The sequence below is a fragment of the Dysgonomonas sp. UBA7630 genome (genome assembly GCF_002483985.1).
Lineage (GTDB): Bacteria > Bacteroidota > Bacteroidia > Bacteroidales > Dysgonomonadaceae > Dysgonomonas.
Map to the genome: position 1 here is coordinate 1 of NZ_DLIY01000017.1, position 57,671 is coordinate 57,671.

49 protein-coding genes, 1 other RNA gene and 2 pseudogenes (1 of these 52 running past the window's edge) are annotated in these 57,671 nt (G+C 39.2%); 29 read left to right on the forward strand and 23 right to left on the reverse strand.

The window, feature by feature from the left end; all coding sequences use genetic code 11:
• Together B3P17_RS06870 and B3P17_RS06875 are read left to right on the forward strand one after the other, a co-directional pair.
• Nucleotides 1-568: pseudogene (locus tag B3P17_RS06870) on the forward strand (hypothetical protein); the annotation flags it as partial.
• Nucleotides 534-1,034: a gliding motility lipoprotein GldH gene (locus B3P17_RS06875; RefSeq protein ID WP_289781695.1), complete on the forward strand. Its 501-nt coding sequence runs from the start codon at nt 534-536 to the stop codon at nt 1,032-1,034. The pseudogene B3P17_RS06870 and the gene B3P17_RS06875, both read left to right, overlap by 35 nt.
• A gap of 3 nt (nt 1,035-1,037) precedes the next feature.
• Here the strand turns inward: B3P17_RS06875 and B3P17_RS06880 are convergent, their stop codons facing one another.
• Both B3P17_RS06880 and B3P17_RS06885 read right to left on the reverse strand, forming a co-directional pair.
• Complete coding sequence (locus B3P17_RS06880) at nt 1,038-1,637, reverse strand: ribonuclease HII (protein ID WP_252638308.1); 600 nt, start codon at nt 1,635-1,637, stop codon at nt 1,038-1,040.
• Nucleotides 1,638-1,639: 2 nt separating this feature from the next.
• On the reverse strand, nt 1,640-2,881 hold the full coding sequence (locus B3P17_RS06885) for a metallophosphoesterase family protein (protein ID WP_252638307.1): 1,242 nt from the start codon (nt 2,879-2,881) through the stop codon (nt 1,640-1,642).
• 174 nt (nt 2,882-3,055) lie between these two features.
• Between B3P17_RS06885 and B3P17_RS06890 the strand changes: the two genes are divergently transcribed.
• The 3 genes and pseudogenes from B3P17_RS06890 to B3P17_RS06900 all read left to right on the forward strand — a co-directional run bounded on the left by B3P17_RS06890 (nt 3,056) and on the right by B3P17_RS06900 (nt 5,979).
• Entirely contained in the window at nt 3,056-4,522 is a 1,467-nt protein-coding gene (locus B3P17_RS06890) for a glycoside hydrolase family 10 protein (RefSeq protein WP_291104673.1), read from the forward strand.
• Between the two features lie 24 nt (nt 4,523-4,546).
• Nucleotides 4,547-5,659, forward strand: a pseudogene (locus B3P17_RS06895) (THUMP domain-containing class I SAM-dependent RNA methyltransferase); the annotation flags it as partial.
• A gap of 44 nt (nt 5,660-5,703) precedes the next feature.
• Nucleotides 5,704-5,979 carry a DUF4884 domain-containing protein gene (locus B3P17_RS06900; RefSeq protein ID WP_252638304.1) on the forward strand — a complete coding sequence of 92 codons (276 nt, stop codon included), beginning with the start codon at nt 5,704-5,706 and terminating at the stop codon, nt 5,977-5,979.
• Between the two features lies 1 nt (nt 5,980).
• Here B3P17_RS06900 and B3P17_RS06905 read toward each other — a convergent pair whose 3' ends face one another.
• The 8 genes from B3P17_RS06905 to miaB all read right to left on the reverse strand — a co-directional run bounded on the left by B3P17_RS06905 (nt 5,981) and on the right by miaB (nt 12,220).
• Nucleotides 5,981-6,589, reverse strand: coding sequence for an aminotransferase class IV (locus tag B3P17_RS06905; RefSeq protein WP_252638303.1), 609 nt, complete (start codon nt 6,587-6,589; stop codon nt 5,981-5,983).
• Nucleotides 6,586-7,563, reverse strand: coding sequence for an aminodeoxychorismate synthase component I (locus B3P17_RS06910; RefSeq protein ID WP_252638302.1), 978 nt, complete (start codon nt 7,561-7,563; stop codon nt 6,586-6,588). The genes B3P17_RS06905 and B3P17_RS06910 overlap by 4 nt, the downstream gene beginning before the upstream one ends.
• 124 nt (nt 7,564-7,687) lie before the next feature.
• Nucleotides 7,688-8,440: a DUF6599 family protein gene (locus B3P17_RS06915; protein ID WP_252638301.1), complete on the reverse strand. Its 753-nt coding sequence runs from the start codon at nt 8,438-8,440 to the stop codon at nt 7,688-7,690.
• Nucleotides 8,441-9,592, reverse strand: a complete 1,152-nt coding sequence (locus tag B3P17_RS06920; RefSeq protein WP_252638300.1) for a DUF362 domain-containing protein — start codon at nt 9,590-9,592, stop codon at nt 8,441-8,443.
• Nucleotides 9,593-9,701: 109 nt separating this feature from the next.
• The gene (locus tag B3P17_RS06925) at nt 9,702-10,070 is read right to left on the reverse strand and encodes a hypothetical protein (RefSeq protein ID WP_252638299.1); all 369 of its coding nucleotides are present in this window, start codon (nt 10,068-10,070) and stop codon (nt 9,702-9,704) included.
• Entirely contained in the window at nt 10,057-10,437 is a 381-nt protein-coding gene (locus B3P17_RS06930) for a phage holin family protein (protein WP_135103434.1), read from the reverse strand. The genes B3P17_RS06925 and B3P17_RS06930 overlap by 14 nt, the downstream gene beginning before the upstream one ends.
• A complete protein-coding gene (locus B3P17_RS06935; protein WP_006844524.1) occupies nt 10,427-10,630 on the reverse strand; it encodes a hypothetical protein in 204 nt (67 codons plus the stop codon). Before B3P17_RS06935 ends, B3P17_RS06930 begins: the two co-directional genes overlap by 11 nt.
• Before the next feature lie 219 nt (nt 10,631-10,849).
• A complete protein-coding gene (miaB, locus tag B3P17_RS06940; protein WP_252638298.1) occupies nt 10,850-12,220 on the reverse strand; it encodes a tRNA (N6-isopentenyl adenosine(37)-C2)-methylthiotransferase MiaB in 1,371 nt (456 codons plus the stop codon).
• A 221-nt stretch (nt 12,221-12,441) separates the two neighbouring features.
• Here miaB and B3P17_RS06945 point away from each other — a divergent pair, with 221 nt between their 5' ends.
• From B3P17_RS06945 to B3P17_RS06955, 3 genes are all read left to right on the forward strand, one after another.
• Complete coding sequence (locus B3P17_RS06945; RefSeq protein ID WP_252638297.1) at nt 12,442-14,121, forward strand: PNGase F N-terminal domain-containing protein; 1,680 nt, start codon at nt 12,442-12,444, stop codon at nt 14,119-14,121.
• A gap of 82 nt (nt 14,122-14,203) precedes the next feature.
• A complete protein-coding gene (locus B3P17_RS06950; protein WP_252638296.1) occupies nt 14,204-15,115 on the forward strand; it encodes an ABC transporter ATP-binding protein in 912 nt (303 codons plus the stop codon).
• Nucleotides 15,112-16,434: an ABC transporter permease gene (locus B3P17_RS06955; RefSeq protein WP_252638295.1), complete on the forward strand. Its 1,323-nt coding sequence runs from the start codon at nt 15,112-15,114 to the stop codon at nt 16,432-16,434. The genes B3P17_RS06950 and B3P17_RS06955 overlap by 4 nt, the downstream gene beginning before the upstream one ends.
• 151 nt (nt 16,435-16,585) lie before the next feature.
• Here B3P17_RS06955 and rnpB read toward each other — a convergent pair.
• The 6 genes from rnpB to B3P17_RS06985 form a co-directional block, all read right to left on the reverse strand.
• An RNA gene (gene rnpB / locus B3P17_RS06960) (RNase P RNA component class A) lies at nt 16,586-16,944 on the reverse strand.
• 47 nt (nt 16,945-16,991) lie between these two features.
• Nucleotides 16,992-18,320, reverse strand: a complete 1,329-nt coding sequence (locus tag B3P17_RS06965; protein ID WP_291104688.1) for an NAD(P)/FAD-dependent oxidoreductase — start codon at nt 18,318-18,320, stop codon at nt 16,992-16,994.
• A gap of 97 nt (nt 18,321-18,417) precedes the next feature.
• On the reverse strand, nt 18,418-19,110 hold the full coding sequence (locus B3P17_RS06970) for a DedA family protein (RefSeq protein ID WP_135103443.1): 693 nt from the start codon (nt 19,108-19,110) through the stop codon (nt 18,418-18,420).
• Between the two features lie 79 nt (nt 19,111-19,189).
• Nucleotides 19,190-19,732: a DJ-1 family glyoxalase III gene (locus B3P17_RS06975; protein WP_252638293.1), complete on the reverse strand. Its 543-nt coding sequence runs from the start codon at nt 19,730-19,732 to the stop codon at nt 19,190-19,192.
• 6 nt (nt 19,733-19,738) lie between these two features.
• Nucleotides 19,739-20,602: an energy transducer TonB family protein gene (locus B3P17_RS06980; RefSeq protein ID WP_291104692.1), complete on the reverse strand. Its 864-nt coding sequence runs from the start codon at nt 20,600-20,602 to the stop codon at nt 19,739-19,741.
• 2 nt (nt 20,603-20,604) lie between these two features.
• Nucleotides 20,605-21,336 (reverse strand): pyridoxine 5'-phosphate synthase, encoded by a 732-nt coding sequence (locus tag B3P17_RS06985; protein ID WP_252638291.1) that lies wholly within the window; start codon nt 21,334-21,336, stop codon nt 20,605-20,607.
• 203 nt (nt 21,337-21,539) lie between these two features.
• Between B3P17_RS06985 and B3P17_RS06990 the strand changes: the two genes are divergently transcribed.
• Nucleotides 21,540-22,409: an NAD kinase gene (locus B3P17_RS06990; protein ID WP_252638290.1), complete on the forward strand. Its 870-nt coding sequence runs from the start codon at nt 21,540-21,542 to the stop codon at nt 22,407-22,409.
• A gap of 15 nt (nt 22,410-22,424) precedes the next feature.
• On the opposite strand, the gene lpdA is transcribed toward B3P17_RS06990, so the two are convergent.
• Nucleotides 22,425-23,780 (reverse strand): dihydrolipoyl dehydrogenase, encoded by a 1,356-nt coding sequence (gene lpdA, locus B3P17_RS06995; protein WP_252638289.1) that lies wholly within the window; start codon nt 23,778-23,780, stop codon nt 22,425-22,427.
• Nucleotides 23,781-24,440: 660 nt separating this feature from the next.
• On the opposite strand from lpdA, the gene B3P17_RS07000 reads away from it, so the two are divergent.
• The 3 genes from B3P17_RS07000 to B3P17_RS07010 all read left to right on the forward strand — a co-directional run bounded on the left by B3P17_RS07000 (nt 24,441) and on the right by B3P17_RS07010 (nt 30,473).
• Nucleotides 24,441-26,840 carry a TonB-dependent receptor gene (locus tag B3P17_RS07000; protein ID WP_291104698.1) on the forward strand — a complete coding sequence of 800 codons (2,400 nt, stop codon included), beginning with the start codon at nt 24,441-24,443 and terminating at the stop codon, nt 26,838-26,840.
• A 91-nt stretch (nt 26,841-26,931) separates the two neighbouring features.
• On the forward strand, nt 26,932-28,092 hold the full coding sequence (locus B3P17_RS07005) for a PepSY domain-containing protein (RefSeq protein WP_291104701.1): 1,161 nt from the start codon (nt 26,932-26,934) through the stop codon (nt 28,090-28,092).
• Nucleotides 28,093-28,220: 128 nt separating this feature from the next.
• A complete protein-coding gene (locus B3P17_RS07010; protein ID WP_252637222.1) occupies nt 28,221-30,473 on the forward strand; it encodes a GH92 family glycosyl hydrolase in 2,253 nt (750 codons plus the stop codon).
• A gap of 64 nt (nt 30,474-30,537) precedes the next feature.
• Here the strand turns inward: B3P17_RS07010 and B3P17_RS07015 are convergent, their stop codons facing one another.
• On the reverse strand, nt 30,538-31,743 hold the full coding sequence (locus B3P17_RS07015) for an FAD-dependent oxidoreductase (protein ID WP_252637220.1): 1,206 nt from the start codon (nt 31,741-31,743) through the stop codon (nt 30,538-30,540).
• Nucleotides 31,744-32,028: 285 nt separating this feature from the next.
• Between B3P17_RS07015 and B3P17_RS07020 the strand changes: the two genes are divergently transcribed.
• Nucleotides 32,029-33,642, forward strand: a complete 1,614-nt coding sequence (locus tag B3P17_RS07020) for a CTP synthase (protein ID WP_252637219.1) — start codon at nt 32,029-32,031, stop codon at nt 33,640-33,642.
• Between the two features lie 26 nt (nt 33,643-33,668).
• Nucleotides 33,669-35,621, forward strand: a complete 1,953-nt coding sequence (gene yidC / locus B3P17_RS07025) for a membrane protein insertase YidC (protein ID WP_252637217.1) — start codon at nt 33,669-33,671, stop codon at nt 35,619-35,621.
• 77 nt (nt 35,622-35,698) lie between these two features.
• Here the strand turns inward: yidC and bamE are convergent, their stop codons facing one another.
• Together bamE and B3P17_RS07035 are read right to left on the reverse strand one after the other, a co-directional pair.
• Nucleotides 35,699-36,355: an outer membrane protein assembly factor BamE domain-containing protein gene (gene bamE / locus B3P17_RS07030; RefSeq protein ID WP_252637215.1), complete on the reverse strand. Its 657-nt coding sequence runs from the start codon at nt 36,353-36,355 to the stop codon at nt 35,699-35,701.
• 154 nt (nt 36,356-36,509) lie between these two features.
• A complete protein-coding gene (locus B3P17_RS07035) occupies nt 36,510-37,493 on the reverse strand; it encodes an FKBP-type peptidyl-prolyl cis-trans isomerase (RefSeq protein WP_252637214.1) in 984 nt (327 codons plus the stop codon).
• A gap of 384 nt (nt 37,494-37,877) precedes the next feature.
• Here B3P17_RS07035 and B3P17_RS07040 point away from each other — a divergent pair, with 384 nt between their 5' ends.
• From B3P17_RS07040 to B3P17_RS07065, 6 genes are all read left to right on the forward strand, one after another.
• Complete coding sequence (locus B3P17_RS07040) at nt 37,878-39,704, forward strand: DEAD/DEAH box helicase (RefSeq protein WP_135106777.1); 1,827 nt, start codon at nt 37,878-37,880, stop codon at nt 39,702-39,704.
• Nucleotides 39,705-39,904: 200 nt separating this feature from the next.
• Nucleotides 39,905-40,252, forward strand: a complete 348-nt coding sequence (locus B3P17_RS07045) for a YciI family protein (protein WP_252637212.1) — start codon at nt 39,905-39,907, stop codon at nt 40,250-40,252.
• Nucleotides 40,236-41,498, forward strand: a complete 1,263-nt coding sequence (locus B3P17_RS07050) for an RNA polymerase sigma factor (RefSeq protein WP_252637210.1) — start codon at nt 40,236-40,238, stop codon at nt 41,496-41,498. The genes B3P17_RS07045 and B3P17_RS07050 overlap by 17 nt, the downstream gene beginning before the upstream one ends.
• A gap of 288 nt (nt 41,499-41,786) precedes the next feature.
• The gene (gene dxs / locus B3P17_RS07055) at nt 41,787-43,733 is read left to right on the forward strand and encodes a 1-deoxy-D-xylulose-5-phosphate synthase (RefSeq protein WP_291104711.1); all 1,947 of its coding nucleotides are present in this window, start codon (nt 41,787-41,789) and stop codon (nt 43,731-43,733) included.
• Between the two features lie 6 nt (nt 43,734-43,739).
• A complete protein-coding gene (gene trkA, locus B3P17_RS07060; RefSeq protein ID WP_252637207.1) occupies nt 43,740-45,077 on the forward strand; it encodes a Trk system potassium transporter TrkA in 1,338 nt (445 codons plus the stop codon).
• Nucleotides 45,078-45,092: 15 nt separating this feature from the next.
• A complete protein-coding gene (locus tag B3P17_RS07065; RefSeq protein ID WP_252637205.1) occupies nt 45,093-46,550 on the forward strand; it encodes a TrkH family potassium uptake protein in 1,458 nt (485 codons plus the stop codon).
• A gap of 3 nt (nt 46,551-46,553) precedes the next feature.
• On the opposite strand, the gene B3P17_RS07070 is transcribed toward B3P17_RS07065, so the two are convergent.
• From B3P17_RS07070 to B3P17_RS07080, 3 genes are read right to left on the reverse strand one after another with little or no spacing between them, the layout of a single operon-like run.
• Nucleotides 46,554-47,315: an ABC transporter permease gene (locus B3P17_RS07070; protein WP_252637204.1), complete on the reverse strand. Its 762-nt coding sequence runs from the start codon at nt 47,313-47,315 to the stop codon at nt 46,554-46,556.
• The gene (locus B3P17_RS07075; RefSeq protein ID WP_252637203.1) at nt 47,315-48,043 is read right to left on the reverse strand and encodes an ABC transporter ATP-binding protein; all 729 of its coding nucleotides are present in this window, start codon (nt 48,041-48,043) and stop codon (nt 47,315-47,317) included. Before B3P17_RS07075 ends, B3P17_RS07070 begins: the two co-directional genes overlap by 1 nt.
• Nucleotides 48,040-48,978, reverse strand: coding sequence for an ABC transporter substrate-binding protein (locus tag B3P17_RS07080; RefSeq protein WP_252637202.1), 939 nt, complete (start codon nt 48,976-48,978; stop codon nt 48,040-48,042). Before B3P17_RS07080 ends, B3P17_RS07075 begins: the two co-directional genes overlap by 4 nt.
• A gap of 350 nt (nt 48,979-49,328) precedes the next feature.
• Between B3P17_RS07080 and hisS the strand changes: the two genes are divergently transcribed.
• The 9 genes from hisS to murD all read left to right on the forward strand — a co-directional run.
• The gene (gene hisS / locus B3P17_RS07085) at nt 49,329-50,687 is read left to right on the forward strand and encodes a histidine--tRNA ligase (protein WP_291104721.1); all 1,359 of its coding nucleotides are present in this window, start codon (nt 49,329-49,331) and stop codon (nt 50,685-50,687) included.
• Nucleotides 50,688-50,930: 243 nt separating this feature from the next.
• Nucleotides 50,931-51,392, forward strand: a complete 462-nt coding sequence (locus tag B3P17_RS07090; RefSeq protein ID WP_252637198.1) for a division/cell wall cluster transcriptional repressor MraZ — start codon at nt 50,931-50,933, stop codon at nt 51,390-51,392.
• A 2-nt stretch (nt 51,393-51,394) separates the two neighbouring features.
• On the forward strand, nt 51,395-52,306 hold the full coding sequence (rsmH, locus tag B3P17_RS07095; RefSeq protein WP_252637196.1) for a 16S rRNA (cytosine(1402)-N(4))-methyltransferase RsmH: 912 nt from the start codon (nt 51,395-51,397) through the stop codon (nt 52,304-52,306).
• Between the two features lies 1 nt (nt 52,307).
• Nucleotides 52,308-52,637 (forward strand): FtsL-like putative cell division protein, encoded by a 330-nt coding sequence (locus B3P17_RS07100; protein WP_006841453.1) that lies wholly within the window; start codon nt 52,308-52,310, stop codon nt 52,635-52,637.
• Nucleotides 52,638-52,789: 152 nt separating this feature from the next.
• Entirely contained in the window at nt 52,790-53,617 is an 828-nt protein-coding gene (locus B3P17_RS07105; protein WP_422653389.1) for a hypothetical protein, read from the forward strand.
• Entirely contained in the window at nt 53,541-54,860 is a 1,320-nt protein-coding gene (locus B3P17_RS07110; RefSeq protein ID WP_291104727.1) for a penicillin-binding transpeptidase domain-containing protein, read from the forward strand. Before B3P17_RS07105 ends, B3P17_RS07110 begins: the two co-directional genes overlap by 77 nt.
• A gap of 19 nt (nt 54,861-54,879) precedes the next feature.
• Entirely contained in the window at nt 54,880-56,331 is a 1,452-nt protein-coding gene (locus tag B3P17_RS07115; protein ID WP_252637191.1) for a UDP-N-acetylmuramoyl-L-alanyl-D-glutamate--2,6-diaminopimelate ligase, read from the forward strand.
• 22 nt (nt 56,332-56,353) lie between these two features.
• Nucleotides 56,354-57,616 carry a phospho-N-acetylmuramoyl-pentapeptide-transferase gene (gene mraY / locus B3P17_RS07120; protein ID WP_135106750.1) on the forward strand — a complete coding sequence of 421 codons (1,263 nt, stop codon included), beginning with the start codon at nt 56,354-56,356 and terminating at the stop codon, nt 57,614-57,616.
• A 6-nt stretch (nt 57,617-57,622) separates the two neighbouring features.
• Nucleotides 57,623-57,671, forward strand: partial view of a UDP-N-acetylmuramoyl-L-alanine--D-glutamate ligase gene (gene murD / locus B3P17_RS07125; protein WP_252637189.1) — the beginning only. 1,289 nt of this gene lie beyond the right edge of the window; only the first 49 of its 1,338 coding nucleotides appear in the window; the start codon lies at nt 57,623-57,625; the stop codon falls past the right edge of the window.

Here is a 57,671-nt window from a genome sequence, read left to right on the forward strand (position 1 = left end):
ATCCCGCGAAGTGATTCTTGAGACAAAAGATTCGTCTTATTATCATTTCAAGACGGACATACTTTCGGGGACAATGACCTATTCCACAGATAAGAATTTTGCGGCGAACCTTATCTCTTTACCTAAAGACAGGGTTTTTGATGTGATAAGGATGAATAAGCGAGGAGACAGACCTCTGCATCTGGCTATGGAGTCTCAAGAGCAAACCGAGAAACCGACTTCACATGATATATTGCAAGAAAATATCAATCGCTTTGATGATAATGGCAATGGCAATAACCGCAATAATAAGAAAAAGAAGTTTGTAAAAAACAATAAAGGGGAAAATCCTAGACCGGTAAATACGCAGCAAGCTAATAGTCAGTCGAATAGTAAGCCTCAAATAAATAAAGTTCAGGGAGGAAATAATAATAGGTCGCAACAACAAGCTGAAGCCAATTCTCAGGGTAACCCCAATCCGAATCCCAATTCGAATCCAAACCCGAATCGGAATAAAAATAAAAACAGACACAACAGAAACAGATCGAACCGCAATGGAAACTCGGAACAGAAGAAGCCTGAAGCATAAAGTTTTTTTTGCGCTATGTGTTATGTTGCTAACACTTATAAATATCTCCTGTGACAAGCAGGAGATATACTATCATTTTCATGAACTAAAGGATGAGGCATGGGCACAAAACGATACGCTTGTGTTTGATATAGATTCTACGCTTTTCGAACTGAATAGACCTTATAATCTTACAATAGAGGTTACCAATAGCGTGAGTTATCGTTATCAGAATATCTGGTTTTTTGTTCAGTCAAATATTGATGCTGACTCTGTATTCGTTGATACTTCTAAAGAATTCTTATTGGCTGATAAACTTGGAAAATGGCAGGGATCAGGGTTTGGCACATTGTATCAATCTTCTCTTCCATTCGGAGAGATCTCCTTTAAGGAAAAACGAAACTACCGCATCAAAATAGAACACGGCATGCGAGATCAGACCTTGAATGGTATTGAGAAAGTAGGCATTAAGATATCTAAGCCTTAATAATCAGAAGTCTAACTTCAACTGCTTGTCGGTTAAATTGAATGTTAGCCTGTGATAAGGTGTGACACCATATTTGACTATTGCCTCACGATGCTTTTTTGTCGGATAGCCTTTGTTGTGATCCCAATCATATAGCGGATGCTCTCTATGTAAATTGAGCATGTAGTCGTCTCTGTATGTTTTAGCTAATACCGATGCCGCAGCAATAGGCAATAGCTTGCCATCTCCTTTTACAACACACGTATGTGGTATATCTTCGTATTTGCGGAAGCGATTACCGTCAATTAATAAATGTTGCGGACGTGTCTTTAGGCTTGCCACAGCTCGTTGCATGGCAAGAAACGAAGCATTCAGTATGTTGATCTCATCTATTTCTTTCTGATCTACAATGCCTATAGCCCAAGCCAGAGCTTGCTCTTCTATAAGAGGACGTAGTGCATACCTTTCTTTTTCGGTCAGCTGTTTTGAGTCGTTCAGCTTTTCACAGATAAAGCCTTTGGGTAATATAACAGCCGCTGCAAATACAGCTCCCGCCAGACAGCCTCTTCCGGCTTCGTCACATCCTGCTTCTACTAGGTCAGGGTATAATGATAGTTCTAACATTTCTAAAACTTAATATACAGGTTATTGTCTTCAGGAGGAAAATCCAACACTATCTCGTTTGTATTCATAGGGATATCCGTTGCTTCAGATAGTTTTTCAAGATACTCTTTTAAGGATTTGTCAACCTTTTCGTCTCCATAAGCATGTTTGATAAATATTTGTCCTATTATATCAGCAAAGAGACCGTATGTTTCTTCCGAAAGATTATATCCTAGTTTGTTGATCTTACCTTTGGCAAGGGCTGTAGATAATTTAAGCATTCGCTGTTTATCCTCTTCAGCCAGATTGGAGTTGCCGGGGATTGATGTTACATTTTCAGTCTTTATCTTCATGCCGTTAGCATCCAGTTCCACAAAACGATAAGAGAATGGATAGGCTGATAAAGTCCCGGTTTCTATATCATATATCACATTGCCTTTGTCGGAAGTAAAGGCTGTGATGTCATTCGAGTGAAAGTGCCCGGTGAAGATAGCTTTTACACCATTGTCTGCAAACAGGTTTGCTAATCTTAGGTAATCCTCTACGAGGTAGTCTTTGAAGAATGAAGACTGATACATGATATGCTCTGCAAAGCCCCAGTGCATCATACCTATCACTTGCTTATTCTTTTGTTTGGCTTCTCTTAAAATCTCAAGTATCCATTTTTCTGTATAGGGAGAGATTTTTCCGGCTGTTATGCTGTTGGTTGTATACTCTTTATATCTGGCTGCGTCTATCGCGATAAACCATGTTTGATCATCGAGAGAAGCTACATAACTTAATGAATTATCATCTCTTGTCAGCGCATTACTATAGCCACAGTCTTTGTAGATCGACGCAAAGTCATCGGGAGAAATGTTTGCTACAGGTAACTTTTTGTCTCCCTTATATTCCGAGGCATTTGGCATATTAACATCATGGTTGCCGGGGATAACATATATTTTGACTCCCTTATCTTGTAGGGGTTTTAGCTTTTTTAGGAAGTCAAGATGGCTTAACTTTTCTCCGTCTTTGGTAATATCGCCGCAAATAAGTAGTATTTGTATATCACTGTTAAGATACTCATTTAGCACCTGATCCAGAACCTGTGGTACATACTTGATATTCTTACCACTGGAAGCAATATAATCATTTAAAGCTTGCCCTTCATCCATCAATTGTTCCGACAGATAGTGGGTATCTGTAATTACTCCGATTCTTAACGGCTCCTTGGCAATAGAACAGGATGAAATAAAAAGAAGCACATAAAATAATAGATATTTCACTGTAATTTCGTTTGATATAGACAAAAGTAAAGTATTTATTCTAGTTATTATTCCTATTTTTGCAGATGCATAATTAAATAATGTTACAATGTACAAGAACAAAGCCCTTCTTTTTTCTATACTAACAATTGCTATAATTTTATNNTATCATCTTGCGGTTCTCAGAAACAACGTGTGAAATTCTCCGATATATCCCATCCCAAAAGGGAGTTTAGGGGTGCATGGTTGAGTACTGCTTGGCAATCGAGATATAAGACTATGAATTCATCTCAGATGAAAGCATACTTTACAAATATATTAGATCAAATGCAGGCTGATGGCATCAACGCTGTTATATTTCAGGCTCGTCCGTATGCCGATGCTTTTTACAAATCAGATCTTGAACCTTGGAGTGCTTTTCTTACAGGGATACAAGGAAAAGCTCCCGATGGAGGCTTCGATCCTTTGGTCTTTCTTGTAGATGAGTGTCATAAGCGAAATATGGAATTGCACGCTTGGTTGAATCCTTACCGGGTATCGTCAGGAACTAGCGATGTGTTTTCCAAAAATCATATTTATCATAAACATCCTGAACGTTTTGTGAAATATGACAACAAGATATATTTTGATCCGGGTATTCCTGCCAACCGACAATTTATTTGTGATGTAGTTAAGGATATAGTCATGCGCTATGATGTGGATGCTATTCACATGGACGATTATTTCTACCCTTATCCTGTTGCAGGGCAATCTTTCCCTGATGATAACAGCTTCAATACATATGGTAGACCGCAAGGTTTCTCTCAGAATCAGCGAGCAGACTGGCGTCGCAACAATGTGAATCTGTTGATACAAGATGTGAAGCATACCATACAGACTACAAAGCCATGGGTGAGATTTGGTATCAGCCCTTTTGGAATATATAGGAATAAGAGAAGTACTTCGGATGGTTCGGGAAGTAATACCAGTGGATTGCAAAACTATGACGATTTATATGCTGATGTTAAGCTATGGGTGAAAAATGGCTGGATAGATTATAATATGCCTCAAATATATTGGGAGATAGGACATACTGCTGCAGACTATAAGACACTGATAGAATGGTGGGCGAATAATAATTTCGGACAACCTCTCTATATTGGTCAGGATATAAAGAGAACAATGGATGCTACAACTCAGCCTTCGGGAGACAATCAGTTGGCGGAAAAAATGCTTTTGTCTCGCAGTTTTACCACAGTGCATGGAAATTGTTTCTGGCCTGCTTATGAACTATTGGACAACTATAAGGGAATAGCTAGCCGTTTGCAATCTAATTATCACAAATATCCCGCTCTTATCCCTGCATATACGCACATGTACAACAAACAACCCAAAAAGGTGAGTAACATGAAAGAGTCTTTTACGGCAACTACTCATACATTGCAATGGGATGCAAAGTCTGATAAATATGATCCGGAGACAGCTCAATATTATGTTGTTTATCGTTTTGCAAAAGGAGAAAAGGAAAACTTGGAGAATGCTCAGAATATTGTTTCTATCACAAGGCAGAAAAGTATAGTACTCCCTTATGAAGGAGGAGCTAAAGAATATAAATATGTTGTAACGGCTGTAGATGCTTTCCATAACGAGTCGAAAGGAAAATCTAAGAAGTTGAAATTATAAAGGATGATAAAAAGAGAGTTTAAAATGATCGCCAAAACAATGGCGGGACTAGAAGATGTGTTGGCCGAAGAATTAATAGGCTTAGGTGCAAACAATCTCGAGATAGGCAAGCGCATGGTTTCCTTCGAAGGTGACCTTGCTTTAATGTATAAGGCTAACATACAGTGCCGGACTGCTCTTCGTATACTTCGTCCTGTCTATGAGTTTAAAGCAAAGACGACTGATGATATATACAAGAAGGTAAAAGCCATGAACTGGTTTGAACATCTTACAGAGGATAGTACTTTTGCTATAGACGCCATAACCTTTTCGGACTACTTTACACACTCCAAATTTGTCGCATATCGCGTAAAGGATGCTATTGCCGACTATTTTATGCAGAGGACGGAAAAACGTCCTTCGGTAAATGTAGAAAATCCCGACTTGTTAATTAACTTTCATATAGCTCATGATAAGTGTACCCTTTCGTTCGATAGTTCGGGAGAGTCTTTACACAAGAGAGGCTACCGTGTTGCTCAAACTGAAGCTCCTTTGAACGAGGTACTGGCTGCGGGAATGATACTTAAAACAGGTTGGCGCGGAGAATCTGATTTTATAGATCCAATGTGTGGTTCGGGTACTCTGCTGATAGAAGCTGCGATGATAGCCATGAATGTGCCACCGGGAATCTATCGTCCGAATTTTGCTTTTGAGAAGTGGAAAAACTTCAATGCAGACTTGTTTGAAACGATCTATAACGATGACTCAGGTGAGCGGGAGTTTAAACATAAGATATATGGTTCGGATATCTCCTCCGAGGCTATTGCTATTGCTGCGAAGAATGTAAAGAATGCCGGATTGGAAAAATGTATTGATCTGAAAGTGATGCCTTTTGAGAACTATACAGAGGCTCCATCCGAAAATGCTGTTCTGGTCACGAATCCTCCTTATGGTGAAAGAATAAAGCCTGAAGATTTGTTCGGCTTGTATGAAAATATAGGCGAACGGTTGAAGCATGTATTTATGGGCTATTCGGCATGGATACTGAGCTATAAGAAAGAGTGTTTTGACAAAATAGGATTGAAGCCTTCCAAGAAAATACAACTGGTAAATGGCTCTTTACAATGCGAGTTCCGTAAATATGATATATTTGCAGGAAAGAAGTATCCGAAGAAAGAAGATTAACTTAATATAGAAATATTATGAAAGCATTACTAAGTCTATTTGGTTTGATACTTGCGTTTAGTTTTCAATCTTGCTATTCTGGTCGCCCCTTAGTAGAAGCCCCTTCTCAGAATAATAAGACGTATGAGGTGTCATATCTGTTCGAACATGATGGTTGTAAAGTCTATCGTTTCTATGACATGGGGAATTATGTATATTTTACAAACTGTAAAGGTAATATTACGGCTATAAATACCGATTCTACAAAGAATAGGGTACAAACTGTTATTGATGCAGATTTGACTCTGAAGTAATTTACAGGCTATCTATCTTTAACCTTGATATGGGTATGCTGATATTATCTGTAATACCCATCATTGCGTTTATTAAGTAGAGTTTTCTATAGTCTTCAATATCCTCGATCCGAATTACTTTTTCTTTAATAACTCTTTCTTTTAAAAGGGTTTGTCTTTTTATCCCCGGTAGCAGGTATGTAGAGGGAGTAAATAAGCCTTTATCACTTTCGAATACTACATTCGTAAATGACGTATCGGTCACAAATCCATTTTTGACAACGAGTATATCATCACACTTTTCTTTCTGCATCATCAATTTTTCAAAGGCTGTTCTATCTGCATACTTGAAAGAATAATCGATTGAGTTATCATGAATGATCTTTAAACTGTTTATTTCTCTGAATTTATAATGAGAATATTCTATCTCCAGATTCTCGAGAGAGTATACAATACGGCATTTAACCAATCCTTCTCGGAATTCTAAAGGAATATCTTCATCCTTCAAACTAAATGGAATCGTAGAACCGAAAAAAGACTGTAACGTAAAGTTCATTCTTGCTATATGTGCAGGAAGATTGAAAATCTTACCATTACAAATTTTTATTACTTCAGAGAATGACTGCTTCATACAATTGGTAGATAAATTTTTTCTAAAACCTCTTTATATTCCTCTTCACAATTGCTATAGGCTGTTATACCACCTCCACTTCGAAAATAATATTGGTTATCGTCATTTTCTATATAACGTATTATAACAGCCGAATCCAATTCGTACCCATCATAATATCCGCATACTCCTGTATAATATCCCCGTGGCTCACTTTCGGCTTCTTGTATAATTTTTCTTGTCGCGTCTTTCGGTGCACCCGAAATAGAACCGGCAGGAAGCATTCCAAAGATAATATCCCCATAATTAAGATAATCCTCATCACGCAAGATGCCTGTTATCTCTGAGCTGACCTGTAAAATATCATTTTTGTTTGTCCTGATACGATCGATATATCTGAATCTGTTTACCCTTACATTATCAGCTATAATGCTGAGGTCGTTGCGGAGAAGGTCCACTATTGTATTATGTTCTGCTGTTTCTTTATAGTCATTCAGTATTATCTGTTCGGCGTCAGGGATGTTTGCATCTATAGTTCCCTTCATGGGATTGGTTGAGATTGTCTTTCCCGCTATTTTGACGAACCGTTCGGGCGAAAAACATACAAACTTACTCGGATATAGCACTTTGTAGGAAGCTTTACTTTGAAAGAAAACCTCTTCGAGTGTAAGATCAGAAGAAACAGGTGTTTTTATTGTGAGGTTGGTCAAATAAGAGTATCCTTCTTTTAATCCTTTATGTACAATATCAAATTTTTCCTTATACTCAGAATAGGGGATAGGAATGTAATTGAATGAAGATACTTTTTTTATTGTCTCTTTCTCAGTAGCATTGCCCTTTCCGCAGAATTGAAATAAAACATCAGTTTGCAGCAAAGGATTATCGATAAATAAACCTTTTGTTTGTTCAAAATTAATAGCAAAGAAGAATGGCTTCCCTTCTCTGCCATATATATTCATTTTATGTCTTATCTCATTTGTATCTGTCGTTGTCATAGAACAGGTTTTGATGAAAAAGTAACAAAAGTAACACTTTTTACGCTGTTTTTATCTGTCACTTTCTCTATATCCAGATTATAAACCCTTTCTATATAGATAAAGTTTTGTGGTTTTTGTGATTTTAAAAACCGAATACACCTGTGTCGTTGCTATCCTCTTTATTCGGACATTTTAAATAAACGTACTTATCTTCTATTTTTAGTATATTTTCTTTTGGAACTCTTTCTATTAGCTTCGCCATATTTTTATCATCAGTCGGATAAATAAGTGCTGTATTGCTTTTCGAAGCGAGCCATATATCAGAGAAAGATATGCCTTCTATCCATTTCAAAAGTGATGGTTGAGCATTCGATATAGACAGATTCCCTTTTAAGTATTTTATAGACGATGAATAAGGAATCTCTTTCCTCATTTCTAATGGTAAAGATATTCTTTTCATGTTGAGTGTATTCACATACAGATACAGAAGCTCATCGGCATTCCTTTTAGCTTTGTTCGAGCCGGACTGAAAAACGATTGAAACATATTTATTGCCGATTGCTGCCTGATATTGGTACGCAGATAAGCAATTGAAAAAACGAAGGGTATCAGCTCTCATACATTTGAATGTATGTAAGGAATATATCCCAAAAGCATTTTCGGGAGACGACATTTCATAAATATCTATTGTATATTTCTCCTCCTTGTATTTTATATCTCTCGTTGTTAGTTTTTCGAATCCATATTCGAGATATAAGTCGGAACCTCCATTCATAAAACCATATAGACCTGTCCCTACAAAGGTACGTTCCTTTTCGATCGTGATATCCGACAACGTTTGCCCTACTCCCAATAGAGGTAGCAATGATAAAAATGTTAAGAAAAAATATTTCATCTAGGCTAGATTTACTTCTGTTAGGTCTATTTTATTCTTATCTGCCACTCCGAGCTTTAGTTCCTCTGCCAGATGCATGAATTTGAGAGCAGCCGGTTTATCTTCGGATTGAATACCTTCTTCTATCCTTTTTGCTATCACAATGTCATGTCCTATGCGGTCAACGGCAACAGGGTCGGTTCCCACCAGAATAGTATTGTAATTGCATATAAATTGAGGATTTGCTGCAGGTCCTCCTTCGAAACAACCTATCAACCCGTCTACAATATTCAAAACAACTTTGTCTCGCAGTGGCGGGAAGGCACATACATAGGCAGAAGTTTCGTGCCACAAATCCTTGTGGAGCCTTGCGGTATTTGAAATAGAACCAAACGCAAGGTTCTTCATACAAAGTGTAACTGATGATCCTGCGTTTTTCAATACAGGCAGATTGATGATTTTTGTTACCTTTTGAGTGCAGATTTTCGTAAAATAAGAATATTTTCCTCCATTTACCATGAAAGGCATGGTATAAGCGTCATATTCGCCTTCTACATCAGCATAGAAATAATGAACTTTATCGATGCGCTCTTCGCTGTATAGTTTACCTTCGCTATTGTAGTAACTGCCCGAAGCATCTTCACACTCAGTACCGGTGATGGTTATGCCGGGATAATTTTCTTCTGTATAGCCTGTTTCATGCAGTTGCATTTCGCGCCTGTCCCATATTACCATATTGCTACGGGATATGCCTGCTTCTTCCAGTTGTTTTATTACGGCTTGTGTAACGGCATGCGAAGTTGTCAATAGTTTTCCCGCTACAGGATTAACCTTTAGACCTATTACGTCATCCTTGCCGACAAATTGTAGCCAAGCCTTGTTGAGATCGCTTTCTCCCGTAAGTTTCAGCATCGATTCTTTCAGCATCTCAAAAACGGTTTCTTCAGAAGGCTTTCCTTCAACAATAGCTAAACTATGATTGACTCTGACTACTTTACCCGGATATTTACCCGGCATAGAAGATCTGGTTCTAGGGATAGATAACGCATCTTTTATATTTGTCTCAGGCTTTACATCTGTTGAGGTGAGGGTTGGGGCAGCTTTAAGAATCGGAGAAACTGTTGCACCCAGACCACCAATAACTAATGACTTAAAGAATTTACGTCTTTCCATAGTGCGAAGGTTAAATTAACTGATTATCAAAAGTAAATAAATAATTTGATATCCAATAATAGTCTAAAAACAAAAACAAGAAAGGTGAATTTCCTTTCTTGTTTTTATTTTAGTCGTTATCTTTATCCTTCTCCTTTTTTTTCTTTCCCGAGAAGATCGATTTGAGTTTCTTTATTACAAACCGCCATATTATTGGCTGCACAATTTCCCATATTACAGGGTAGTAAGCGGTTAATCCGCTAAGCAGACTGCTTGAAGTTGAGGTTTCGTCTTGTCGCTTTTTACTTTTGGATGATCCTCCAAAACCAAATACGCTCAGTACAGAGTTTATTGTACTTTGAAAAATCAATGAACCTGCATTGTCTGATAGATACGCCCAATGTTCGGATAGACGTTCTTCACCTTCCTTGCATTCAAGCCTTACTAATTCTTTTTCTTGACGCAGTTCTTCTAATGGTGTCAATCTATTCTTCATCATTTGTATCTATTTTACGCATAAATCTTATAGTATTCTGTAATATCGATTGTTGTATCTTTTTCCGAAAAAGAACTACAAGCAATAAAACAAACAATGAAAACAGAGTCATGATTCCAAAGCCTACAGCCAAGCTGTTGAATAATTCTCCAAGAAAAAAAGCCATACCAATAAGCCCGAAGAATAAAATAACAGCTACAATAGCTATTATTATTAAGCCATATCCCAGACCGGAGGCAGATAAACCTATCTTCTCAAAACTATCCAGTTTAAACAAACGGATACGTCTGTTGATATAGCTTAATAAATCTAATTTAATTTCTTCAATTAAGATTCCTAAGCTTTTTTCTTCTTCGGAGTTATTCAACATCGTCTCTTAATTCTTCCAGTTTATGTTTGCCTCTGCCGGCTGCGTTTCTTACATTTCCTTTTACTTTGTCTACCAGGCTGTTTATATCTTTCAGCCATTCTTCCTTTTTGTCAGAAGCAGCAACATAGCCAACAGCTGCACCTAGCGCAGCACCTATAGCCAAGAACAATAAGTTCGAACCTGTTTTATTCATAATTATTTATTTTATAAATTAATTCTACATTAATATAATAACGTGTGAGAGTATCAATAAATTTCATCAACTCAACACTTTATTATAAATTGGATTGATCACTAAAATACGGGCTAAACCGCTAATAATCTTCTTGCTTTCCCTAAAAGGACAGCTAATATAGCTATTTTTTGAAATATCGAAAATATTTTTCAGTAAAAATAACTATTAGCCCGATTGTTATATTGCTTCACCGAATAGTGTAGCCGAAGTATTCCCTGTTACTTTTACGGTCACGAAGTCTCCTATGCGATGGTTTCCTTTGTCAAAAATAACAACTTTGTTTTGGGATGTTCGTCCGAAAAGCTGTTCCCTCGACCGTTTAGAGAATCCTTCAACAAGTACTTCAAATACTTTGCCTACATCTCGCTTGTTGCTTTCAAGAGAGCATTCGTTTTGCAAATCTATAATTTCCTGTAAACGTTTTATTTTAACATCTTCAGGTATATCGTCTTCTAATTTTTTTGAAGCGTATGTTCCCGGACGTTCCGAATACTTGAACATAAATGCCGAGTCGAAACATACCTCACGCATCAGTGATAGTGTCTCTTGCTGATCTTCTTCCGTTTCGGAGTGAAAACCGCACATGATATCAGTAGATATGCCGCATCCCGGTATGATGCGTTTAATCGCTTCAATACGGTTCAGATACCACTCTCTATCATATTTTCTCTTCATTACGTTTAACATCTTGCTGCTTCCCGATTGTACAGGTAGGTGGATAAACTTACACAGGTTATCATATTTTGCGATTACCTCCAGAGTTTCATCTGTCATATCTGTCGGATAAGAAGTCGTAAATCGGATCCGCATTTTAGGTGCAGCCTTCGCTGTCATTTCCAATAGTGCGGGGAAATCTACAATGCTGCCGTCTTCGTTTGTAAAGCGGTATGAATTGACATTCTGTCCCAACAATGTGGCTTCTTTAAATCCTTTGTCTCGCAGATTTTCCAATTCGTTAAGGATACTCTGTGGCGAACGGCTTCGTTCACGACCTCTTGTATAAGGCACTATACAATAAGAACACACCTTATCACATCCTCGCATGATGGATATAAAGCCCGAAATGTGGTTTCCTCCGATGCGTAGAGGGATTACGTCTTTATACGTTTCGGTTTTGGATAGTTGAACATTGATTGCTTTGTTGCCATTTTCGGCAGCTCCTACCAGATTAGGCAGGTCGAGGTAGGCATCGGGGCCTACTACAACATCTACATGATGCTTGTCGTGTAGCTCTTCTTTTACTCGTTCGGCCATACAACCCAGAACACCAATAATCATATTTGGCTTCTTCTTTCTCTTGAGGGCGTTGAAATAGTCGAGACGTTGAATAACTCTTTGCTCGGCGTTGTCACGTATCGAGCATGTATTTACAAAAACAGCATCGGCTTCTTCCAGCTTATCTGTCATGGTATAACCATCCATTTGCATTACGGATGCAACAACCTCGCTGTCTGCTACATTCATTTGACAGCCGTAGGTTTCGATGAACAGTTTTTTGTCTTCGGTTGAAATCGTGGATTTAAAGTCCAGTCCTTTCTCGTTGTTCATAGAAATATATTTTAGTATGTAATTAAGCTTCGATGATTTAGTCTCAAAGCATCTTTGGCTGGCAAAAATACGAAGAAAAATGGAATTGTTTATTTGTTTTGTGCTTTTTAAGGGAATGTCTAAAGAATGGTCGTTAAATATTTGAATGTTTTTTAATCAATCCGCGATTATCTTTATCTTTGTCCGTTGACCTAAAAACTCTTTTATCTAAAATATATTTTATGAAAAGGAACCTATTTTTATTCCAATTATTACTTCTCGCATTTGTAATGAATGCTCAACCTAAGAAAGATTTTAAAACAGTGCGTATCACCTACCAGACAAGTATGAATGGTAAAGCCTACGAAGGATCAAATACCATCGTAGAGATATGCGGAACTGATGTTCTAATAAGTCGTAAATATGCCGAAGTGCAAGAGGGTACTCCGTTACAATACACCTATCTTGATTATGCAACAAATGAAGAAACAAAAACCGCAAAATTGGCAAATGGTGATGAGTTTTATACAACGCGATCATTTATATTAAATGATAAACTGGAATTTTTACCCGAAACAGAAACTATTGCCGGCTACCTCTGCAAAAAGGCGAAAACAGTTATTAATTCTAATACGATAGAAATATGGTATACAACTCAATTAGGAGTCAAAGGATCTATGCAACCCGGTGTTGGTTTGCCGGATGGGGTAGTACTCAAAGTACTAAGAAACGGACAATACGAAGAAAAAGCAATAAAGATTGATTTGCTAAAAGAGATTGTGAATGTAAAACCTGTTCTTAAAGGTGATAAGTTGACTGCCCCTGCCTATAATTACCGTATACAGCAAAGCCAGGTTATTGTAGCCGACGTATTTAATAATCAGAGTATATACTTTAGGGATATTCCTAAGCCGGAGCAGTTGAACGATACAGAAATAATGCAATTTGCCAATGGTTCTATCGTCTTGAAAAAAGTAAAACTTCCTGCCGATAATACTAGCTATTCTATTTTTGCTGAGCTAGCTCAACACTCTGAAGGGGACGCTTATGACCGTACGGGTAGCGTCTTTATCGTGCCTACCGATAAGAAGCAATCATTTATGGATGGATTGCTAAAAGGAAGAGAGGCATTACCTCAGTATACTGATAAACATGGGAAATCGTATGAGGGAATGGTTGCTACAGAGGATTATTTGCCGCCTCTCGAGTTGATGCGTTTTTATACTTCATTCGGAGTAAAAGGATATAACCATATTGAGGTAGCTGAATATAACTGGCCCGATTCTGTAGTGTTTAAACAAGAAATTACAGACTATGCCAAGTATCTGAAAAATGAAGTGTGGGTAGGTGCATGGATCGGAAATTATGCAAAAAACGGACATAATGTTTCTTTGAAGATTAAGTATTATCCAAACGAAAAGCGGGCAGAGAAAGAAGTATATCCTCTGTTTACAACTACAAATATAATGGAGATGGCTGGACAGGCTTATCCTGACGGATTGTTCCGTAACGATTCTCTGACTGTGAACTTCAAAACAGATGTGGATCTCAAAGATGCTTATATTCGTTATATATCTACAGGCCATGGCGGCTGGGGTGGAGGAGACGAATTTAATCCGAAGCTTAATGAGATATTTATGAATGGCTCTCGCCTGATCGCTTACACCCCTTGGCGCGAAGATTGCGGTAGTTATAGAGAGTTGAACCCGGCTTCGGGTAATTTCGCAAATGGCTTATCGTCATCCGACCTGAGCCGTTCGGGTTGGTGTCCGGGTACAGTGAGTTATCCTGTGTTTATACACATTGGGGATGTGAAGGCCGGTGAACACCAACTGAAGGTGGCTATACCTGTGGGAGATCCCGAAGGTAGTGCTCTGAGTTATTGGTGTATCTCTGGAGTATTAGTGGGTGATAAGAAATAAGACTATAATATTTCCGGAGCTCTGTGACTTTTATGTTTTTGGTGCGACTAATATAAAAAGAATATAAACCATACTATAAAATATGTATTATCTCGAAGCACACGATGTGGTGAAACAATATGGTAGTCATAGGGCTCTCGATGGCGTAAGCATACAAGTGCCAAAGGGTTGCATCTATGGATTGCTAGGACCTAATGGCGCAGGCAAATCTTCCCTTATCCGCATAATAAATAGGATAACTGCCCCCGATGAAGGACAAGTCTTTATAAATGGAAGGGTGTCGGTAGCCGATGATGTTTTCAATATCGGTTATCTTCCCGAAGAAAGAGGCTTGTACAAGAAAATGAAAGTTGGAGAGCATATTATTTTTCTGGCACAATTGAGAGGCCTCTCGAAAGAAGACGCAGTACAAAAAACTCAATATTGGCTAAAGAAGTTTGATATACTATCTTGGCAAGGAAAGAAAGTGGAGGAACTGTCGAAAGGTATGCAGCAAAAGATACAATTTATTGCTACTGTCATACATGAACCCGATTTGTATATTCTTGATGAGCCTTTCAGCGGATTCGATCCTGTGAATACAGAATTGTTGAAGAAAGAGCTGTTGGATCTGAAAGCAAAGGGCAAAACAATAATTCTATCGACTCATAATATGGAATCGGTAGAGGAATTGTGTGACGAAATATCTCTGATAAATAAGTCTAGAGTTGTATTGAATGGAAATGTGAAGGAAATACGAGCAAGATATAGAAAGCATATTTTCAAACTTCAGGTTGTGGGTGAAACTTTTGATTTGGAATCTTCTCACTTTTCGATATTATCGCAATCAACGGACAGTAATATTACGGAATTACTCATTCAGCGTAATGATGAGGCTTCCAACTCAGAGTTGATACAAGAGATAGCCAAACGCTATGAAGTGGTGACTTTTGAAGAAGTATTGCCTTCGATGAATGATATTTTTATACAAATCGTATCAGAGACAAAACAATGAGAGGATTAAAGCTAATTATACATAGGGAATTTACCTCGAGGGTAAAAACCAAAGCGTTTATCTTGACAACGTTGCTAACCCCATTCTTATTCTTGGGAGTGTCTACTATCCCTGCATTGCTGATGATGTTGAGTAGCAATGATGATATAAACAAAGTGTATGTAATCGATCATACAGGTTCTTACTTTAGTTTGTTTCAGTCTTCTAAGAACTATGAGTTTGTGAAATTATCGGATAGCGATAGTAAGCCGAGCGATAAGCGGACAGCCATATTAGAGATATCGGAAGACCTGAGTGTAAATCCGAATGCAGCAACTTTCTATTCCGAAAAGCAACAGCCTCCTCGTGAGTTGACTGTTTATATCAACAACATACTTACGGATGCTGTTAGAAATAAAAAGATAGATGATTTTACCCAAAGAAGTAATATCGAACCACAACTTGTTGCCGATCTGCAACAAATATTGAAATCGAAAGATCATATTAATGTTTCCACTATCCGTCTCGACGAAGCCGGACAGAAAACCGAAACTCTTGGTCAGGCGGCATCTTTTGTAGGAATGGGACTTACATTGTGTATGTTCTTCTTTATAATGATGTATGGGCAAATGGTGGTGCAAAGTGTTGTAGAAGAGAAAACAAACCGCATCATTGAAGTGATTATTTCATCCGTTAGACCTTTAGATCTGATGATGGGTAAAATAGTTGGAGTAGGATTGGTTGGCTTGCTACAATTGGTTATTTGGCTTGTTATAGGAGGCGGTGCACTTGTTGCTATGCAAATATTCCTCGGGACAAGTGTAGACTCCTCTGCTACAATGGAGGCCCAACAGGCAATAAGTGCAATGGCACAGAATAACTCGGAGATGACTTCTGCTGTTAATAGTATATTGGGTGTCAACTGGCTGCAAGTAGGAATCTGCCTTATATTATATTTTGTGGGAGGATATCTTCTTTTCTCCTCTTTGTATGCCATGTTTGGGTCTGCTGCTAACGATTCGCAAGAGGCTCAGCAGCTGATGATGCCATTGACTATTATATTATTATTAGCCTTTTATACAGGTATTGCAGCATCTCAGAATCCTGAAGGCGCGATGGCCTTTTGGTGTTCGATCATACCATTTACCGCGCCTGTCGTGATGATGGTACGTGCTCCGTTCGAAATATCTATATGGGAGTTGGTCGTGTCAGTTGTTGTGTTGTATGTAACCGCCATATTGATGGTTAAGTTGGCTGCAAAGGTCTATCGTGTCGGTATTCTGATGTATGGTAAGAAAGTAACCTTTGCCGAAATGTTTAAATGGTTGAGATATAAGTAATTTAAGATAAGTTTAGTGAAGCAATCCTGTCATATTTATTTTGGCAGGATTGTTTTTTTTATTATTGCTAATACTTTCCTTAAGCTGTTTTTCCCAAGATATAATGAAGCGAAAGCCGGACAAGAATCGCCCTTTACTTAGAATAAAATAAAAATACAGTAAGTCTATAAGCCGGGTTCTGTACTCTTCAAGAAGAGTGCTTGCCATTTATCTACGCCTGATGTCGCCAACAGGCTCTAGCGACCTACCCCCCGGCATCGGACGAGCAGCCCTACATGCGCCGGTATACATGGTCTTACAACTCGCAAGTGGTACGGCTCTGTATATTGCTATACAGACCGGTGAGCTCTTACCTCACCTTTTCACCCTTACCCCTGATAGGGGCGGTTGTTCTCTGTTACCTTAACTCTGCCCTCACGAACAGCTTCCCATTAAGAAATACGATGCTCTGTGTTGCCCGGACTTTCCTCTTTCTGCCTTGCGGCAGCCAGCGGCAAACCGACCTACTGCAATTTGATGCAAAGATAGTTCATTTTCTTGGAATATATCTTACTGCATTAAGTTTGGATTTGTTCGTTGCTTTGTTTAGTTCTCTTATCCTTATACATGTCGTTGAACTTAGGACGAATTAGTAGACGTAGCGAAACATCATAATTCAGGTAACTCCATACCCAGTCGATGAATACAGAAACCTTATTTCTCATTCCCACAATAGAAAGGATATGTACCAGCAACCACAACCACCAGGCAACCCAGCCTCCAAAGCGGAGTTTCCCGAGGTCGGCAACAGCAGCATTACGCCCAATGGTAGCCAATGAGCCTTTGTCTACATATACAAATCTATCCCAATTGTCCGATTCTCCCTTATTGATATTCTTGGCTAGTTGTTTTGCCATTTGTAGCGCGACTTGAGCTACCTGAGGATGACCGACCGGATAACTTTCGGATGCTTGTAAAGAAGTATCGCCAATTGAGAAAATATCTTTATAGCCATTTACCTGATTGTATTCGTTTACAACCAAACGTCCCCGGTTATATGCCGTTTCGTCAAGACCTGCTAAGCTATTTGGCTTAACCCCTGCCACCCAAAATACATTACGGGAGCGTATTTGCGTGCCGTCAGCAATATTCACATAAGGACTTTCTACCGATTTTACCGATTTCTCCTGATAAACGATAACACCTCTGTCTAGCAATGTTTTTAATGCCGTTTCGGATGCTTGTTCCGACATACCTGCCAGTAGACGGGAACCTGCATTCACTAAGTGGATTTCCATTTTAGTAAAATCTATCTCCGGGTAGTCTCTCGGCAAAACCGTTCTTCTCATGTCGGCTAATGCTCCGGCTAATTCAACACCTGTTGCTCCTCCTCCGACGATAACAAAAGTCAACAATTCTTTTCGTTTTTCTTCGTCTGTTGTGATCAAAGATTCCTCGAAGCTTAGTAGTATCCTGTTTCTCATCAAGAGTGATTCGGATACAGATTTTAGTGAGAATGTATTTTCTATTAGATCTGTATTCCCAAAATAATTTGTATCGCATCCTGTGGCGATAACTAAAAGGTCGTATGTAATGATACCGATATTTGTTTCAATCTTTTTGTCAGATGTATTTACGCTTAAAGCCTCACACATTCTGAAATGAAAGTCTTTGTTTTTCTGAAAGTTCTTTCTGTATGGATAAGATATCGAACTCGGTTCTAATCCCCCGATAGCTACCTGATAGAATAAGGGTTGAAACTGATAGTAATTGTTCTTGTCTATCAGTACTACCTGATAATGATTCTTATCCGCTCTTTTTGCAAGTTCGAGTCCGGCAAACCCTCCTCCGATAATTACCAATCGTTTCTTCTTCCCGGAGTCGGGCAAGTTTGCTTTTATAATCATATTATAGACATATTTAAATTAAAAAACCATCTTACTGATAAGAGTTGATCAGTAAGGTGGTTTTATTTATATATAAAGATAAATTTAATTATCTTTCTTAATTTCCTATTTTGGCTTTAGCTTTCGCTTCCTTTTTTGATTCCCACTTAGCCTTAGCTACTTCGTAAACACCCGGAAGAATAGATACCACAACAATAATAATGACTACCTTGTCGAGATTTTTTTCTACCCATTCGTTACTTCCTATAATAGCACCTAAAGCACAAAAGATAACCACCCATGCTATACCTCCTATAACATTGTAGGAGAAGAAATGTTTATAGCTCATTTTGCCCATACCTGCTACAAAAGGAGCGAAGGTGCGAACAATAGGTACAAAGCGGGCAAGGATGATGGTTTTGCCTCCATGTTTTTCGTAAAACTTGTTTGTTTTTTCAAGATATTCTTGCTTGAATATCTTCGATTTGGGATTGCTAAAGAGCTTTTCTCCAAAGAGACGGCCTATCGAATAATTTACTGCATCTCCTATAACGGCAGCTACAATCAGTATACCGACAAGGTAATAGATATGTAGCGGATTATCGGGACGTACGGCGATAGCCCCTGCTAGAAATAATAAAGAGTCACCCGGTAAAAATGGTGTTACAACCAAACCTGTTTCGCAGAAAATGATCAAAAACAAAATGGCATATACCCATAAGCCATATTCAGTTACCAGCATGTCTAATGTTCCGCCTGTATCTCTTAACAGGTTAAGAAAGAAGTTCCAAACTTCGTGTAAGAATTCCATTTTAATGTTGTGTTACTTAATTTTTATGGTAATACGAGAAATGATGAGATTCGCACCTCATCATTTCCCATTAAATTTTTCACTTAACCAACAAGCCGGCTGCGACTTCATCTCTCTTTGCCTTCCCTGCCAATTGTTCAACAAGGCTTAGCGCAAAATCGATAGTCAGTCCGGGACCTCTTCCGGTAGTTATATTTCCGTCTATTACAACAGCTTTTTCTGTTTGCAATGTAGCTCCTTTCAGGTATTGTTCAAATCCGGGGTAGGCTGTTGCCTTCTTCCCTTCCAAAAGACCTAAGCCTCCTAAGACCATTGGTGAAGCGCAGATTGCAGCAACCTTTTCACCTTTGTTGGCAAAAGCGAGTAGTTCTTTTTTCAAGCCTTCGTGTTCGTTGAACTTTGTTGTGCCTCCCGGTAAAACAAGCATTTCTGCTTTAGAGAAGTCAACCTCGTCGAACATCAGGTCGGCTATTACAGGTATTTGATGACTGGCAACCACTTGTTTGCTGTCAGTCAACGAAACGGTTTTCACATCCAAACCTCCACGGCGAAGAACATCGACTGTGCCAAGAGCTTCAATCTCTTCAAATCCTGTGGTCAGAAATAAAAATATAGTTTTCATATCCATTTAATTTAAATTAAACTTATATGTGATTGTTCCTTTTTGATTGGTGACGGATGACACTGTGTTGAATTTTGTCCTTTTTGCGGCTCTTAGAGCTTCGTTCCGCAGGTTTGTATTTGGTGTATTTGTGCCTTTTCCGATTGTAGCTTCTACTACATCACCTTTAGCATTTACCAATATATCGACAACGACAGTACCGTAATCGTCTACCGAATAGTTCGGTTTGATCAGCCCGCCGCTGCCAAGGCTGCGTCCACCAAGATCGAACGATCCCCAGCCGCCAACTCCTGACGTTTTGCCATAGCTGGCATTTCCTGTTGGTACACCTTGTGTGCCTGTTCCTTCAGTATTGCCTCTGCTGCCGCTGCCTGTTCCATTGCCAAACAGTCCCGCCATTTGGTTGTTGATCTGTCCTTTCTTGGCCGCTTCTTGTTGTGCTACACGGTCAGCTTCAGCTTTCTTCCGCCTTTCGTCTGCTTCTTGCTGTTTCTTTTCTTCCGCTTTTTTCTTAGCTTCTTTTATAGCTACTGTTTCTTCCAGATTTTGAGTAACGGGAGCTTCCTTTGTGTTCGATACTGCCGGTTTTGTTTTGGTTGCAGTATTCTCTACCATCGGGATCGGATCTTCAACCACATTGGGTGAAGTGGCTTCTTCAGTACCAACGTCTCCATTGCCTCTACCAAAGGGCTCATCGTCTCCAAATGCATCGGGTACGTTGCCAAAAATAACAGGAACTCCTCCCAAATCTTCGGCAGTCCTTGCCATTGGTGTCAAATCGAGGGTATAAAAAATAAGAGCTAAGATAATTAGCAAGTGAAATCCGATTGTTGCACCTAGACCTATTATTTTATCCTTCTGAGCTTCCATTTTTAGTCTACTTCAGTTTTTGGTTTCAGGCAATCCTTGTATGCCTTTATTGTATTTTCAAGACCCAAATACAATGCGTCGCTGATAAGGGCATGCCCGATAGAGACTTCATCTATTGTGGGTATATTTTCATATAGATAATTCAAATTTTCGAGACTGAGGTCATGACCTGCATTTAATCCTAGTCCAAGTTTCTTCGCTAATTTGGCCGCAACTACAAAAGGCTCTATGGCAGCTTCTCTGTTTTTGACATAATTGGAGGCATAAGGCTCTGTATATAGCTCAATTCTGTCTGTTCCCGTTTTTGCTGCGGCCTCTATTATTTCGAGCTCTGTGCCAACAAAGATAGATGTGCGTACACCTACAGCCCTGAATGTATCAACCAAATCGGATAGGAATTGTTGATGTTCAACAGTGTCCCAACCTGCATTGGATGTAATCGCATCGGGCTTGTCCGGAACAAGTGTTACTTGTGTGGGACGTATCGTTGTAACAAGGTCTATGAACTTTTGTGAAGGATAACCTTCGATATTAAATTCAGTTCTGATCTTTGCCTTTAAGTCATACACGTCTTTGAATCGAATATGTCTTTCGTCAGGACGAGGATGAACTGTTATACCTTCTGCACCAAATCTTTCGCAATCGATAGCAACTTGTACAACATCAGGAACATTACCTCCTCGAGCATTGCGTAGCGTTGCAATCTTATTAATATTTACACTTAACTTTGTCATGTCAAACCATTAAAAACCGCCGTTCTTCACAAATTGCCAGAGATAGATGTTAATAGATAAAACTTTTTTAGCACCTTTGTGGAACGATATCAAACTACAAATGTAATATGATTTGATGAGAATGTGCGTATCAGTTCCGTTTTATTAACAGCTTAGAAAATCATTTGTTTGTATATAAATAGGTTCCGTTAAAAGTAAATGCGATGAAAATAGCCATATTCGGTAGCAAGCATCAGAAGAAAGAACAGGTCGAAAAGTTATTTGGAATCTTAAACGATAACAACGTAGAAATCTATCTTCAGGAGAAATTCTATTACTACCTAAGAGATTGTCATCACTTGCAATATAGTGTCGCAGGTATTATAAAGAACGATGAGTTCGATGTTGACCTCGTGGTAACAATCGGAGGAGACGGAACATTCCTGCGTACGGCATCCGTAATAGGCAAAAAGAATATTCCGATACTCGGTATAAATGCCGGACGATTAGGCTTTTTGGCAGATGTAGGCGAAGAAGATCTGGAAGCTACCTTCGAAGATGTATTTTCGGGTAACTATCGTATCGAACATCGTAGCCAATTGCATCTGACTACCGAACATAAGATATATCATGGCTTCAACTATGCTCTCAACGAAGTGGCTATTATGAAGCAGGATACCGCTTCGATGATTACTGTGCATGCATATATCAACGACGAATACCTGACCTCGTATGAGGCTGACGGACTTGTTATGGCTACACCTACAGGCTCTACGGCATACTCACTCAGTGTAGGAGGGCCGATAATAGCACCCGATGCTCACAACTTCGTTATTGCTGCCATAGCCCCTCATAGCTTGGGAGACAGACCTTTGGTTATAACAGACGACAGCATTATCACCTTTGATGTAGAAAGCCGTAACAATAGTTTTCTCATCTCATTGGACGGAAGGTCTAATGTATTTCAGGCAGGGACGAAGCTGACTGTAAAGAAGGCAGATTTTACCCTTCAGGTATTAAAACGGAAAGATAATACCTTCTACAAAACGTTGAGAAATAAGCTCATGTGGGGTGTTGATCCCCGACAGAGCTAAGGCCTTCCCGTAAGATTATAAGAACAGGGATTCATGTATAATCTCTCCGACTGTAGGATGAGGGAATACAATCTTTTGAAACTCTTCTATAGTAAATCCTTTTTCGATAGCAATGCCGGCTATAACCACCAGTTCCGAGGCGGGATTACCCAACATGTGGCAACCTATGATTTTTGAATCTTCGCCGATGATCAGTTTGCAAACGCCATTTCCCAGTTCATTCTCAGCCACAAAGCGTCCCGAATATGCCATTGGTAGCTTGTGGGCAGTGTATTTTATACCTTTAGCCGTAAGCTCTTCTTCTGTTTGTCCTACTCCTGCAATCTCAGGGTTGGTATATACCACTCCCGGTATTGCCTTGTAGCTCATGCTGTCGGTCTTACCCAGTATATGATTGATGGCTACCTCTCCTTCACGTACCGCAGTATGTGCCAGGAGTGAATATCCTGTAATATCTCCGCATGCATATATATTGGGGTGAGATGTCTGCATATTCTCATTCACTTTCACGCCGTTTCTGAACAACTCGATATTTAGCTTATCCAGATTTAGGTTTGCTGTAACAGGGCGTCGTCCTGTACTCAATAATATCTGAGAGGCTTCGATTGTCGATTGTACCCCGTCTTTTTCGATAATAATCTGACCGTCTTTTATTTCAACGACCTTGGTGTTCAGGTGAAAGTCGATACCTTTCTTGGTGTATTCTGCACGAAGCATGGCAGATAGTTCTTTGTCCATTGCTCCGAGTATTTCGGGTAACATTTCTATTACTGTCACTTTTACTCCCAGACTATTAAAGAATGAAGCAAATTCGACACCGATAACTCCCCCTCCGATAACGGCTAAAGATTCCGGTACGCCTTTATTGTCTAACGCTTCTTTCGATGTCCAGTACCCTGATTCGCTGAGTCCCTTGATGGGAGGAATAATTGTTTCAGAGCCTGTAGATAACAATACCTTTGCTGCGGTAATCGTTTCACCGTTGCATGATATGACGATATTACGCTCTCCGTCTTCCCCTTCGATAGTTGCTTCGCCTATGATTACTGTTACATCATGAGCAGCCATTTTCTGTTTGATGCCGGCTACCAGCTTACGCACTGTTTTTTGTTTGCGGGCAATTATTTTAGGCAGATCGAAAGTTGGGCTTCCTTCTACGCCGACTCCATACTTTGCAGAGTTTTTTACATTATCTAGGGTCTTTGCCGAGTATAGAAGTGTTTTGGTAGGGATGCAACCTTCATTGAGGCATACGCCACCCAATGCATTTCTTTCAAATAATACAGTTTTTAATCCGTTGGCAGAAGCTCTTTCGGCTGCGGTATAACCTGCGGGCCCTCCTCCAATAATAGCAACATCGTATAAAGTCATATTCTAATTATATAGTAAAAAAAGTAACAAGGTTACAAAAATAATTGATATTCATTTTCAGTATCTTATGAGCAAAAGGTGACAAAAGTGACAGTTTTATCGCTGTCTTTATCTGTTACCTTTTTATCCTCTGTGCCTACTCTCATAAAGATAAAATCTTATTGTTTTTATACAAGACGAGTTTGTCATATTATAAGATATAGCAACATGGTAAAGATAGGGAATTTAGTGATTTGTTCCTCCCAATAGAAGTTAGATTATTCGACCTTCTATTGTTTTTTGCTTTACATTCCTTAAATACATCGTCTCAGCTTATTTGTGTGAAAGATGTCTACTCTTTCAATGTTATCACCTTTCCCCTGTAATTATAATTAATCTTTATATACCTGAAAGTAGGTGTTTTTTCTATTCAAAATCATTATTTATGGTGATTGTAGCTTTTTGTACTGATTTATATTTTTGTGCCGAAAAAGCAGTGTTTATTTTTATATAAACGAGTAAGCAAATTAAGGAGACAAAAAATGCCGGGCTCATCCCAAAGGATAACTAAAATATCTATAATCTTTTGATAGTAGAAATAAACTTTGTTTACGTATATCTGAAACATACGTGTGTTAAGCTGATTAACATACAAAATTATTATCATAAAATTACTTACAAATGCAACAACAACGTATTTCTTTACGCCTGTTCGGTATAATGTTTTTGCTTATGGGCATTGTCATATCATTGTCAGCACAGCAAAAATCGGCTGTTATAAGTGGTCGGGTATTTACTTCTGATGGAAAACCAGCTTCTAACGTTAGTATAACGATAGAAGAATTACATAGGAGCGAGATGTCGAATTCTCAAGGATTCTATAAGATATCAGGCGTTCATGCCGGACGTTACACGCTCTTGTTCTCATCTGTGGGACTGCAATTGTCTAAAGTTGAAGTCGCTGTAGAGTCAGGCAAAGATCTACAGGTTCAGGATGTTTTCTTGAACGAAACGACCGAAAATCTGCAAGAGATAGAAATTATAGCAACCAAGAAGAACCCATTTGCCGAAAAAATAAGCGCATCGGTTGCTAAACTCCCTCTTGCCGACTTGGAAAATCCACAGGTATATAATACAATCAACAAGACGGTTATTAAAGAACAAGTCGTTACAAGCCTCAATACAGCATTGAAAAATGCGACAGGTATAACCCGATTGTGGGAAAGTACCGGACGTGCAGGGGATGGTGCGGAATATTACACCATGCGCGGATTTTCTTTGCAACCTACTATTGTGAATGGTGTGGCTAACATCAGTAACGGAGCTTTGGATCCGGCAAATGTGGAAAATATAGAGGTGGTAAAAGGTCCTTCGGGAACACTTTACGGTGGAAACCTTATTTATTATGGTGGTCTGATCAATGTTGTTACCAAGAAACCGTATGATACTTTTGGCGGAGAGTTTGGTTACATTACAGGTAGTTATGGGTTAAATAGAGTAACAGCGGATGTAAACACTCCCTTGAGCGACAAAGCCAGTATGAGGATAAATGGAGCTTACCATTATGAAAATACATTTCAGGATAATGGTTATTCAAAATCATTTTTTATAGCTCCTAGCTTTAAGTTTAAGGCTTCAGATCGCTTGACTTTCTTTATTAATACGGAATATAAATCGTTGGAGAGAACAACAGCTCCTATGATTTTCTTATACCGTTCTGCTCCCGTTACTTTCTCAAATATGGATTTGTTTGAAAAGAACTATAAGAAATCATATACAAGTAATCGTCTTGCTCTCAACAATCCGACCTATGGTATGCAAGCTCAGGCTTTATATAAAATCAATGAAAACTGGAACTCGCAGACCATTGTAGCTGCCAGCAATACAAAATCGGACGGGTATTATCAATATTTATGGGATAATGTAAATGGTAGCGATTTTACACGCTACATCTCCAGATTAAATTCTTCTACCGATGCTATAAATGTTCAGCAAAATTTTACAGGAGATCATAAGTTTGGTAACATGCGTAACAGAGTTGTTTTTGGTCTAGATTATTTACAGAAAGAATATCAGGATAATAGTTATGCTTGGGTTGCAAACGGCGTAGTGTCGCTTGCCAATCAGACAGATACAGGCGTGCTTACCGCTACCGGAGTGGATGCTCTCTTGGCTGCTGATCCGGGAAGTGTATCCAATTCTACCGTTAAGATCTGGAGTGCCTATTTGTCTGATGTTGTCAACTTTACTCCTCAACTGTCTGCATTAGTAGGACTTCGTTTGGATAACTATTCAGCATCAACTTCGTGGAAAACTAAAGACGTGAAAAATCAGGTAACCTTCTCTCAAAAATTAGGCCTTGTTTACCAGCCAATTTTACAACATCTTTCTTTGTTTGCCAATTATATGAATGGTTTTCAAAATCTTGAACCTGTAACGCAGCACGATGGTTCGGGTAATACTTCTATGAAGATATTGAAACCAGAGAAAGCAAATCAGTGGGAAGTGGGTGTGAAAAGCAATCTGTATAGCGATAGAGTTTCGTTGACTGTAAGTTACTATGACATCAAAGTTTCTAACAAAACGATGGCTGATCCGGCGAATGTGTTGAATGTAATTCAAGGTGGAGTGGTAAAAAGCAGAGGGGTAGAAGTAAGCCTTATCGCCAATCCTGTTGTAGGGTTGAATATGATTGCGGGTTATAGCCACAATTACAATAAGATAACAAAGGATGCTGCCGATGGCGATTATATCGGTCTAAGATCGGAAGAGTCAGGTCCGGCAAACTTGTTTAATGCATGGGTAAGCTACAAATTGACTACAGGTTCACTGAAAGGGTGGGGAATAGGCGCAGGTGCTAACTACGCATCAGAATATAAAACACTCAACCGACACTCAACCGGTAGTTTCACTTTACCAAGTTATACTATTTTCAATGCATTGGTTTCTTATAATGGAGATAACTATACTATCAGTTTGAAAGGGGATAACCTCGCCAATAAAAAATATTATGGAGGATGGAGTACAGTTACACCGCAGAAATTGCGTACCATATCTCTTGCATTGAATTATAGATTCTAAGAAATAATGAGGTTGTCCCAAAAGTAATATTTTAATAATAAAAATTACTTTTGGGATACCTTCTTTAAATTTTCTAATAAAAAAAACTCTCATGACATTCAAAAAGATAGCTTATCAACTGCATCTTTACCTGGGGCTTATCTCCGGGCTTGTTTTTTTTATTGTATGCCTGACGGGAGCTATTTGGGCATTAAAGCTGAATGGATGGGTAGATCAGGAAAAACTGCCCGAAGTATCGCAAGGCAAACATACGACGGTTGTTCGGCCCTCATCGGTAATAGAAGTTGCCAAGAAAGAATTTAAAGATAAAACACCTGATTATATAGAGTATTCGGAAGATGCGCCAATTAAAGCAACTTTCCGTGGACAAGGGTATAATTATTCGCTGCAAATGGATCCTTATACGGGTAAAGTGATATCGGTGAAAGGCGCTGAAGGTTCTTCTGGTTACGACTTCTGGGATTTCATTGGTATGGGGCACTTTTCACTTTGGCTTCCTTACAGTATAGGGCAACCCATTGTAGGTTATTCTACATTGGTTTTTGTGATTGTAATAATCACAGGACTTATTCTTTGGATGAGCCATCCGGCATGGCCAAGTATGATATGGCAAACATATACTTACGATTACGAAACACCGGGATCTTATTTCGGAGCAAAAAAAGCATGCGAGCCTATTCACATACAAATGAATTTACCGGAAAATGATGTTATGATTATTAATACAACATTGAATGATTATAAATCTGTAACAGCAGGCCTGCGCTTCATCGATTTTCAAGGAAAAGAATTATATAAGAAGAATATAAAATTAGACGCAAAAGCAAACTCAGCAACTAAATGTTTTGTTCCCGAAAAAGGAAATAACTTACCTCAGTTGTATCTGGCACGCCTTGAACTAAAAGATGCAAAAGGGAAAGTGCTATCAATCAATGATTACTGGATGACAAATGGAGATAAAAAATCATACGAAGCCATAAATACGTTACCGTCAACAACTGTAACTATTAAAACCATCAGCAACAAAGGTAAAACATGGGTAGAGGTATCAAATCCATCAAAAACATTAGCAGTTGCGGTAAAACTAAATGTAGTAGACAAAAACTCTAAAGAGATATTACTCCCTGCTTACTTCTCTGATGGATATATCAACCTGCTAGGTGGCGAAAAAAGATTAATAGAATTGGATATACCTAAAAGTATCACCAACTACAGCATCGTAGCCGAAGGTTACAATACAAAAAGTAAATAGTAATTTATCTATTATCAGATAATAAATGTAACACAAAAGGTGACAAATAAGAATGAGTGAAAACCTGTTACTTTTGTCACCTTTTTTAGATAATACCCTGTCACCCAGTGTAACAAAAAAACATACAAATGAAAAGAATACTATTAACAATAAGCATAGCACTAGTAACAGCCAGCCTGTCTGCTCAAACAGATCCTGTTGACTATGTAAATCCATTTATAGGAACAACAAACTACGGAACAACGAACCCCGGAGCGATGTGTCCTCAAGGATTTATGTCGGTAACACCGTTCAACGTGATGGGTTCGCCCGAAAACAAAAGGGACAAAGACACCGGATGGTGGTCTACTCCCTATTCGTACGACAATAGCGTATTTACGGGTTATGCGCATGTCAACCTCAGTGGTGTGGGATGCCCCGATATGAGTAGTCTACTCTTGATGCCTATAAGCGGCGAACTGGAAGTAGATTATAAAAAATACGGGAGTAAGTACAAAGATGAAAAAGCAACACCGGGATATTATACTAATTTCTTGACCAAGTACAATATCAAAACTGAAGTTAGTGCAACACCTCGAGTAGGTATAGCTCGTTTCACATTCCCTAAAGGTCAGAATCACATTTTGCTCAATTTAGGAGAAGGTCTCACAAACGAAACAGGCGCAATGGTTCGTAAAGTAAACGATACTGAGATAGAGGGAACGAAACTACTTGGAACATTCTGCTATACTCAAAATCAAGCTGTATTTCCTATTTACTTTGTGATGCGTGTAAGCAAAGCCCCACAAAAATCGGGTTACTGGAAATTCCAACGCCCCGGAGGAGACTGGGAAAAAGATTGGAACAAAGATGCAGGAACATATAAGATTTATACAAAATACGAAAAGGAAATAGCCGGCGATGATGTAGGAGCTTACTTCACTTTCGACTGCACAGAAGGAGAAACGGTAGAAGTGCAAATGGGAGTTTCTTTTGTAAGCATGGAAAACGCACGCCAGAACCTCGAAAAGGAACAACCAAAACCCGACTTCGATGCTATCCGTCTTGCAGCACGCAAAATGTGGAACGACGACCTCTCACGCATCCTTGTAGAAGGAGGCTCGGAAGACCAAAAGGTAGTATTCTACACAGGGCTTTACCACATGCTTATCCACCCGAATATCTTACAGGATGTAAACGGACAATACCCGGCAATGGAAAGCTCGGAGATAAAAACAACGAAAGAAAACCGCTATACCGTATATTCATTGTGGGACACCTATCGCAACCTGCACCAGATGATGACCCTCTTGTATCCCGATCGTCAGTTGCAGATGGTACGCACCATGATAGATATGTATAAAGAGTCGGGCTGGATGCCAAAGTGGGAATTATATTCTCGCGAATCGCTAACAATGGAAGGAGACCCTGCCATCCCTGTAATTACAGACACATGGATGAAAGGATTAAGAGACTTTGATATCAATACAGCATACGAGGCGTTCATAAAGTCTGCAACTACTCCGGGACCTCAAAACTTACTTCGTCCCGATAATGATGATTATATGAAACTGGGCTATGTGCCACTAAGAGAAAAATATGACAATTCAGTTTCTCATGCCTTAGAGTATTATATGGCAGACTGGACATTAGCCGAATTGGCAAACTCTTTGGGCAAAAAAGAAGATGCAGAAAAGTTTTATAAACGTTCGCTAGGCTATAAGCATTACTACAGCAAAGAATATGGTACATTCAGACCAATCTTGCCTAACGGAGAATTCTTAACTCCTTTCAGCCCATTACAAGGTGCGAATTTCGAACCTAATCCGGGTTTCCACGAAGGGAATGCGTGGAATTATACATTTGCTGTTCCGCACGATATACAGGGACTTATCAAGCTGATGGGAGGCAAGAAAAGCTTTGTAGATAAGCTACAAGCTGTATTCGATAATGGTTATTTCGATGTAACAAATGAGCCTGACATACACTATCCGTACCTGTTTAGCCAGATCAAAGGAGAAGAATGGCGTACACAAAAGCTTGTGACAGAGATACTAGCCAAGCATTTCACAAATACACCGGGAGGACTTCCGGGCAATGATGACACAGGTACTATATCGGGCTGGGCTGTATTCAGCATGATGGGAATGTATCCCGAATGTCCGGGAAAACCTGACTATACACTGACGACTCCTACATTCAGCAAAATAACAATCAAACTTGATCCGAAGTACTATAAGTCGGATAAGGTTGTTATTAATGTGATTAAACCTCAGGATGTAGCGGCAAATTATATAAAAGAAGTGAGAGTTGACGGCAAAACATTGAATGGATATGCTCTATCTCATGAAGCGTTGACAGGAGCTAAAGAAATTACCTATATACTGAAACCAAGTAAATAAGATACAATATCATTCTAAGGGAGTGAAGAAGGATATTCTTCACTCCCTTTAGATTTATAAAGAATTATAAGTTGCTCTTAAATCTCTCGAACTCATTCTTAGACCTGTTCACACAATCTTCCAAAGACAAACCGTAGTAGTAATTGCCCAACAGATAAACACTATTGTTCTTTCGCATAGCTTGTACTTTCTCATCCATATGCAAATGCTCCAATCGCATTGCAGGCAAACTATGCTCTATGGATGAAATCTCTATTATATCAGATTGGTGAATATTCAATACATTGCATATTAGCTCCAGCTTTTCTTTCTCTGATTTTTTGCCTTTCTCAAAGTGAAAAGTAAAGCTTCTATACTCGTCATTCTCTATCAGATCTCTGGATACTGCCGAAAGGAAGTCGTCTGACAAAGGAATAATACCTGCTATTTGTTTCAGCTCTATTTTATCTTTCTTTATAGTAATGTTCAAAGATTCGGAAGCAAATATCGGGATGGAGGATAACAATCTGGCTAACTCGGGTTCTATATTCTTAAGCATACTAGAGCTCACTTTCGGATTTGCCGCCATAGCAATATTTCGTGCATAAAAGATTTGCCCGCTTGCTGTTGAAAGCAAAAAGACATCGCCTTCTTTCTTTATATCAATCACTTCACTTAAAGTATTGACTTCAAGATCTCCGCTCTCTACTACTGCATTGATAAAGGACGATAAGCCACCTTTGAATGTAAAACGTCGTGAAATTTCCTTTTCTCTTTTGTCTCTCTTCTTAAGAAATATTTCCGCAGGATAATCATCCGCCGGTTGACAGATCACAGCTTTGAAGGCATTCGTAAAGAGCCGGTCATAATTAGAAGCCCCTACGATAGGACGAAAATATTCGCGGGTAGTTTTTCCTGCTTTGTCTGAAAAGAAATACTTCGGAAAGTGAAGTAGACATGATAGCTTGGATACTTCAGACATAATACTTTTTATCTTACCCGAAGTATAGAGCACATAACTGAATTTTCCGAGAGGAACTATTATGTCTGTTCTTCGTATTTCTTTCACGATAGATAACAGGCTGGTATATGAATTGTAGCAAGTATGAGACCCAAGCTCGTACCAGAAGTCTGGTTGAACAGAAAGATGTCCTGTCTGCAATTGCCCTCCGGTATTCTTATTTTTCTCCAAGACCAATACGGCTTTACCTTCTTTTTTCAGATAGTGTGCAAAAGTAACCCCACTTATGCCTCCTCCTACAACGATACAATCATATACTTTTTGGCTCATGCTCTTCATTTTTTTTACTCTATACAAATATACAAGGAATGTATGAAATAAAGATATTTTACATTCTAACCATACCCTCAAAAAAGCTATTCAATATTACCTGTTTATACTTTAGGCATTTTTCATCTCAGCTAATAGACTGCAAGTCAAAACCAAAGAGATAAATTCTTTAATAATTATTTTCATTTTAAGGATTCGACTACTCTTATTTTGCAATGAGTATCCAAATATTTTTCTTACTTTTGTCCTTTCTTTTTAGAGTCTAAAAAAATAAAACGTAAAGTCGTGGCTAATACGAAGTATATATTTGTTACAGGAGGAGTCATATCTTCCTTAGGTAAAGGTATTATAGCATCCTCACTAGGTAAACTACTACAAGCCAGAGGTTATAAAGTAACTATCCAGAAATTAGACCCCTACATCAACATCGACCCCGGTACACTAAACCCTTACGAGCATGGCGAATGCTATGTAACCGTTGACGGACATGAAGCCGATCTCGATTTGGGACACTATGAAAGATTTCTGAATCAGCCTACACATAAAGATAACAACATCACCACAGGACGTATCTATCAGAATGTGATCAACAAAGAAAGAAAAGGTGATTATCTGGGTAAAACTGTTCAGATCGTACCTCATATCACAGATGAGATTAAGCGCAACATCAAAATGTTGGGCACAAAATACAACTATGATTTTGTTATTACAGAAATTGGTGGTACAGTAGGTGACATAGAGTCACTTCCTTTTATCGAAAGCGTACGCCAGTTGCGTTGGGAACTAGGCAAAAACTGCCTGTGTGTACACCTTACTTATGTTCCTTATATTGCAGCAGCAAAAGAGGTGAAAACAAAACCGACACAGCACTCCGTAAAGCAATTACAATCGGAAGGGGTACAGCCTGACATGCTTGTTCTGCGTACCGAACATCCGTTGAATAAAGATATATTGCGTAAGGTTGCTCTATTTTGTAATGTAGAAGTAGACGCTGTGGTACAGTCTGTCGATGTATCTACTATTTATGAAGTTCCACTCAAGATGCAGGAACAGAATATGGACGAGATAGTTCTCCGTAAATTAGGAATGCCAATAGGAGAAAAACCTGAAATGCAACCTTGGCGTGACTTCTTAAGTAAGAAAAAACATGCCAAAAGTACAATTAAAATAGGACTGGTAGGTAAGTATGTTGAGCTACCCGATGCATACAAATCTATCAACGAATCGTTGCTGCAAGCGGCAACATATAACGAGCATAAGCTCGACCTCCACTTTATACTATCTGACAAACTGACCGAAGAGAATATAGAGAAAACACTGTCATCAATGGATGGCATACTTATTGCTCCGGGATTTGGACAAAGAGGAATGGAAGGTAAAATCCATGCATTAAAATATGCCCGCGAACATGACGTTCCTACATTTGGAGTTTGTCTGGGTATGCAATGCATGGTTGTTGAATTCGCTCGCAACGTGCTGGGTCTGGAAGAAGCCAATTCTACCGAGATGAATAATCATACTCCATTTAAGGTGATAGACCTGATGGAAGAGCAAAAGAATATCACCAATATGGGTGGCACAATGCGTCTTGGAGCATATAAATGCGAATTGGAAAAAGGTTCTCTTGTATACAAAGCTTATGGCAAAAAGATGATAGAAGAACGTCATCGCCATCGCTTTGAATTCAATAACGATTTCAGAGAAGACTTTGAAAAGAATGGAATGAAGTGCACAGGAATCAATCCGGAAATGGATCTTGTGGAAGTGGTAGAAATTCCCGGAAAAAAATGGTACTTAGGCGTACAATTCCATCCGGAATACAACAGCACGGTCGTTTCACCCAATCCATTGTTTTTAAGCTTTATAAAAGCCGTCGTAGAGAATAAAGAAAAAAAATAAGAAAGGAATAAAACATATAATTATAAATGGACAAGAATACGATTACCGGGTTTATCCTGATCGCAGCCGTAATTATTGGATTCACATTATTGAGTAGGCCTTCGTCGGAAGACATCGAACGCCAGAAGCAACAGCGCATAAAAGATTCTATCGAATATGCTCAAACTCTGCAACGTGAGCAAGAAAATAAAATAGACACCTCTGTAGTTGAAAAAAAGACCGAGAAGATTGATGATTTCTTCAGTGCTTCGGCTCAGCAAAGCGACTCTACTGTAGCAGTTACAGACTCGCTTCCATCAGCAGAACAAAAACAAGAACAATTCATAACCCTTGAAAACAGCAAACTAAAAGCTACATTTTCTACCAAAGGGGGAAGAATGGTTCGTGTTCAGCTCAAGGACTACATGAGCTACAACAGAGACGACAAGAAGAATACCGACTCTCTTTACCTGTTCAACAATGATGCCGACTTTACCTTATTGCTGACCAACAAGCAACAGAAGGTTTTGAGTACAGGCAAATTGATATTTACTCCTATACAAAAAGAAGGTGACAACTCGCTGATCATGCGCTATGCATATTCAGACAGCCAGTATATCGATTTTGTGTACAAACTGGCTGATGACGACTACATGATGAAATACGACATCAATATGGTAGGCATGCAGCCGATGCTAGCTCGTACTTATAGCGATATATTCGAGATGAAGTGGTCACAGAGAATGCGCAGACAAGAGAAAAGCGTAAAGAACGAACAGCGTTATTCTCACCTCACTTACAAATATGTGGGTGGTGATGTAAAGGAAATGAGCAGTGATAAAAATGAAGAAATAGAAGTTAAAGAGCCTGCAAAATGGATCGCCTTCAAAAATCAGTTCTTTGCTCCAATCCTAATTGCTGACGACAAAATAGAGACAGCTCTCCTTAATTCGAAAGTTTTGCAAACGGACGAAAACAGCGAGTACCTGAAAAGCTTTGAAGCAACACTATATGTACCTGCAAAACCGGGAGCAACACCAGAGAGCATCACGGCAGGATTCTCTTACTACCTAGGACCAATGTCTTACTCTTTGTTGAAGAACTATGACAGTAATGTTAAAGACGCAAACAAAGAACTAGATTTAGACAAACTGGTTCCACTGGGTTGGACTTTATTCCGTTGGGTTAATCAATACTTTATAGTTCCTATATTTAATTTATTGAGCAATACCGGACTATCTATGGGTATTGTAATCTTACTACTAACAATCATTGTTAAATTAGTAATTTCCCCTCTGACATACAAGTCATTTATGTCTTCTGCCAAAATGCGTGTCTTACGCCCTCAGGTAGAAGAAATAAACGAGAAATATCCGAAGCAGGAGCAGGCAATGGAAAAACAACAGGCTACAATGGCTCTCTATAGTAAGGCGGGGGTCAATCCGATGAGTGGCTGTGTACCGATGCTGCTTCAGATGCCTATATTGATCGCCTTGTTCTCGTTCTTCCCTAATGCGATAGAGCTGCGTCAACAAAGCTTCTTGTGGGCTACCGACTTATCGACTTATGATGCCATCTTTGAATGGAAAAATCATATCCCATTGATTGGAACTCATATCAGTTTATTCTGTATTCTGATGACCATTACAAATATTGTCTATACAAAATTCAATATGGAGATGACCAACACCGGACAACAGCAGATGCCGGGTATGAAATGGATGATGTATCTGATGCCGCTTATCTTCTTGTTTATGTTGAATGACTATCCGTCAGGACTTACATACTATTACTTCCTTTCATTATTGATTACAATATTGCTTACTATTGCTTTCCGTTACATTATCAACGAAGAAAAAGTATTAGCTAAGTTGGAAGCAAACAAAGCTAAGCCAAAGAAGAAATCTGGCTTTATGGCACGTCTGGCAGAAGCTCAACGTATACAACAGCAACAGCTGAACGAAAGAAACAAATCGAACAGTACAAAGAAGAAAAGATAATATAAACGTCACTAAATAAAAAGAGACTGATTCCTATACAGAATCAGTCTCTTTTATTTGTATCCGGAATCTTTAGATTATCTTTCTCTTGTTGCTCTTGAAGAGCTACTTTCTTCTGTTTTTTTCTCTGCACTTCTTCCACTACTCTTATCGTTCGTGTTGGTTGGTCTTCCGCTACTAGATGCAGATGGACGAGTACTTTCGTTTGGTCTTGCTGCCGGACGTTCGTTCGATGGACGCTCAGGTCTTGTTGGCTCATTAGGCGTAGTAGGTCTACCCGAACTGGAATTTCCGGGACGAGTTGCTTCTCCCGGACGACTAGGACGACCGGAGCTTGAGTTTCCGGGACGATCTATCTCAGGACGGCTAGGGCGACTAGGTCTGCTTGGACGACTAGGACGATCGATATAGATAGGTCTGCCATAGTCCGGTAATATCATCGGAGGAGCCGGAGCTATATATTCAACATCCTCGTATAAGAATTCATACCCTACAAGATAGTCATCAATAAATTCCAAAGCATAAACCTCATTTCTTGGGGTTCTGTATTCCAAAACCTCCTGATATCCATTCTGTGTATTATTCACAGCTAATATTCGGCTAGGGTCACCAACAGCTTGCACCACCTGCTCTTTTGTCATACCCGTTCTCAATTTACTTAAATCAAGAGTCTTAAACATCCCACAAGAGATGAATACAACAGATATAATCAAAAACGAAATCAGTTTTTTCATCTTTAATAGTTTTGTTTCGTTATTATCATTAATACTTATAATAGATTAAACAATATTTTGAGTCTGAGAGTTCTTTAAATACATCAAAAAGAATAGGATGTAAAAAGGTCGCCTTCTAAACAAAGCGACCTTCTATATCTTAATTTCTCAGAAATTATTTTTCTATCTCAAGAAGCTCTACTTCAAATATAAGATTAGAGAATGGTTTGATTTTGCCTGCATCTCTTCCTCCGTAAGCAAGATCGTAAGGGATATACAGAATCCATTTCGAACCAACCGGCATCAATTCCAAAGCCTCTGTCCATCCTTTTATCACCTGACCAACGCCAAAAACAGTCGGTTCCCCACGTTCCACACTACTATCGAACACAGTTCCATCCATCAATGTACCGTGATAATGAACTTTCACACGATCCGTAGCGGTTGGCTTTTCTCCTGTACCATTTGTGATAACCTTATATTGCAAGCCGCTAGGTAAAGTCACAACCCCATCTTTCGCCTTATTTTCTTCCATAAATTTATCGCCCTCAGCTATCTGATCGGCATACTGAGCTTTCTGTGCCTCTTCTTGTTTTGCCTGCATCTTAGCTTGAGCATCCTGCATTTTTTCGTTGAATGCTTCTGCCGGATTTTCTATATCAAAAGTACCGCCACTCATAGCAGTATACATCGCTGACACAAAAGCATCATTGTTAAACTTTTCTGTATACCCTTCACCATACATCTGCTGCAAAAGCCCCGGCATCATTTGTTTCAGGATTTGCCCCCCTACCGAAAGCCCTGTGTTGTATGCATTTTTTTCCTCAGGAGCATCCAATCCTGCTTTTAGCCCTGCAATAAACTCAGATCTGTTATTCTTATTAGCGTTTAAAATAGAATCACGCTTCATTGCAGACTCCACTCCTGTAGTATCGGCAACCACACCAAGTTGGCGTAGATACATAGACAATCCTTGCTCGTAAAGACTGGCGCCAAACATATAAGACAATGAGTCCATCTCTGTTTTAAGAACAGGCTTCGCCGCTGCAACACCTGCTTTTAGAGGCTGCTTTTGTGCCGAAGTTTTTTTCTGTGCCGACAAAGCCATTGGACTTAGCATGACACAAGAAGCAAAAGAGAAAAGTAAAAATTTCTTCATATTATTTCAAATTTAATAGATATGCGATTTTATAGTTTCTGAAAATGTGTTTTTTACATCAAGCTACAAAAATAGCATTTTTATTCTTTAATTTGACAACCGCTTTAGTTTTGTTAAATATTTATGCACAGGCGTATCCGAACCAACAAAAAGAGAGCTATACTACAAAATTATATCGAATTTAGACCTTCTATTTATATCACTATCTAGCCTTTATAAGACAGTTAAAACAAAGTTATTACCCAATTATTGTAAAAACTTGAAAACTAATTACTACCTTTGCGCGTCCTTTTGACAGGCTCTCTTATGTCGAATAATTTTGGGGTGGGAGTAAGTCAAAAAAATGAAGGGCTTTTTACCACAAAAGATATTTGAAAATTTTTAATGAAAACATTTGAAGAGTTAGGAGTTGCCGCGAATATTCGCAAAGCAATCGAAGAAATGGGTTATGAGAACCCAATGCCTGTGCAAGAAGAAGTGATTCCATATTTGCTTGGCGAAACTAATGATGTAATTGCGCTCGCGCAAACCGGAACAGGAAAGACCGCAGCTTTTGGTCTTCCTATATTACAAAAAATAGATACAAACCAGAACGTTCCTCAGGCACTTATCCTTTGTCCTACACGTGAACTATGTCTGCAAATAGCAGGAGACTTATCCGATTATTCAAAATATATAGATAACCTAAGAGTTCTTCCTGTATATGGAGGATCAAGCATCGAGAGTCAGATAAAATCACTAAAGAGAGGCGTACAGATTATTGTTGCTACTCCGGGACGACTGATTGACCTTATCAATCGTAGAACAGTAGAGTTGTCGAATGTAAAATATGTAGTACTCGATGAGTCGGACGAAATGCTCAACATGGGATTCATGGAAAGTATCGACGAGATATTGTCTAAAGTGCCGGATGAGAGATTGATGCTGTTATTTTCGGCTACTATGCCTAAAGAAATAGCTAAGATCACAAAAAAATACATGCAGAACCCGAAAGAAATTACTATCGGAAGAAAGAACGAAGGTTCGAACAGCGTGAAGCATGTATACTACCTTGTTCATGCTAAAGATAAATATCTGGCATTGAAACGTATTGCAGACTATTATCCGAATATATACGGAATTATATTTTGCCGTACCCGTCGCGAGACACAAGAAATTGCTGACAAACTGATACAAGATGGTTATAATGCAGACTCTCTGCACGGCGACCTGTCTCAAGCTCAGCGTGACTATGTGATGCAAAAATTTCGCATAAAAAACATACAGTTACTTGTAGCTACAGACGTGGCAGCAAGAGGGCTAGACGTAGATAGCTTGACACACGTTATCAATTATGGTTTGCCGGATGATATAGAATCATATACTCATAGAAGTGGACGTACCGGTCGTGCCGGAAAAACAGGTACTTCTATCGCAATTATCCACGTAAAAGAAAAAGGAAAAGTAAGAGAGATTGAAAAAATAATCAACAAAAAGTTTGAGCAGGGAGCTATCCCTTCGGGCGAAGCTATTTGCGAAAAACAGTTGTTCAGTCTGGTAGACAGAATAGAGAAAGTAAAAGTAAATGAAGATGAAATCTCAAACATACTTCCTTCTGTTTACAGAAAACTAGATTGGCTCGAAAAAGAAGATATTATCAAACGTGTAGTAGCACTTGAGTTTAATCGTCTTATCGATTACTACCGCGATGCACAAGAAATAGAATCACCATCCGAACGTTCGTCTCGCGATGATAAGTCATTCCCTAAACGTAAAGACAGAGACCGTTCCGATCGCTCAGACCGCTCGGATCGTTCATCCGGCGGACGCTCTGCCGAAAGAGGGTACTCTCGTTTGTTTATTAATGTAGGACGTACCGACAATGTAAATCCGGCAACGCTGATGGGACTTGTTAACGACTATGTTCCGGAAAAGGTAAATATCGGACGGATTGACATAATGCAAAACTTCTCTTTCTTCGAAGTGCCTGAAAAAGATGCCCAGAAGGTTATAAAATCCATGAGCAAACAAGAACAGAACGGACGACGTATTTCTGTAGAGGTAGCTCAAGGTGGAGGAGGCGGAAACGCTAAAGACCGTGGCGGAGATAGAGGCCGTAAAAACTTCAGCACTCGTTCAGATATCGGAACACGAAAAAGCTCTGATTATAATTCACCAAAACACTCTGATAAGAATAAAGGACGGAGTGGGCGAAAACCAAAATATTCTTAAATATCCATTTATACGAAAAGCACCGAATTTTAAAATTCGGTGCTTTTTTTATTAAAAAACATTCTATATTTACACCTATCAGTAACAATAGATAATAAAAAAGGGAATCTCAGAAAAAAATCTAAATACTTTGTCCCGAAATTAAACACCCGATTGTCTTATAAGTACATAACAGAATTATTAACTTAGAATAAAAAATAATGAAAGAATTTTTATTACTCATTCGGGAAAATGCAGATTATGGAGATCTGTCCGTAGAAGATATGCAAGCAGACATTCAGGAACACATCAAATGGGTAGAAACGCTAGTCGAAAACGGGAACTTTAAAGATGGAAATCCCCTCGATTCTGCTGGTGTTACCTTGAAAGATGGTATTGCTACAGACGGTCCTTATGTTGAAACCAAAGAGTGTGTCAGCGGCTATTATTTTCTCCTTGCTAATTCCTTAGACGACGCAAAAGAACTGGCAAAAGGCTGTCCTGATTTGAAACGTGGAGCAACCCTAGAAATCCGTAGAATCATCAACACTGATGAAGAACAACATTGACGAAAATATAAAAACACTTACGAGCCATCTTTTCAGAGAACATTATGGAAAGATGGTTTCCTATTTATCTCAAAAGTATGGCTATCATAAGATTGAGGATATACTAGACGCAGTTCAAGAATCTTTCGAAACAGCTCTAAATACATGGAGGTTTGGAGAAGTTCCCGAGAATCCCTTTGCGTGGCTTCATCGGGTTGCAAACAACAAGCTAGTGAATAAGATCCGGCAATCAAACATCGCACAAACACACGTCAATTACCTTGCATCCACAGAAAGAGACAGTGACGAATACTCCGAAAAGGAAGTAGAGGACAGCTTACTTAAATTACTGATTTTCTTTTCAAAAGCGCCTTTCACTGAAAGGAATAAACTAATCATTTCACTTTATTTCCTTTGCGGATTCAACTATTCGGAAATTGCCAATGCGCTGATCATTAAAACAGAAACCGTCAAGAAAGTTGTTTTAAGGAGTAAAGAAACGATCAAAGAATTTTCAGAAATTTACGATGATTTTCAGATTCAGACCATTGAGGAATTAAGCCATCTGCTTAAGATTATATACCTGCTCTACAATGAAGGATATAAAAGTTCGCAAAGAGCCGGAACCATAAATTTAGACTTGTGCTTTGAAGCCATCAGGTTAGGAAAATTATTACACCAGTATCATCCCGAAAACCCTGAAATTAATTCTCTGCTGGCAGGTATGTTTTTCAACTCCTCAAGATTTCCTGCACGAACCGAGAACGATACGTGGATATCGTTGGAGAATCAAAACAGAATGCTTTGGAATAATGATTTAATAAAAGAAGGTTTCTATTACTTGGAAATAGCAAAGCAGCACCAGCAGACTTTAGATAAATATTATTTAGAAGCTTTGATTTCATCCATGCACTGCACTTCCGAATCGTATGAAAAAACAGACTGGAAAACGATTGCTTATCTATATAAACAACTCGAAAAAATGGAACCATATTCGATTCCAGTAAAGCTAAACAGAATTATTGCTGAAAGTAACTTTAAGAGTCTGCACGATCTGCTACCTGAGCTAATTACAATAGAAAACATGATGAACGAAGAAACAGAATTTATCTATCTCAGCACCAAGGCTCACTTTTATGCAAAAATGGAGGAATGGAATTTGGCCATTCATAATTATGAATTGTCGCTGAATTGCACCAAAAATAAAACCGATATAAACTTCATCAGCGAAAAAATAAATCTTATAAAGAAAAAATTGGAAAATTAATAATGATTCATTTTCTGAAAAAGTCCCAAAATCAAATTTTGGTCAAAAACTGAAACTTTTTAACTATACATATCCTCCTAATAAATAGTAACAAATACGGACTACAAGCTTGTTTACATAATGTTTACAAAGAACATTAATCAATCTCTTTTGTTTATATTATTATAACTAGGTCTAATCCTGTCTTATTTTTAAGAGAATATCTTATACTAAATAGCTTTTGTTTTATATATTTGCTTGTTTATTACAATAGTAATAAAGATTTTTCTTCATTCCAATAGAATTTTTATGGACGAACAAAACAACAATATATCAGTATTACAGACAATAAACTCTCCCTCTGACCTTAAAAATCTAAGCATCGAGGAGCTTGAGTCTCTATGTACTGAACTTAGAAGTCTTCTTATTGATCAACTAAGCAAAAATCCCGGACATTTTGGCTCCAGTCTCGGTACAGTAGAGCTTACTGTGGCTCTGCATTACATATACAACACACCTTACGACCGCATTGTATGGGATGTGGGTCACCAAGCATATAGCCACAAGATACTGACAGGCAGAAGAGACCTGTTTCATACAAATCGTAAATTCGGTGGTCTTTCAGGGTTTCCAAATCCAAAAGAAAGCGAATATGATGCCTTTATTGCAGGACATGCTTCAAATTCAATTTCGGCAGCACTAGGTATGGCTGTCGCTTCCTCTCTCAAACATGAGAAGAGGCATGTGGTAGCCGTAATAGGTGATGGATCAATGACCGGAGGGTTAGCTTATGAAGCTCTCAACAATGCAAGCTCTCAACCAAATGACATCCTTATCATACTCAATGATAATGATATGGCTATAGATGACAATGTTGGGGGTATGCGCGATTATTTGGTAAAAATGACTACCTCACCCACCTATAACAGGGTAAGGAATGATGTTTATCAAAAGTTCAAGAAAGGAAACCTTATCACCGAACAAGGTAAAAATCTTATCCTTCGTTTCAACAATAGTTTGAAATCACTGTTGACCAAACAACAGAACATGTTTGAAGGCTTTAATATACGATATTTTGGCCCTATCGATGGACACGATTTACCAAACCTGATTCGGATACTACAAAATATAAAGGATATGAAAGGCCCTAAGATTCTACATATCCACACTATTAAAGGAAAAGGATTTAAGCCGGCAGAAGTTTCGGCTACAGTATGGCATGCTCCGGGTAAGTTTGACAAAGAAACCGGAGAACGTATTGTGACAAAGTCTAAAGATCAGCCACAACTCTTTCAGGACGTTTTTGGACATACGCTTGTAGAACTGGCTAAGAAAGATAAACGCGTTGTAGGTATTACTCCTGCTATGCCAACCGGATCGTCTATGACCTATATGATGAAAGAATTCCCGGACAGGGCATTCGATGTAGGTATTGCCGAAGCACATGCTGTCACCTATTCGGCCGGATTGGCAAAAGAAGGACTATTACCGTTCTGTAATATCTACTCATCATTTATGCAACGAGCTTACGATCAGGTCATACATGATGTAGCACTTCAAAAACTGCATGTAATTATGTGTCTCGACCGAGCAGGATTGGTAGGAGAAGACGGGCCAACACACCATGGGGCATTCGATCTTGCTTATATGCGCTGTGTCCCGAACCTGACTATCGCCGCTCCTTTCGACGAACATTATTTGCGCCACTTGATGTATACCGCCGCTTACGGTAACGAAGGACCATTTGTGATCCGATACCCAAGAGGACAGGGTATATTGAAAGATTGGGAATGCGAAATGCAAAAGCTGGAAATAGGAAAAGGACGCAAGTTGAAAGATGGTAAAGATCTTGCCGTTTTATCAATAGGCGCAATAGGAAATACTGCACGTGAAGCTATCCACATCGTTGAAGACGAAGGCTATTCTATCGCACATTACGACATGATATTCCTTAAACCACTGGATACTGCAATCTTAAAAGAGGTGGCAGAGAATTTTACCCATGTACTGACGATCGAAAACGGTGTTATCAACGGAGGATTCGGTAGTGTTGTTTTAGAATACTTTTCTGACAATAACTATCTGAACATAAATGTAGTGCGTGCAGGCATACAAGATAAATTTGTAACACACGGTTCGGTTGCTGACCTGAAAAAACTATGCGAGCTTGACATACAAGGATTGGTAAAACGAATGCAGTCTATCTTGCATAAACAAATAAGCCCTAATAATATAGAAGAAAAAATATATAAGTAAGAGTCGATGAGAATTGTAATTACAGGTGCAGGTGCTGTAGGAACACATTTAGCAAAACTATTATCAGCAGAAAACCAAGACGTTGTACTCATGGACGCTGATAAAGAGAAGCTCAACTTCCTTGGCTCTAATCTTGAAATAATGACGATGACCGGGTCTTGTACTTCCCTAAAAGATTTGATGGAGGTGGATATAAAAGAAGCGGATTTCTTTATTGGTGTCACCCCTGACGAATCTACAAACATAACAGCCTGCTTATTGGCTGCGAATATGGGAGCAAAAAAAACCTTTGCTCGCATCGATAATTACGAATACCTCTTACCCAAGAATAAAGAGTTTTTTGAAAAGCTAGGGATCAACTCTATGGTTTATCCCGAAATGCTGGCGGCAAAAGAAATAGTATCAGCCTTAAAACGTCCGTGGGTACGCCAATGGATAGAACTTTGCGATGGCAATATATTACTCGCCGGAATCAAGATAAGAGAAAACTCGGAGTTGGTAAATAAATACCTCTTCGACTTAAGCAGCAAAGACAAAAAATTCCACATCGTTGCCATTAAACGAAAGAATGTAACTATCATTCCTACAGGAAAGGATATGGTTTTAGCGGGCGACATCGTATTCTTTACCGCGACAAAAGAAAACGTGAACGAACTGCCCGTAATAGCAGGCAAAGCCAGTTTTGAGGTTAAAAACATTATGATAATGGGCGGAAGCCGTATTGCCATCCGTACCTGTCAGTACTTACCCGACAATACAAACATCAAACTATTAGAATCCGATAAAGAGAAGAGCTACCAACTTTTAGAAAAGCTACCAAAGAATGTAACCGTGTTTCATAATGACGGCCGTAATGCTGAGTTCCTTTTGCAAGAGGGAATCAAGGATATAGACGCATTTGTGGCTGTAACCGGAAATTCGGAAGCTAACATTCTGGCTTGTATGGCAGCCAAACGCTTTGGAGTACGCAAGACTGTAGCCGAAGTAGAAAATATGGACTATATGTCGATGGCTGAGAATCTGGATATCGGCTCTATTATAAATAAGAAACTAATAACAGTAAGCAACATATACAGATTTCTGCTCAGTGCAGACGTATCTAACGTAAAGTCATTAACAATCGCCAATGCAGACGTAGCGGAGATTATAGCTCGACCAAACTCTTATGTAACCAAGAAGGAGGTAAAAAAGCTAACGCTCCCCAAGAATGTTACGCTGGGCGGATTGATACGCAACGGAGAACCGATGATGATCGATGGTGATACTTTGATAGAGCCTTACGATCATGTGGTCGTTTTCTGCTTGGATGACACCCTACGTGATGCCGAGAAAATGTTCCATTAACAGGATAGAAAGTTCATGAGCAATTTTAATTACCGGTTTGTACTAAAAACAATTGGATTTTTGCTTGTCATAGAATCGCTATTCATGATGAGTGCTACCATTGTTTCTTTTTACTTACACGAAGCGGCGGGTGATGCAATGCTCATAAGCTCTACAATAACATTCTTTGCAGGAGCTTTTATCCGATTGGTAGGAACCGAAGATTTCCCAAAACCGATCGGAAAACGAGAGAGCTTCTTTATGGTGGCTGTTTCGTGGATCGTATTATCTGCCTTCGGTATGCTTCCTTATTATCTGAGCAACTCGATACCTAGCGTCAGTAATGCCTACTTCGAAACCATCTCGGGACTAACCGCAACCGGTGCAACCATCCTAAACGACATAGAGAGTATGCCCAAGGGACTTCTCTTCTGGCGCAGTATAACCCAATGGATGGGAGGATTAGGAATCGTATTGTTCGTGGCCACAATCCTACCCATGGGAGGTAATGCATCTGTAATGTACGATGCCGAAGTCACAGGGATAGGCTACGATCGTTTTCGCCCCCGTATATCACAAATAGCTAAACGGCTATGGCTGGTTTATATATTCCTCACAGGAATTCTTGTCGTACTGCTTTGGATAGGCCCAATGAGTCTCTTTGACGCTGTTTGCCATGCTTTTACAACGATATCCACTGCCGGATTTTCGACAAAGCAAGATAGTATCGCCCATTGGAATTCAGCCTATATAGAATATGTCATTACCCTCTTTATGTTCATCGGAGGAATAAACTTTACGCTGATCTACTTCTTTATGAAAGGTAGTGCCAAAAAGTTGTATCAGAATGAAGAGTTTAAATGGTATGTATCTATTATCATTCTCTTTGTTGTCATTATTGCCATCGGGCTTTACAGTTCGGGCAAGATAGAAGGAGTAGAAAAAGCCTTCCGCACATCATTGTTTCAAGTAGTATCGATGCTTACCACCACCTGCTTCTCTACTGACAATATAATAAGTTGGGGTTCTTTCTATCAGTTCTTAGTTGTCATCTTTATGGTCTTCGGGGCATGTGCCGGATCTACAGCCGGAGGTATCAAGATAGTGAGGATCATTATCTTGTTTAAGAATTCAATCAATGAGTTTAAACGTCAGGTACACCCCAATGCGATACTCCCTATCCGATTGAATAACCATGTAATTTCGATAGACGTAGTAACCAAGGTCTTGGCTTTTATCTTCTTATACCTTGCCATCCTTATTTTCAGCTGTTTACTTTTGTCCTTATCGGGAATGCAATTCGAGAATGCTCTCGGAGCAGCAGTTTCATGCCTCGGAAACGTGGGGGGCGGATTGGCAGAGATAGGTAATACAGGTAGTTTCTCGGAAGTACCAACCGAGTCGAAATGGTATCTCAGCTTCCTTATGCTGACAGGACGTTTAGAGCTATTTACTGTACTCTCTTTATTTATGCCTGCATTCTGGAGAAGATAACAATCATATATTCTTCCACTTACACAATATATTATCGAGCAGATCGACGATCAGAAATAAAATAAAACCGATCAGAGAAAGAACAATTATACCAAAATACATTTGGATATAATCTACTCGCATTTGTGAATCGGTAATGTAAAATCCCAATCCTTTATCCGTTCCGAATGTTTCAATAAAGAACAAAGCCGATGTTGCAATACCCAATGCCACACGAAGCGAAGAAAAGACTTCGGGCAAAATAGCAGGCAAGGTAATATGTCTCATTTTTTGTAAGCTCGTTGCCCCAAATGAAATAAGAACATAGTAATTTTCTTTCGATATATTTTTTACAGCATCACGTATCGTTATGATCAACTGAAAAACGACAATCAATATAACAATAACAATCTTTGAAGTTTCGCCCAGATCAAATAATACCATGATGATAGGCAAAAGAGCTAATTTAGGAATAGGATAAGAAAAATAAATCATAGGACCCAACAGACTATTTACCTTCTTACTATATCCCATCCATACGCCTAGCACTAAAGCTATTCCCAAAGATATACCTATACTATATGCTATACGCCGCAAGCTGGCGAATGTATGGTCTAATATCTCATTCTCAAAAGCTTTGGAGTATCCACTATAAACCTCTGTAGGGAAAGGCAGTGCCTTCAGGCTAAGACTGGCAGCAAGAATATACCATATAACATTGAACAGGATAAAGCCGCCTATTATGTAACCGAAATAATTGAAAATATGTTTTCTACGTTTTGTCATCAGTACCCTATTTTATTGATAATAGATGCCACAAACCTCAACTTTTCCTCTTGGTACTCAGATACGTTGAACAAGGGGTTTTCTACCTGATGAATAATCCTTCCCGGCGATTTGCTCATTACAATAATATGCTCACCAATAGATACAGCCTCATGTATATTGTGTGTGATAAACAGAGTGGTTACTTTGTATTTTTCCCATAGACGGAGGAAAAGCCGTTGCGATGCTTCGGAAGTAAATGTATCTAATGATGAAAACGGTTCGTCCATCAACAGAATATCAGGTTGAGAGATGAAGGCACGAGCCAGAGCCACACGTTGTTTCTGTCCCCCACTCAATTGCGAAGGATAGCGGTTTTGAATATCATCAATCTCTAACGAGTCGATAATCTCTGAAACTTCCGACTCTCTCAACACCTTAGTGCTATTGAGCTTATAAGAAAGGAAGATATTTTCTTTCACTGTTTTCCATTCCAGCAAGCCATAGTGTTGAGGTACATATCCTATAGATACTTCTCTGGGTGTAAACGCTTTTCCATTAAAAACAATCTGCCCGTTATAATTTCTTATAATCCCGCAAAGGACTTTTAATAAAGTAGACTTGCCACATCCCGAAGGGCCTATAAGCGAATATATTTCCCCTTTTTTTATAGTCAGGGAGAAATCATTCAAAGCTACAGTATTTCCGTATTTTACCTCCAGGTTTTCTATCGACAGCATCTCTATCATTTAGTCAGTTGATCATTTATAAGATTCTCAACTTTGAAATCAGCTTTAAGCAGATTTTTGCCTCCGAGCCAGCTTATCACTTGTTGTATATCTTTGTCTGCAACAGTTACAGGCTGAGCATCGGTATAGGCAGGTAGAGTGACCTTCTCAGCAACAGGTTCAGGAAACTGAAGCTCTTTTACCAATATATCTTTTATATCTGCTACAGTATGTGAGTTCAGATAAGCCACACCATCATTGTATGCGGCATACATTTTCTTAATAGCCTCACTCTTCGTGTCTATCACCTTCTGGGAAAAGACAATACCTGTAACAGTATATTTCAGGCTATCCATAGATACAAGCAGCTTGCAACCTTCGCTTGCAGCGATCAGGGCAAACGGATTAGGTAAGCCCGTAGCATCTATTTTATTATTCCGCAACATCTCGAAGCGAGTCGGAATTTTATTTATTTCCACTTTCTTTACATCGTTAGGAGTAAGGCCTACACTAGCCAAAGCCATATCTATACAGAAGTCGATCACTGTATTTTGAGAAACGGCTATCTTCTTGCCTTTCAGCTCCGACAAGTTATTTATCCCCGACTGCGCACCGGCTACAATATAAAAAGGTGCTTGACATTTAGAAGTAAGCTTCATATCAAACCCACCCGAAGCCAGCAATGCCGCACTGGTATAGTCGGTTACTCCTCCGTCTACAGTTCCACTCTGAAAAGCCATATCTCGTTCATTGGCAGACATAAATTTTTGAATTTTTACATCTACACCATGTTTTGCAAAGTAACCTTCACGCTGAGCTACTGCAAGAGGAAGATAATCCATTGACGACATTACCCCCACCGTAAGCGTTTGCACTTCTGCACTTTCTTGTTTTTTACCGGAACAAGCGCTTAACAATAAACTGATAGATAGAATTGAAAATATAATATGTTTCATAATTTGTATAAATAAAATAATATGTGATTACAAAAATAAGGGAAATAAATCAATAAAATTAGCAGAACAACCACAAAGAAGCAACACAGACTCTCTCATATATCCAACTCCAAATTGTTAAAAGGTGACAAAGGTGACAGTTTTCAGCACTTTTTATATTGTCACTTTTCATCGTGACCAAACAACGACTAAGAGCTATCATGTATAAGACAATTATATCATTAATAAATAATACGACAATTATCATAACGCTGAAAATTACCCCCTGACATTAAATATCTCATGCCCCTGACCTTTTACTCACAACTTCTTTTTACCTTTGCATCCTGAATATTTTTAATCGATAAGTAATGTCACAACCTTCAATTCCTAAAGGAACAAGAGATTTTTCGCCGGAAGAAATGGCGAAGCGTAACTATATTTTCGACACTATCCGTGAAGTTTTCAAACTCTATGGCTTTCGTCAGATAGAAACTCCGGCAATGGAAAACCTATCAACACTGATGGGAAAATACGGAGAAGAGGGCGATAAGCTTCTATTCAAGATACTCAATTCGGGCGATTACTTGAAAGATTTATCCAATGAAGAATTGTTGGAGAAAAACTCTACCCGCCTTGCAACTAAAATAAGCGAGAAAGGACTTCGTTACGACCTCACTGTACCATTTGCACGCTATGTTGTAATGCACCGAAACGAAATAACATTCCCTTTCAAACGTTATCAGATACAACCCGTTTGGCGTGCCGACCGACCACAAAAAGGACGTTACCGCGAATTCTTCCAGTGCGATGCTGACATCGTTGGCTCCGATTCCCTTATCAACGAAGTAGAGTTGATTCAAATAGCAGATGAAGTATTCAGCCGCTTCGGCATTCGGGTGAGTATCAAACTCAACAACCGCAAGATACTTTCAGGTATTGCTGAGATTATTGGAGAGGCCGAAAAAATTACAGACATTACTGTTGCTATCGACAAACTGGATAAAATAGGTCTGGAAAAGGTAAACGAAGAACTTGCTTCGAAGGGCATCCCACAAAAAGCGATCGAGCAACTTCAACCGATTATCCTTTTACAAGGGACAAACGAAGAGAAATTAAACACCTTGAAAACAGTTCTCAAAGATTCTGAAACCGGAATACAGGGTGTTAACGAACTCGAATATATACTCAACAAACTAAAAATTGTAGGAATCCGTTGCGAACTTGAGCTCGACCTTACTCTTGCCAGAGGATTGAATTACTACACAGGTGCTATCATCGAAGTAAAAGCTCTTGATGTGCAAATAGGCAGTATTACCGGAGGTGGACGCTATGATAACCTGACTGGTATTTTCGGATTGTCGGGCGTATCGGGCGTAGGGATTTCCTTCGGGGCAGACCGCATATTCGATGTATTAAACCAGCTCGATTTATACCCAAAAGATTCGATACAGAATACACAGGTTTTGTTTGTCAACTTCGGCGAAAAAGAAGAAGCTCACATATTGCCTCTGATCTTAAAAATGCGTCAGGCAGGAATCTCTACAGAGATATTCCCCGAAGCGGCAAAGATGAAAAAGCAAATGTCGTATGCCGACTCCAATAAGANTCCTTATGTAGCTATAGTTGGTGAAAATGAGATAAATGAAAACAAAATCACACTGAAAGATATGACATCGGGCGAACAGAAATCATTGACCCTCGAAGAATGCATATCCATCCTTAGCTAATTTATTAACAGACATATTAATAAGTCCTGCCTTAGTTATTAACAAGGCAGGACTTATTTGTATATAAACACCTAATAATCAATAAACATAATCCTATCTCCCATTGTTAATATTGTGTTTATAACCTGTTCATCTCATGTTGAAAACTTTTTCATACATTTTAAGTGGGGAAAGGTGGGGAAAAGTGTATAAATTTTATACCTTTACGTCGAATATTGTATATTGTTAAAATTCAAAGTATTAATGTTACAGTTTTTGGGAAATATCGAAGCAAAAATAGACGCAAAAGCACGTCTTTTTGTACCTGCTTCTTTTCGTAAGATATTGCAATCTTGCGACCAGAACACATTGATACTCAGGAAAGACCTATTTCAGAACTGTCTCGTCCTCTACCCTCTGGTAGTCTGGGAAGAGGAAGTTGCAAAATTACGTTCACGCCTCAACAGGTGGGATATGGAGCAGCAAGCGTTGTTCCGTCAATTTGTTGTTGACGCCGAACGCCTCGAGATGGACACCAACGGGCGTATCCTTATACCAAAACGATACTGTCAGATGGTCGGAATTACTACAGATGTAAGATTCTTAGGAGTAGACAATACAATCGAAATTTGGACAAACGATGCTCTGGACAAAACACTGATACCTGCCGAGAAATTCAGTGCTCGCATTCAGGCATTAATGAATAACAGCTCACAAAACGACTAATCATGGCCGATGCATATCACATACCGGTTTTGCTTCACGAGAGTATTGACGGGATGAATATTCACCCTGATAGTATTTGCGTCGATGTTACATTTGGCGGTGGCGGACACTCAAGAGAAATACTGTCACGTCTCGGAGACAAAGGGCATCTCTATGCCTTCGATCAGGATGAAGATGCGATAAACAACATTGAAGCTAGCAGTAAGTTCACTTTCATACGCAGCAATTTCCGATATCTTAAAAATTTCATCAAGTATCATAAAGTAGACGGTGTAGATGCTATACTGGCCGATTTGGGCGTTTCGTCGCATCACTTCGATGCCGAAGACAGAGGGTTCTCTTTCCGTTTCGAAGATAGCGACTTGGATATGCGCATGAATCGCAAGGGAGGAAAAACGGCTGCGCAGATACTAAATACATACACAGAGGAAAAACTGGCAGATGTTTTCTACCTGTATGGTGAACTGAAACAATCGCGGCGGATTGCTTCCGTGATTGTGAAAACAAGAAAAGAAAAACCTTACAAGAAAACAAGTGATTTGCTTGCAACACTCAATTCATTTGTAGGAAGAGGAGAAAAAGAGAAAAAGATACTGGCTCAGGCATTTCAGGCTCTTCGCATAGAAGTAAATGAAGAGATGGAGGTGTTGAAGGAGATGTTGGAGCAGGCTCTTGACATACTAAAACCGGGTGGGCGATTGTCTGTCATTACATATCATTCGCTCGAAGACCGTATTGTCAAAAACTTCTTTAAGACAGGAAATTTTGAAGGCAAAGTAGAAAAAGACTTCTTCGGAAACTTCGAAACTCCGTTCAAGCTGATAAACAATAAAGTAATCACTCCATCAAAGGAAGAAGAAGAACGCAACCCCCGATCAAGGAGTGCTAAACTAAGAGTTGCAGAAAAAGTTTGATATGACAGTAAAAGATATAAAAAAGAAGATCATGTATATTCTTGGGGGGACTGTCCTCACCGAGGATTTCTTTTGGAAAAACGCACGTTTTATCATCACGGTCTTCGTTATCATTGTGCTGTACATCAGCAACAGGTATAGCTGTATCGAGAAAATGGCGAAAATAGAATCTCTTCAGCGCGAACTAAAAGATGCGAAGTATGAGTCTCTCACCATATCGGCAGAGCTGATGGGTGTAAGCCGCGAATCGAAAGTAGAAGATATGGTTCAGAAAAACGGTGTTGATCTGAAACAAACAAAAGACCCAATATATAAACTGGGAAAGAAATAAATAGCAAGAAAGAATAGAAGATGGCGAAAAAATCTGAAGGAACATCAAAGAATATAGCGATCAGCCGATATGGGTGGATTGCACTTATTATGTCCCTGATATTTATTGCAATTCTAATATGTATATTCAATATAAAGTATGTAGAAGGCCCCATGTGGCGCGAACTTGGCATACAGGAAACCGTAAAGAAAGATAGAGAAATACGCCCCAACAGAGGTAATATTTATGCCGACGACGGACGCCTATTGGCAACAAGCGAACCCCTCTACGGAGTATATGTCGACTTTATGGCCGATGGCATAAAGAAAGATACATTAATGAAATACGTTACACCTCTGTCACAAGCACTGGCGAAGAAGTTTCCCGACAGAAGTGCAGCCCAGTACAAAAGAGTAATACTAGACGGATGGGATTTAAGCCGTAAAGAGCTCGCCCAAATAGAAAGGAATAGGGAGAGCGGTTCAAACCAAAAGGTAAAGGTTCGCAGCCGCTATGTGCGCATTATTCGCCCTGATATAAACTATATAGACCTGAAAGAAGTTCTCACATACCCATTCTTTAGCCAGAGAAGCAATAGGAGCGGCTTGTTTACAGAAGAAAAAACAATGCGTTTAAAACCTTTTGGTCGCCTTGCCGGAAGAACCGTAGGATCTATATACAAAGACTTTGACGCAGGAGGAGCCAGTGGTCTGGAACTAAAATACGACTCTATACTAAAAGGAATTCCGGGTCTGAAAACACGCCAACGTGTGCAAGGCCGTTGGATAGACGTCGTATTGAACGAGCCAACCGATGGATGGGATATAAAAACCACTTTGNNATGTAGATGTCCAAGACTTAGCAGAGAAAGCGCTCTACAACAAACTGGTAGAGACCAATGCCGAATCCGGATGTGCTATTGTAATGGAAGTGGCTACAGGGGAGATAAAAGCCATAACCAATCTCGACCGCATGTCGCCCGGTGTTTATGCCGAAGGTAATCCAAATGCTTTTTCGTACATGTCCGAGCCGGGGTCTACCTTCAAGACAGTGTCACTGATGATTGCCCTTGAAGACGGAGTAGTTACCCCCGATGAAGAAATTTTTGTCGGCAACGGTTTGTTCGAATATAAGGGACGCATCGTAAAAGACCATGACTGGCGCAAAGGACAAGACAAAGGCTATGTAACAGTAGCGAGAGGAATGTACTCTTCGCTGAACGTTGCTATCGCAAAAATGATATTAAAAGGTTATGAAAATAATCCTCAAAAATATGTACAGCGTATCCATGATCTGGGACTTACAAAAAAAATAGAATGGGATGTTCCACTACAAGGAAAAGAAGGAACTTCTGTCATTCGCTTCCCTGATGATAAGTCAAATCCATGGTCTAAAACGACATTGCCATGGATGTCATTCGGTTATGAGACACAAGTACCACCTATTTACATGCTAATGTTCTATAATGGTATCGCAAATAAAGGGAAGATGATCAAGCCGTTTCTCACCAAAGCCTTCATGAGAGACGGAAAAATAGAAGAAGAATTTGAAACCGAGATTATAAATCCTTCATTATGTTCAGAAAAGACCCTCAAAGAGGTGCAAGATATTCTAAGAGGTGTTGTAACCGACGGTACAGGAAAAACGATTGAATCTGAAATGTTCCCTATATCAGGAAAAACAGGAACGGCAATGATTGCAGCCAGAGGTGGATACGAAGGATATTATGTATCATTTTGTGGATATTTCCCATCCGACAATCCCAAATATACTTGCTTTGTAGGCATACGCAGACCACAGGGAATTCCATCGGGGGGACTTATGCCGGGAGCAGTATTCAAAACCATTGCCGAGGGGATATATACACGAAATACTGTAGCAACTCCTATACTTGCTCAGAAAGATACAGTAAACTCACTTATACCTGTCGTTAAAAGCGGTTCATTCAAAAATACAGAGATTGTTTTGAAAAAATTAAAACAAGATTACAACTATTCGGGAGATAAAGTAGACTGGATAAATACAGACTCTTCGATCAATGGTATTCTTCTTCAAAGCAATTCTTCTATCAAGCAAGGATTAGTCCCTAACGTCATAGGAATGGGAGCACGTGATGCCATATATTTATTAGAGCTTGAAGGACTGAAAGTAAACCTTATAGGTGCAGGAAAAGTGAAACAGCAATCTATAGCTCCGGGAACAAGAACAACGAAAGGAGCAACCATAACCATAGAATTAAATTAACGAAAAAACAAATACAGATATGAAGTTGCAGGATTTACTTAAAAACATAGATGTAATAGAAATAAAGGGAGAACAGGATATAAATGTAACCGGAGTTTTTACAGACTCCCGCAAGGCAACTCCCGGATCGGTTTTCATTGCCCTCAAAGGCGTTCAGGTGGATGGTCATCTATATATAAAAAACGCTTTGGAACTAGGAGCTAAAGTTATTCTTCACGAAAGCAAAATAGATACTTCTAACGAAGGAATCACATATATAAAAGTAAAAGACAGTGCCGATGCTGCCGGAAAAATAGCTACACATTGGTATGGCGATCCGTCAAACAATCTGAAACTAGTAGGCGTAACAGGCACAAACGGAAAAACAACAACAGCCACACTCCTTTATGAGATGTTCCGCAAGCTGGGATATAAAGTAGGTTTGTTATCTACTGTAGCCAATTATATAGATGGCAAAGTATATCATGCCACACATACTACCCCCGACCCTATTTCGTTGAACGAAATGCTCAAAAACATGGTAGATGCAGGGTGCGAATATGCCTTTATGGAAGTAAGCTCGCACGCCATTCATCAAAAACGTATAAGTGGTCTAAAATTCGAAGGGGGAATATTTACCAACCTTACCCAAGACCATTTGGACTACCATAAAACAATGGGCGAATACCTAAAAGCGAAGAAAGCTTTCTTTGACCAACTACCCGAAACAGCATTCGCTCTTACCAATATCGATGATAAAAACGGATTGGTAATGTTACAAAATACAAAGGCTAAAACAAGTACTTATTCTGTTCATTCTTTAGCTGATTTCAAAGCACGAATCATCGAAAAACACTTTGATGGTACTGCAATAGAGATCAATGGCAAAGAACTGCAAGTACAGTTTGTGGGAGTATTTAATGTATACAACCTGCTTGCTGTTTACGGGGCAACCATATTACTAGGACAAAGTCCGGAAGAAGCCTTGCTTGTACTTAGCACGTTGAAACCGGTATCAGGTCGATTCGAGACAATCCGTTCAACTGAAGGCTTTACAGCTATTGTAGATTATGCCCATACGCCCGATGCTCTTACCAATGTATTGGAAGCAATACACGAGGTATTGGAAGGAAACGGTCGTGTAATAACAGTTGTAGGTTGCGGAGGAAACAGAGATAAGACAAAACGTCCGATCATGGCACGCGAAGCTGTTCGTTTGAGCGATCAGGTTATACTCACGTCCGACAACCCTCGCTACGAAGAGCCGCAAGCTATAATCAACGATATGGCAGACGGGCTCAACAGCGAACAATTGAAAAAAGCACTTCTGATTGTAGAACGTGAACAGGCAATAAAAACAGCATGCGCACTGGCTAAAACGGGAGATGTAATCCTTATTGCAGGGAAAGGGCACGAAGATTATCAAGATGTGAAAGGTGTAAAACATCATTTTGATGATAAAGAAATAGTTAAGAACATTTTTGGAGAATAACTAGAAAAATCAGAAAGACAAAATGCTATATTATTTATTCGATTACTTAGACAAATTAGATTTCCCTGGTGCAGGGATGTTTCGCTATGTCTCATTCAGGGCAGCGATGGCTGTGATATTCTCCTTGCTGATTTCTACAATTATAGGAAGACGGATCATCGACAAATTGCAAAAGCTGCAAATCGGTGAAACAGTCCGTAATCTTGGTCTTGAAGGACAACTAAGTAAAAAAGGAACCCCTACCATGGGTGGTGTTATCATTATTATAGCAATACTAACACCTGTACTACTTTTTGCCCGAATAGACAATGTATATATCATTCTCATGTTGATCACAACAATATGGCTTGGTGCACTGGGCTTTCTGGACGACTATATAAAAGTTTTCAAAAAAGATAAAGAAGGGTTACAAGGTAAATTTAAAATAGTGGCACAGGTCGGACTGGGATTGATAGTGGGTCTGACAATATACCTGAGCCCCGATATAATTATCCGGGAGAATATAGAATACCGTAATCAGGACAATGTAATAGAGCGTGTAAGCTATGTAGCTGAAGGAGTAAAATCCACTCAGACAACAATCCCATTTATGAAAAATAACAACCTCGACTACGAGGATCTTGTTGGCTTTATGGGAGAATATGCCGAACCGGCAGCATGGATACTGTTTGTTTTCATTGTTATTTTTATTGTAACTGCCGTGTCCAATGGTGCCAACCTTACCGACGGACTCGATGGATTGGCAGCCGGAAGCTCTGCCATTATCGGGGTAACACTCGGGATACTCGCGTATGTTTCCGGGCACATGGAGTTTGCGTCTTATCTCAACATTATGTTTATACCCGGTAGCCAGGAACTCGTAATATTTGCCGCTGCATTTATAGGAGCTACGATTGGTTTCCTTTGGTATAACGCCTTCCCTGCGCAGGTCTTCATGGGAGATACGGGTAGTCTGACATTAGGGGGAATTATCGGTGTTTTTGCCGTTGTTATTCACAAAGAATTGCTACTCCCTATACTTTGCGGAATATTCTTTGTTGAGAGTATTTCGGTAATGATGCAAGTGGCATTCTTTAAATTCACAAAGAAAAAATACGGAGAAGGCAGACGTGTTTTCAAAATGACTCCTTTGCACCATCATTTTCAGAAAGCAGGAAATTCGGGAATACAAGCCTTGTTTCAAAAACCAATAGGGCCTATACCCGAGTCGAAGATTGTAGTGCGTTTTTGGATTATTGGAATTATTCTGGCAGTACTTACATTGGCAACATTAAAAATGCGATAAAAATAAATGATGAACAAGATTATCATATTAGGAGGAGGAGAGAGTGGCGTAGGCT

Coding starts and splice junctions, on each gene's coding strand:
- B3P17_RS06910 (WP_252638302.1), bottom strand. CDS start 7,563: ATGACAACGACAGATACAAATGAGATAAGACATAAAATGAATATATAT.
- B3P17_RS06900 (WP_252638304.1), top strand. CDS start 5,704: ATGAAAGCATTACTAAGTCTATTTGGTTTGATACTTGCGTTTAGTTTT.
- B3P17_RS07040 (WP_135106777.1), top strand. CDS start 37,878: ATGAAAACATTTGAAGAGTTAGGAGTTGCCGCGAATATTCGCAAAGCA.
- B3P17_RS07065 (WP_252637205.1), top strand. CDS start 45,093: ATGAGCAATTTTAATTACCGGTTTGTACTAAAAACAATTGGATTTTTG.
- B3P17_RS07010 (WP_252637222.1), top strand. CDS start 28,221: ATGAAAAGAATACTATTAACAATAAGCATAGCACTAGTAACAGCCAGC.
- bamE (WP_252637215.1), bottom strand. CDS start 36,355: ATGAAAAAACTGATTTCGTTTTTGATTATATCTGTTGTATTCATCTCT.
- dxs (WP_291104711.1), top strand. CDS start 41,787: ATGGACGAACAAAACAACAATATATCAGTATTACAGACAATAAACTCT.
- B3P17_RS07050 (WP_252637210.1), top strand. CDS start 40,236: ATGAAGAACAACATTGACGAAAATATAAAAACACTTACGAGCCATCTT.
- B3P17_RS06920 (WP_252638300.1), bottom strand. CDS start 9,592: ATGGAAAGACGTAAATTCTTTAAGTCATTAGTTATTGGTGGTCTGGGT.
- B3P17_RS07100 (WP_006841453.1), top strand. CDS start 52,308: ATGACAGTAAAAGATATAAAAAAGAAGATCATGTATATTCTTGGGGGG.
- B3P17_RS06945 (WP_252638297.1), top strand. CDS start 12,442: ATGAAAAGGAACCTATTTTTATTCCAATTATTACTTCTCGCATTTGTA.
- B3P17_RS06965 (WP_291104688.1), bottom strand. CDS start 18,320: ATGATTATAAAAGCAAACTTGCCCGACTCCGGGAAGAAGAAACGATTG.
- B3P17_RS06915 (WP_252638301.1), bottom strand. CDS start 8,440: ATGAAATATTTTTTCTTAACATTTTTATCATTGCTACCTCTATTGGGA.
- B3P17_RS07115 (WP_252637191.1), top strand. CDS start 54,880: ATGAAGTTGCAGGATTTACTTAAAAACATAGATGTAATAGAAATAAAG.
- B3P17_RS07070 (WP_252637204.1), bottom strand. CDS start 47,315: ATGACAAAACGTAGAAAACATATTTTCAATTATTTCGGTTACATAATA.
- B3P17_RS07000 (WP_291104698.1), top strand. CDS start 24,441: ATGCAACAACAACGTATTTCTTTACGCCTGTTCGGTATAATGTTTTTG.
- lpdA (WP_252638289.1), bottom strand. CDS start 23,780: ATGACTTTATACGATGTTGCTATTATTGGAGGAGGGCCCGCAGGTTAT.
- B3P17_RS06980 (WP_291104692.1), bottom strand. CDS start 20,602: ATGGAAGCTCAGAAGGATAAAATAATAGGTCTAGGTGCAACAATCGGA.
- B3P17_RS06875 (WP_289781695.1), top strand. CDS start 534: ATGGAAACTCGGAACAGAAGAAGCCTGAAGCATAAAGTTTTTTTTGCG.
- B3P17_RS06925 (WP_252638299.1), bottom strand. CDS start 10,070: ATGATGAAGAATAGATTGACACCATTAGAAGAACTGCGTCAAGAAAAA.
- B3P17_RS06990 (WP_252638290.1), top strand. CDS start 21,540: ATGAAAATAGCCATATTCGGTAGCAAGCATCAGAAGAAAGAACAGGTC.
- B3P17_RS07005 (WP_291104701.1), top strand. CDS start 26,932: ATGACATTCAAAAAGATAGCTTATCAACTGCATCTTTACCTGGGGCTT.
- mraY (WP_135106750.1), top strand. CDS start 56,354: ATGCTATATTATTTATTCGATTACTTAGACAAATTAGATTTCCCTGGT.
- B3P17_RS07080 (WP_252637202.1), bottom strand. CDS start 48,978: ATGAAACATATTATATTTTCAATTCTATCTATCAGTTTATTGTTAAGC.
- B3P17_RS06880 (WP_252638308.1), bottom strand. CDS start 1,637: ATGTTAGAACTATCATTATACCCTGACCTAGTAGAAGCAGGATGTGAC.
- B3P17_RS06950 (WP_252638296.1), top strand. CDS start 14,204: ATGTATTATCTCGAAGCACACGATGTGGTGAAACAATATGGTAGTCAT.
- B3P17_RS06985 (WP_252638291.1), bottom strand. CDS start 21,336: ATGACAAAGTTAAGTGTAAATATTAATAAGATTGCAACGCTACGCAAT.
- B3P17_RS06905 (WP_252638303.1), bottom strand. CDS start 6,589: ATGAAGCAGTCATTCTCTGAAGTAATAAAAATTTGTAATGGTAAGATT.
- B3P17_RS07090 (WP_252637198.1), top strand. CDS start 50,931: ATGTTACAGTTTTTGGGAAATATCGAAGCAAAAATAGACGCAAAAGCA.
- B3P17_RS07035 (WP_252637214.1), bottom strand. CDS start 37,493: ATGAAGAAATTTTTACTTTTCTCTTTTGCTTCTTGTGTCATGCTAAGT.
- B3P17_RS06970 (WP_135103443.1), bottom strand. CDS start 19,110: ATGGAATTCTTACACGAAGTTTGGAACTTCTTTCTTAACCTGTTAAGA.
- B3P17_RS07015 (WP_252637220.1), bottom strand. CDS start 31,743: ATGAGCCAAAAAGTATATGATTGTATCGTTGTAGGAGGAGGCATAAGT.
- miaB (WP_252638298.1), bottom strand. CDS start 12,220: ATGAACAACGAGAAAGGACTGGACTTTAAATCCACGATTTCAACCGAA.
- B3P17_RS06955 (WP_252638295.1), top strand. CDS start 15,112: ATGAGAGGATTAAAGCTAATTATACATAGGGAATTTACCTCGAGGGTA.
- trkA (WP_252637207.1), top strand. CDS start 43,740: ATGAGAATTGTAATTACAGGTGCAGGTGCTGTAGGAACACATTTAGCA.
- B3P17_RS07075 (WP_252637203.1), bottom strand. CDS start 48,043: ATGATAGAGATGCTGTCGATAGAAAACCTGGAGGTAAAATACGGAAAT.
- B3P17_RS06935 (WP_006844524.1), bottom strand. CDS start 10,630: ATGAATAAAACAGGTTCGAACTTATTGTTCTTGGCTATAGGTGCTGCG.
- B3P17_RS07110 (WP_291104727.1), top strand. CDS start 53,541: ATGGAAGTGGCTACAGGGGAGATAAAAGCCATAACCAATCTCGACCGC.
- B3P17_RS07045 (WP_252637212.1), top strand. CDS start 39,905: ATGAAAGAATTTTTATTACTCATTCGGGAAAATGCAGATTATGGAGAT.
- B3P17_RS06930 (WP_135103434.1), bottom strand. CDS start 10,437: ATGTTGAATAACTCCGAAGAAGAAAAAAGCTTAGGAATCTTAATTGAA.
- rsmH (WP_252637196.1), top strand. CDS start 51,395: ATGGCCGATGCATATCACATACCGGTTTTGCTTCACGAGAGTATTGAC.
- yidC (WP_252637217.1), top strand. CDS start 33,669: ATGGACAAGAATACGATTACCGGGTTTATCCTGATCGCAGCCGTAATT.
- B3P17_RS06975 (WP_252638293.1), bottom strand. CDS start 19,732: ATGAAAACTATATTTTTATTTCTGACCACAGGATTTGAAGAGATTGAA.